Annotated in this window: 51 protein-coding genes and 3 tRNA genes (1 of these 54 running past the window's edge); 29 read left to right on the forward strand and 25 right to left on the reverse strand. The window is 52.6% G+C overall.

Annotated features, from left to right (window positions below; genetic code table 11):
* The 7 genes from AB2B48_RS21025 to AB2B48_RS21055 form a co-directional block, all read right to left on the reverse strand.
* A protein-coding gene (locus AB2B48_RS21025; protein WP_368300113.1) for an EAL domain-containing protein crosses the window boundary here: on the reverse strand, positions 1-421 show its 5' portion. It extends 215 nt beyond the left edge of the window; the window shows 421 of its 636 coding nt (coding positions 1-421); the start codon lies at positions 419-421; its stop codon lies off the left edge, out of view.
* Positions 422-602: 181 nt separating this feature from the next.
* The gene (gene opgB, locus AB2B48_RS21030; protein ID WP_368300115.1) at positions 603-2,897 is read right to left on the reverse strand and encodes a phosphatidylglycerol--membrane-oligosaccharide glycerophosphotransferase; all 2,295 of its coding nucleotides are present in this window, start codon (positions 2,895-2,897) and stop codon (positions 603-605) included.
* Between the two features lie 185 nt (positions 2,898-3,082).
* Complete coding sequence (locus tag AB2B48_RS21035; RefSeq protein WP_333500646.1) at positions 3,083-3,574, reverse strand: DUF2501 domain-containing protein; 492 nt, start codon at positions 3,572-3,574, stop codon at positions 3,083-3,085.
* 68 nt (positions 3,575-3,642) lie between these two features.
* On the reverse strand, positions 3,643-4,380 hold the full coding sequence (dnaC, locus tag AB2B48_RS21040; protein WP_185668230.1) for a DNA replication protein DnaC: 738 nt from the start codon (positions 4,378-4,380) through the stop codon (positions 3,643-3,645).
* A gap of 2 nt (positions 4,381-4,382) precedes the next feature.
* Positions 4,383-4,922, reverse strand: coding sequence for a primosomal protein DnaT (gene dnaT / locus AB2B48_RS21045; RefSeq protein ID WP_368300117.1), 540 nt, complete (start codon positions 4,920-4,922; stop codon positions 4,383-4,385).
* Between the two features lie 114 nt (positions 4,923-5,036).
* On the reverse strand, positions 5,037-5,510 hold the full coding sequence (locus tag AB2B48_RS21050) for a threonine/serine exporter (protein ID WP_185668232.1): 474 nt from the start codon (positions 5,508-5,510) through the stop codon (positions 5,037-5,039).
* Positions 5,501-6,277 carry a threonine/serine ThrE exporter family protein gene (locus tag AB2B48_RS21055; protein ID WP_368300118.1) on the reverse strand — a complete coding sequence of 259 codons (777 nt, stop codon included), beginning with the start codon at positions 6,275-6,277 and terminating at the stop codon, positions 5,501-5,503. The genes AB2B48_RS21050 and AB2B48_RS21055 overlap by 10 nt, the downstream gene beginning before the upstream one ends.
* 278 nt (positions 6,278-6,555) lie before the next feature.
* On the opposite strand from AB2B48_RS21055, the gene pobA reads away from it, so the two are divergent.
* The 4 genes from pobA to bglJ all read left to right on the forward strand — a co-directional run bounded on the left by pobA (position 6,556) and on the right by bglJ (position 10,292).
* A complete protein-coding gene (gene pobA, locus AB2B48_RS21060) occupies positions 6,556-7,740 on the forward strand; it encodes a 4-hydroxybenzoate 3-monooxygenase (RefSeq protein ID WP_185668234.1) in 1,185 nt (394 codons plus the stop codon).
* 3 nt (positions 7,741-7,743) lie between these two features.
* Positions 7,744-8,643, forward strand: coding sequence for a helix-turn-helix domain-containing protein (locus AB2B48_RS21065; RefSeq protein ID WP_368300120.1), 900 nt, complete (start codon positions 7,744-7,746; stop codon positions 8,641-8,643).
* Positions 8,644-8,931: 288 nt separating this feature from the next.
* Positions 8,932-9,657 carry a helix-turn-helix transcriptional regulator gene (locus AB2B48_RS21070; protein WP_185668235.1) on the forward strand — a complete coding sequence of 242 codons (726 nt, stop codon included), beginning with the start codon at positions 8,932-8,934 and terminating at the stop codon, positions 9,655-9,657.
* Positions 9,618-10,292, forward strand: coding sequence for a DNA-binding transcriptional activator BglJ (gene bglJ, locus AB2B48_RS21075; protein ID WP_185668236.1), 675 nt, complete (start codon positions 9,618-9,620; stop codon positions 10,290-10,292). The genes AB2B48_RS21070 and bglJ overlap by 40 nt, the downstream gene beginning before the upstream one ends.
* Here bglJ and AB2B48_RS21080 read toward each other — a convergent pair.
* The gene (locus AB2B48_RS21080; protein WP_185668237.1) at positions 10,289-10,747 is read right to left on the reverse strand and encodes a YbaK/EbsC family protein; all 459 of its coding nucleotides are present in this window, start codon (positions 10,745-10,747) and stop codon (positions 10,289-10,291) included. The two genes, bglJ and AB2B48_RS21080, sit on opposite strands and share 4 nt — an antisense overlap.
* Before the next feature lie 337 nt (positions 10,748-11,084).
* On the opposite strand from AB2B48_RS21080, the gene AB2B48_RS21085 reads away from it, so the two are divergent.
* A complete protein-coding gene (locus AB2B48_RS21085) occupies positions 11,085-12,428 on the forward strand; it encodes a PTS sugar transporter subunit IIC (RefSeq protein WP_185668238.1) in 1,344 nt (447 codons plus the stop codon).
* 40 nt (positions 12,429-12,468) lie between these two features.
* Here AB2B48_RS21085 and fhuF read toward each other — a convergent pair whose 3' ends face one another.
* A complete protein-coding gene (gene fhuF / locus AB2B48_RS21090) occupies positions 12,469-13,257 on the reverse strand; it encodes a siderophore-iron reductase FhuF (protein ID WP_185668239.1) in 789 nt (262 codons plus the stop codon).
* A 101-nt stretch (positions 13,258-13,358) separates the two neighbouring features.
* Positions 13,359-14,423, reverse strand: a complete 1,065-nt coding sequence (locus AB2B48_RS21095) for a GGDEF domain-containing protein (RefSeq protein WP_185668240.1) — start codon at positions 14,421-14,423, stop codon at positions 13,359-13,361.
* Between the two features lie 229 nt (positions 14,424-14,652).
* On the opposite strand from AB2B48_RS21095, the gene AB2B48_RS21100 reads away from it, so the two are divergent.
* Positions 14,653-14,892, forward strand: coding sequence for a DUF1435 domain-containing protein (locus AB2B48_RS21100; protein WP_220440315.1), 240 nt, complete (start codon positions 14,653-14,655; stop codon positions 14,890-14,892).
* A gap of 43 nt (positions 14,893-14,935) precedes the next feature.
* On the opposite strand, the gene AB2B48_RS21105 is transcribed toward AB2B48_RS21100, so the two are convergent.
* From AB2B48_RS21105 to rsmC, 4 genes are all read right to left on the reverse strand, one after another.
* Positions 14,936-15,021: transfer RNA gene (locus AB2B48_RS21105), tRNA-Leu, on the reverse strand.
* 35 nt (positions 15,022-15,056) lie between these two features.
* A tRNA-Leu gene (locus AB2B48_RS21110) sits at positions 15,057-15,142 on the reverse strand.
* A 27-nt stretch (positions 15,143-15,169) separates the two neighbouring features.
* Positions 15,170-15,255 (reverse strand) — tRNA-Leu (locus AB2B48_RS21115).
* 225 nt (positions 15,256-15,480) lie between these two features.
* Positions 15,481-16,512, reverse strand: coding sequence for a 16S rRNA (guanine(1207)-N(2))-methyltransferase RsmC (gene rsmC / locus AB2B48_RS21120; protein ID WP_368300123.1), 1,032 nt, complete (start codon positions 16,510-16,512; stop codon positions 15,481-15,483).
* 102 nt (positions 16,513-16,614) lie between these two features.
* Here rsmC and AB2B48_RS21125 point away from each other — a divergent pair, with 102 nt between their 5' ends.
* The 8 genes from AB2B48_RS21125 to AB2B48_RS21160 all read left to right on the forward strand — a co-directional run bounded on the left by AB2B48_RS21125 (position 16,615) and on the right by AB2B48_RS21160 (position 23,694).
* Positions 16,615-17,028, forward strand: a complete 414-nt coding sequence (locus AB2B48_RS21125; RefSeq protein ID WP_333496076.1) for a DNA polymerase III subunit psi — start codon at positions 16,615-16,617, stop codon at positions 17,026-17,028.
* The gene (gene rimI, locus AB2B48_RS21130; protein ID WP_185668244.1) at positions 16,997-17,443 is read left to right on the forward strand and encodes a ribosomal protein S18-alanine N-acetyltransferase; all 447 of its coding nucleotides are present in this window, start codon (positions 16,997-16,999) and stop codon (positions 17,441-17,443) included. Before AB2B48_RS21125 ends, rimI begins: the two co-directional genes overlap by 32 nt.
* A gap of 14 nt (positions 17,444-17,457) precedes the next feature.
* Positions 17,458-18,138: a pyrimidine 5'-nucleotidase gene (yjjG, locus tag AB2B48_RS21135; RefSeq protein ID WP_220440319.1), complete on the forward strand. Its 681-nt coding sequence runs from the start codon at positions 17,458-17,460 to the stop codon at positions 18,136-18,138.
* Positions 18,139-18,231: 93 nt separating this feature from the next.
* The gene (gene prfC, locus AB2B48_RS21140; RefSeq protein ID WP_185668246.1) at positions 18,232-19,821 is read left to right on the forward strand and encodes a peptide chain release factor 3; all 1,590 of its coding nucleotides are present in this window, start codon (positions 18,232-18,234) and stop codon (positions 19,819-19,821) included.
* A 330-nt stretch (positions 19,822-20,151) separates the two neighbouring features.
* Positions 20,152-20,313: a DUF1328 domain-containing protein gene (locus AB2B48_RS21145; RefSeq protein ID WP_185668247.1), complete on the forward strand. Its 162-nt coding sequence runs from the start codon at positions 20,152-20,154 to the stop codon at positions 20,311-20,313.
* Positions 20,314-20,434: 121 nt separating this feature from the next.
* On the forward strand, positions 20,435-21,493 hold the full coding sequence (locus AB2B48_RS21150; protein WP_368300125.1) for a patatin-like phospholipase family protein: 1,059 nt from the start codon (positions 20,435-20,437) through the stop codon (positions 21,491-21,493).
* Positions 21,490-22,269, forward strand: coding sequence for a metal-dependent hydrolase (locus AB2B48_RS21155; RefSeq protein ID WP_368300127.1), 780 nt, complete (start codon positions 21,490-21,492; stop codon positions 22,267-22,269). The genes AB2B48_RS21150 and AB2B48_RS21155 overlap by 4 nt, the downstream gene beginning before the upstream one ends.
* Positions 22,270-22,416: 147 nt before the next feature.
* Positions 22,417-23,694, forward strand: coding sequence for a NupC/NupG family nucleoside CNT transporter (locus AB2B48_RS21160; RefSeq protein WP_185668250.1), 1,278 nt, complete (start codon positions 22,417-22,419; stop codon positions 23,692-23,694).
* Here the strand turns inward: AB2B48_RS21160 and AB2B48_RS21165 are convergent.
* Entirely contained in the window at positions 23,689-24,552 is an 864-nt protein-coding gene (locus tag AB2B48_RS21165) for a YjjW family glycine radical enzyme activase (protein WP_368300129.1), read from the reverse strand. The two genes, AB2B48_RS21160 and AB2B48_RS21165, sit on opposite strands and share 6 nt — an antisense overlap.
* A complete protein-coding gene (locus tag AB2B48_RS21170) occupies positions 24,524-26,074 on the reverse strand; it encodes a YjjI family glycine radical enzyme (RefSeq protein WP_368300131.1) in 1,551 nt (516 codons plus the stop codon). Before AB2B48_RS21170 ends, AB2B48_RS21165 begins: the two co-directional genes overlap by 29 nt.
* 258 nt (positions 26,075-26,332) lie before the next feature.
* Here AB2B48_RS21170 and deoC point away from each other — a divergent pair, with 258 nt between their 5' ends.
* From deoC to yjjJ, 5 genes are all read left to right on the forward strand, one after another.
* Positions 26,333-27,112 (forward strand): deoxyribose-phosphate aldolase, encoded by a 780-nt coding sequence (gene deoC / locus AB2B48_RS21175; protein ID WP_368300132.1) that lies wholly within the window; start codon positions 26,333-26,335, stop codon positions 27,110-27,112.
* A gap of 137 nt (positions 27,113-27,249) precedes the next feature.
* The gene (gene deoA, locus AB2B48_RS21180) at positions 27,250-28,572 is read left to right on the forward strand and encodes a thymidine phosphorylase (protein ID WP_333011457.1); all 1,323 of its coding nucleotides are present in this window, start codon (positions 27,250-27,252) and stop codon (positions 28,570-28,572) included.
* Positions 28,573-28,624: 52 nt separating this feature from the next.
* Positions 28,625-29,848 (forward strand): phosphopentomutase, encoded by a 1,224-nt coding sequence (gene deoB, locus AB2B48_RS21185; protein WP_333496065.1) that lies wholly within the window; start codon positions 28,625-28,627, stop codon positions 29,846-29,848.
* A 57-nt stretch (positions 29,849-29,905) separates the two neighbouring features.
* Positions 29,906-30,625 (forward strand): purine-nucleoside phosphorylase, encoded by a 720-nt coding sequence (gene deoD, locus AB2B48_RS21190; protein ID WP_035894565.1) that lies wholly within the window; start codon positions 29,906-29,908, stop codon positions 30,623-30,625.
* 229 nt (positions 30,626-30,854) lie between these two features.
* Complete coding sequence (yjjJ, locus tag AB2B48_RS21195; protein ID WP_368300134.1) at positions 30,855-32,195, forward strand: type II toxin-antitoxin system HipA family toxin YjjJ; 1,341 nt, start codon at positions 30,855-30,857, stop codon at positions 32,193-32,195.
* Here yjjJ and lplA read toward each other — a convergent pair.
* The gene (gene lplA / locus AB2B48_RS21200) at positions 32,192-33,208 is read right to left on the reverse strand and encodes a lipoate--protein ligase LplA (protein ID WP_185668257.1); all 1,017 of its coding nucleotides are present in this window, start codon (positions 33,206-33,208) and stop codon (positions 32,192-32,194) included. The two genes, yjjJ and lplA, sit on opposite strands and share 4 nt — an antisense overlap.
* 18 nt (positions 33,209-33,226) lie before the next feature.
* Entirely contained in the window at positions 33,227-33,859 is a 633-nt protein-coding gene (locus tag AB2B48_RS21205) for a YtjB family periplasmic protein (RefSeq protein WP_185668258.1), read from the reverse strand.
* Positions 33,860-33,965: 106 nt separating this feature from the next.
* Here AB2B48_RS21205 and serB point away from each other — a divergent pair, with 106 nt between their 5' ends.
* From serB to AB2B48_RS21240, 7 genes are all read left to right on the forward strand, one after another.
* On the forward strand, positions 33,966-34,937 hold the full coding sequence (gene serB / locus AB2B48_RS21210) for a phosphoserine phosphatase (RefSeq protein ID WP_185668259.1): 972 nt from the start codon (positions 33,966-33,968) through the stop codon (positions 34,935-34,937).
* Positions 34,938-34,947: 10 nt separating this feature from the next.
* On the forward strand, positions 34,948-36,330 hold the full coding sequence (radA, locus tag AB2B48_RS21215) for a DNA repair protein RadA (protein WP_368300137.1): 1,383 nt from the start codon (positions 34,948-34,950) through the stop codon (positions 36,328-36,330).
* Between the two features lie 118 nt (positions 36,331-36,448).
* A complete protein-coding gene (nadR, locus tag AB2B48_RS21220) occupies positions 36,449-37,675 on the forward strand; it encodes a multifunctional transcriptional regulator/nicotinamide-nucleotide adenylyltransferase/ribosylnicotinamide kinase NadR (RefSeq protein ID WP_185668260.1) in 1,227 nt (408 codons plus the stop codon).
* A 486-nt stretch (positions 37,676-38,161) separates the two neighbouring features.
* Positions 38,162-38,938 (forward strand): ABC transporter permease, encoded by a 777-nt coding sequence (locus tag AB2B48_RS21225; RefSeq protein WP_368301991.1) that lies wholly within the window; start codon positions 38,162-38,164, stop codon positions 38,936-38,938.
* Positions 38,935-39,606, forward strand: a complete 672-nt coding sequence (locus AB2B48_RS21230) for an ABC transporter ATP-binding protein (protein ID WP_185668261.1) — start codon at positions 38,935-38,937, stop codon at positions 39,604-39,606. Before AB2B48_RS21225 ends, AB2B48_RS21230 begins: the two co-directional genes overlap by 4 nt.
* Before the next feature lie 34 nt (positions 39,607-39,640).
* Entirely contained in the window at positions 39,641-40,765 is a 1,125-nt protein-coding gene (locus AB2B48_RS21235) for a stealth family protein (RefSeq protein WP_368300138.1), read from the forward strand.
* On the forward strand, positions 40,755-44,516 hold the full coding sequence (locus tag AB2B48_RS21240) for a CDP-glycerol glycerophosphotransferase family protein (protein WP_368300140.1): 3,762 nt from the start codon (positions 40,755-40,757) through the stop codon (positions 44,514-44,516). The genes AB2B48_RS21235 and AB2B48_RS21240 overlap by 11 nt, the downstream gene beginning before the upstream one ends.
* A 16-nt stretch (positions 44,517-44,532) precedes the next feature.
* On the opposite strand, the gene AB2B48_RS21245 is transcribed toward AB2B48_RS21240, so the two are convergent.
* The 5 genes from AB2B48_RS21245 to ettA all read right to left on the reverse strand — a co-directional run bounded on the left by AB2B48_RS21245 (position 44,533) and on the right by ettA (position 52,821).
* Entirely contained in the window at positions 44,533-45,804 is a 1,272-nt protein-coding gene (locus tag AB2B48_RS21245) for a capsule biosynthesis protein (RefSeq protein ID WP_368300141.1), read from the reverse strand.
* Positions 45,805-45,818: 14 nt separating this feature from the next.
* Entirely contained in the window at positions 45,819-47,840 is a 2,022-nt protein-coding gene (locus AB2B48_RS21250) for a capsular polysaccharide biosynthesis protein (RefSeq protein WP_368300142.1), read from the reverse strand.
* Positions 47,841-47,905: 65 nt separating this feature from the next.
* Entirely contained in the window at positions 47,906-49,579 is a 1,674-nt protein-coding gene (locus AB2B48_RS21255; RefSeq protein ID WP_368300143.1) for a polysaccharide biosynthesis/export family protein, read from the reverse strand.
* Positions 49,580-49,609: 30 nt separating this feature from the next.
* Positions 49,610-50,668: a capsule biosynthesis protein gene (locus tag AB2B48_RS21260; RefSeq protein WP_185668309.1), complete on the reverse strand. Its 1,059-nt coding sequence runs from the start codon at positions 50,666-50,668 to the stop codon at positions 49,610-49,612.
* 485 nt (positions 50,669-51,153) lie between these two features.
* Positions 51,154-52,821, reverse strand: coding sequence for an energy-dependent translational throttle protein EttA (gene ettA / locus AB2B48_RS21265; protein WP_185668266.1), 1,668 nt, complete (start codon positions 52,819-52,821; stop codon positions 51,154-51,156).
* Between the two features lie 218 nt (positions 52,822-53,039).
* Here ettA and sltY point away from each other — a divergent pair, with 218 nt between their 5' ends.
* Entirely contained in the window at positions 53,040-54,977 is a 1,938-nt protein-coding gene (sltY, locus tag AB2B48_RS21270) for a murein transglycosylase (RefSeq protein WP_368300145.1), read from the forward strand.
* Positions 54,978-55,040: 63 nt separating this feature from the next.
* Positions 55,041-55,364, forward strand: a complete 324-nt coding sequence (gene trpR / locus AB2B48_RS21275; RefSeq protein ID WP_185668268.1) for a trp operon repressor — start codon at positions 55,041-55,043, stop codon at positions 55,362-55,364.
* Between the two features lie 16 nt (positions 55,365-55,380).
* Here trpR and yjjX read toward each other — a convergent pair whose 3' ends face one another.
* Positions 55,381-55,899: an inosine/xanthosine triphosphatase gene (gene yjjX, locus AB2B48_RS21280; protein WP_368300146.1), complete on the reverse strand. Its 519-nt coding sequence runs from the start codon at positions 55,897-55,899 to the stop codon at positions 55,381-55,383.
* A gap of 53 nt (positions 55,900-55,952) precedes the next feature.
* Here yjjX and gpmB point away from each other — a divergent pair, with 53 nt between their 5' ends.
* The gene (gpmB, locus tag AB2B48_RS21285; protein ID WP_185668270.1) at positions 55,953-56,600 is read left to right on the forward strand and encodes a 2,3-diphosphoglycerate-dependent phosphoglycerate mutase GpmB; all 648 of its coding nucleotides are present in this window, start codon (positions 55,953-55,955) and stop codon (positions 56,598-56,600) included.
* On the opposite strand, the gene robA is transcribed toward gpmB, so the two are convergent.
* On the reverse strand, positions 56,597-57,466 hold the full coding sequence (gene robA / locus AB2B48_RS21290; protein ID WP_220440336.1) for an MDR efflux pump AcrAB transcriptional activator RobA: 870 nt from the start codon (positions 57,464-57,466) through the stop codon (positions 56,597-56,599). The two genes, gpmB and robA, sit on opposite strands and share 4 nt — an antisense overlap.
* Positions 57,467-57,671 lie beyond the last annotated feature (205 nt).

Genomic DNA, 57,671 nt, shown 5'->3' on the forward strand with positions numbered 1-57,671 from the left:
GGCAAGGCAGAATGTCATCATGGACGTCATCGGCCCAGACCGCGATACCCATTTCCCGCAGCGTAGCAATACGCGCACGCAGGCGCTGGCTATCGTCGGCTGAGAGCAGCGGAAGCTGCTCCAGGTCAGTAAGTTCAATGGCGATGTTTTCAATCGTGCCGAACTCACTGCACAGGCGCTGCAAAAAATCAGCTGTGAGCAGGACCTCCGCATTGGCATTGAGGTAATACTTGCCGCTGGGAGGCGTGCTCAGCACATGTGATAGCTGAGCAAAGAAAAGAGACAATCTGGCTTCCAGCGCCATATTACTGAAAAAAAGCTCAAGGTTAATTTGCGCTGGTGCGGTGGAGAGAACTTCCCAGGCGACGATATTTTCATCATCTAAGAAGCGAATGGATTCGAATTTATACCCTGTGAGCATGATTACGCAGCAATATTTACCAATAGTTTTTGTGTTGGCAAATGCTAGCTAAACTCATTTTTGCGGTATATTTATAAATACAAATAGTATTTATATGGTTATTCGAGCTGGTTTTTAATGATTATAAAGCTTTATATGCTTTCATAAGGGGTGGTATACCCCCTATGAAAGTGCGCCGCTGTTACCCCTCGGCATCGATGACCTTGATTTCGACCATGCCAACCCCGAGTTGACGAGGCGAATGGCCGAGGATATTCCCTTCATTGGTTGACTGCGGGTCCGGCGGCACAATCACCAGCGTACTGGCGCTGGAGGGATTATCGAAGTGCAGCGTCGTGGTGGTGACCTCGTGGCCCAGCGTCAGCGTTTGCTCGCTGTTGCCGACGCGAACGGGAATGGGCTTATCGGCGTTCGGGCCAAAAGCTTTGGCGGTAATGACCAAATCAAAGCGCTTCGGCAGCGGGTGCTGATACTCAATCTTCACTTCCTGGCCTAGCTGGGCGTTGGACCAGCGTCCCCATGACTCCGGACGGGAGATGCCGCTGAAGGATTTCACCTCTTCCGGCGCGCCTGCGACGTTGAAGATAAAGCTGTCTGCTTTATAGCGAATATCGTTGTCGACGGTTTTGAGCGAATCCACGTTACCGTTGTAGCGCACCATGTCGATCACCGTATCTTTAAACTCAGTTTTGCCACTCCATTGGGTTTTATCGACGTGCTGCACTTTTTGCTCCCCGCCAAGCTGCCCCTGAGACACGCACCAGTCGGTGGAGAGTGACAGATTTTGCGACCATAGCTGGCCCATCTTGTAGCAGCGGTCGACCCAGACGAAGTTATCGCGCGGGGCGAAATCCGCCAGCTGATAGCGCAGCGGCGCGGAGTATTCGCTTTCCGGCAGCGGTTCAACGCGATTATCGGAGACGCGCAGCAGCAGCGGCAGGCGGAAGTGACTACCGGAGAAGGCGATCATGTTTTTCTGGGTATCGATAGAGAAACTTTTGATCTCTTTCGGGAAGTTCCACAGGCGAATAACGTCTGGCTTCCAGGCCAGCACCTTCTCCTTCATATTGAGGAACACTTCCGAGAGTGACTGGCCAGATAAGCTGCTACGGCCAAGGCCGATAAAGTTATCGCCGCCGAGCAGATCCAGCACCGTCGCGCCGTTATCCATCGTGTTACGTTTTACCGCCACCACGTCCTGCTCGTCCGGCTGGTCACCGCGGATCACAAAGAACAGGTTGCTGCGATCCTGTTTGTTGAGGTAGTCCCAGGCGGTGTTTTTCATTGCCAGATGGTCAGAAGAGACCACGATAATGGTGTTCTTAAAATACGGCGATGCTTTGATTTTATTGATAAATTCAGCGATATTTTCCTGGCTACAGGTCACGGCGCTAAACGACTGGTTCGTTTTCCCGCCGATCTCATACTTTTTGCGGTTGCAGGAGCGCGAGATAAAGCCGTCCGGGTGGTGAGTATCTACGGTCAGGGTAAACAGCGAGAAGCGCTTGCCTTCCTGGGACAGCGACTCGAATTTCTTCCACGCTTCATCCAGCACGGTGTCGTCGTAGTAGCCCCAATCGTTCTTGTAGTTCGGGTCGGCGACGGTGGTTTTCAGCTCTTCAGCACCGTAGAGATAGTCGAAGCCGTGTGATTTCAGGAACACGTCTTTCCCGGCAAAGCGCAGGTTGGCACCCTGTACGAAGTAGTTTTCATAGCCTGAGTTTTTCAGGATATCGCCAAGGCAGATGTTCTGCGGGAAGAAGCTCGACAGCGAGGCGGAAGCGTTACCTTCAAACGGCGCGAAGAGCGGAATGCCGCACTGCGAAGCGACCATCCCGGCGATGGTGTAGTCGGTACCGGGAAGTTGCATGGTGTGGCTAAAATCGATCCCCTCGTTTTTCAGCGAGCCCAGCTCTGGCGTCAGGTTCGGGAAGGCCTGATCGTCAAAATAGGTGCGCTCCAGGCTTTCGCCATAGATATAAACGAGGTTCATTTTCGGGTTCGGGATCGTCTTCGACGGCTCTTTGTAGTAGGCCGCGAAGTCGGGATCGCCATCGCGGGACTGCGATTTTACCAGCTCGCTAATCTGGCGAAACGCCGGGCTGGCGTCTACGGAGCCCACGGCCAGCGCTAGCGCCACCAGGCTGTAGCCGAAGTGATGAGGATGGTGACGGCGGCGGCGCAGCACCCAGCCCAGCGCGCCAAAGACGGCTATCAGCCCGGCGATGAGGCCGATGCCCGGCAGAATATATTTGCCCACGCCGGCCCCCGTCAGGCTGTTGGTCAGCGTGTAGAGCACGGCGTCGTTGATTCCATCACCGGTAAAGTAGTCGCTTGCGTACAGAGTGATATTCAGGACCACAAACAGGCCCAGTACCGTTAGGGTGGCAGCAAACCACCATTTGTTACGCCCCGCTTTCCAGGCATAGATGGCGATGGAAGCGAGAAAAAGCACGAGGGATAACAACTCTGACACTACACATCCTCAACAGCGCCAGGATCTCTGGCTGAACAGAAGTTAACTTCACAATGTAATTGTGCCGTCATCTGTCTGCAATTCTATCGTAGCGAAAGTGTGCTGTTATTCAGAATTGGTTTAGAAATGACCATATTTTGAGCGGTAAATTTGCGGCGAACAGGGCGCTCGCCGCAGGAAAAGCATTAGGAAATGTAGTTAACGCCTTGTTTTAAGACGAAATCGCAGGCTTTTGCTTTCACTTTCTTGCCCAGTTCAGTGTTGCCCAGGCTATCGAGATCGAGTTTCTGGCCATCTTTCGCGTTCAGCAGACCCTGAATACCTTCCATATAGCCGGTATCCTGTTTCTGTTCTGCCTGTGTGTTGAGGCCCAGTTTATCCAGCACCTGGTTTTTCACGTTGTCGACGTTGGTGACGGAGGCCAGTTTCTCTTTCGCGCAGTAGCCCAGGATCCCCGCCGCATTGTTCATGCTGCTGGAGCTCAGAGACTGGCTGCCGCCGTTAAGCAGGCTGGTGAGCGAAGAGAGCGACGTGCCGCCAGTCTGCGACGAGCTGCTACCGCCGGTAAGCTGGGTAGCCGCGCTGCTCAGATCATTTAACGATACGGCGCCCGCAGCGGTAGACACAAACGCGCTGGCAATAATAACTCGGCAAAGCATCGATTTTACTGATTTCATGGGTGTACTCGTGTGTGCTATTAAAAGTTGGCGTGATGAGTATACGCCTATCATTCACCGGATTTATCTTAATACTCTTTGCCGGTGACGCGGCTGCGATAACTATCCCAGTTGAAGATCACCCATAGGCTATTACCGAGGCGCATACGGTCCATCACGCGCTCGCCCAGCATCTTATTCATTTCATCAAGATTGCTGTTGGTGAGCATGCCGGTCGGGCGTTTAGACGAAGAACGGCGATCGACAATCTGATTGATGATCACTTTTTCATAGCGCGATTCGGTCTGCATGCCGATCTCATCGATCACCAACAGATCGACGTTGCTGAGATCGCTCAACAGCTGCTCTTCACTGGTTTCCCGATTACCAAAGGTCTCTTTCATGGCGGACATAATATCGGCCACGGTAATGATCAGCACCGATTTGCCCCGCAGCAGCAGCTCGTTGCAGATGGCGGCGGCGAGATGGTTTTTCCCGGTGCCCGGCTTGCCGGAGAAGATAAAGCTCGCGATGTTGCCATCGAACTCCTCCACGTACTGCCTCGCTTTCGCCAGCGCGTTCATCTGGCCTTCGTTTTCAACGCGGTAGTTTTCAAACGAACAGTTTTGATGCAGCGGGCGAATGCCGGAGCGGTTAAAGGTGCGCTGCATTTTCATGGCGCGGTTCTCACGCGCCAGCGCGGCGGCGCGGATCTCGCCCTGTTCCTTTTGCCAGGCCAGCAGTTCTTCGCCGGTTTTAAATGCCGGTTCGATATGCGCCGGCATCATTTTCTGCAGGCGCTTCATTAATTCACCAACGTCTTTCATGCTCAACCTCTGAAACCCGGTGGAATATGACTGTCAGGCTCGCTGACGGTGTTGATATCGCGGCGCGTTTGACCGTTATTATTGGCCCGGCCCATCTGTACGCTGCGCGCCAGCTTTTGCTGCCACTGTACATGATGGAACACTTTCCCCTCCGCCTGCCAGTAAGCGACGAAAGCGGCCAGCTCTTCCGGCGTAACGGGCTCGCTTAAAGCGATACCCCACAGCGCGGAAAGGCGCAGGAACTCGGCGTCAGGCTGCCAGCCCGCGTACATGGCAAATTTGCCCATGGGGATGGCGATAGGCGCCGGGGTTGGCTCCTCAAAAAATTGTGCATCCAGCGTCACGTCGCTGCCCGGTCGGGACAGCTTTTCTTCCTGCGCCAGGAGTTGCGCCAGACGTTCCTGCGTAATGGCATAGAACACGGGCTGATTATTGGCAAACACGGCGAGCGCGCCGCCCTGAGTTTGCGCAAGAATCGCAGCAGGATCGGCGACAAAAGCGTCAATACCGATCACGTTAGGCGTTAAAATACGAGAAGACATAACACTATCTCAATACTGAAAAAACAACGGGAAGGGGGCGGAAGCACCGCCGTATATAGTGCACATAGTAGCACAAGCTATGGGGCGGGCGGCACTCCCCGTACCGCCGATGCTTCACACTCTTGGGCGTTTGCGATAGAGCCACAGGCCCGGAATCGACAGCCCGATAGAGAGCGCGCCGACGATAGACGACGCCTTCAGGAAATTGCTCAGCAGCATGATCATCAGCTCTTCGGAATAGCCGAAATGGCTGATTTTGACCGCAGAAATCATCGCCGTGTACGCCGAAATACCGGGGAACATGGGAATGACGGCGGCCACGGTGAAGATCTTCGGGTGCGCCAGATACCAGCGCGACCACTGGATGCCGATGCTGCCGACCAGCAGCGCCGCGAGGAAGGTGGCCCACTCGATATTGAACCCGGCGGTCATCATGGCGAATCGCGAGGTATGGCCGATCGCCCCCAGCAGCGCACACCAGGGCAGTGCGCGCTGCGGGACGTTAAAGACCATGGCGAACCCGACGGCGGGAATCGCCGATAGCACGGCGTCCTGCGCCAGTAAAAACAGAAAATGCATCACACCCATCCGCGCAGCCCCCATAACGTCATCGCCATCACCACGCCGACGCAGGTCGCCAGCGTCAACAGGCTGGCAATTGCCCAGCGTGCCAGACCGGTGTTGATATGGCCTTTGAACATGTCGGCAACCGCGTTAATCAACGGGAAGCCTGGCACCAGCAACAGCACGCTGGCTGCCATCGCTACCGTTGAGGTCTGATGAAAGGCGGGCAGTTGCAGCATCAGGCCGGAGACAGTGGTGGCGACAAAAGCGGTCAGGCCGAAGTTAATCTGCGGGTGCATTGAACGGTGGGTCAGCACCTGACGGATGTACATGGCGATAGAGCTGGCGCAGAAGGTGATGAGCGCACCGTCCCAGCCGCCGTTGTTGAGCTTGCAGAAGCAGGCGCAGGAGAGGCCCACCATCAGCACAACCAGCCAGCGCGGGTAGCGCAGCGGTTTAATCTGCGTGAAGCGCTTGCCGACGTCTTTATAGTCCAGCAATTTGTGCTCGGCCATAATGACGATGTGCTGCACCTCTGTGACCACGTGCATGTTAATACCGCGATCGCTATTTTTACGCGTTGAAGTCAGGCACTGCCCGTCTTTAATGGTGGTTAGCACAATCGCGTTTGACGAGATCGCGCTTTCGACGCTGTCCATCCCCAGCGCGCGTCCCAGACGTGTTGAAAGCTCCTCAACCAGGGCACTCTCCGCCCCATGCTGGAGTAAAAAAAGACCGCACTGAATACAAAGCCGTGTGACGATGCGTTGTTCTGACTGATCTACTTCCATAATGATCCTGGTATCGAGAACGCCGATGTAATGACCTACTTTTACCCGAAGAGCATGGGAGAGCAATCCGGCCAGGATCAAACAATGTGCAAAAATTCGGCGGCCAGTCGCTTTTGTTGAAGAGTTGATGTTGCCCACACTTTTGCAAAACTGTTCGAAAGTGCAATTTTTGAACGGATTCTGACCTTCTTTTTCCCCTCTGACTTATCAAAAATGCATTCTGAAACTTTATTGATACATGAAATAAACAAATAATTAACCAGAGTGCGAGGTCACCCATGAACACGCAAGTTGCCATTATCGGTGCCGGGCCTTCCGGGCTGCTGTTAGGCCAGTTGTTGCATAATGCGGGCATTAAAACCGTGATCCTGGAACGTCAGACTCCCGAGTATGTACTGGGGCGTATTCGCGCCGGGATCCTCGAAAACGGTACCGTCGAACTGCTGCGTGAAGCGGGCGTCGCTCGCCGTATGGAGGCGGAAGGGTTGGTTCACCACGGCGTGGAGTTCCTGTTTGCCGACCGGCGTATTCCCGTGCCGCTGAGTGAATTGACCGGCGGGAAGAGCGTGATGGTTTATGGCCAGACCGAAGTGACGCGCGATTTGATGGAAGCACGGCAGGCCAGCGGCGCGCAGACCATTTATGGCGTTGAGCAGGTTGAGTTGCACGACCTGAAAAGTGATAAGCCCTCCGTCACCTTTATGAAAAATGGCGAACGCTGCCGCCTGGAATGTGAGTTTGTCGCCGGCTGTGATGGCTTCCACGGCGTTTCTCGTCAGAGCATTCCTCGCGATATTCTGCGTGAATATGAAAGCATCTGGCCGTTCGGCTGGCTGGGGCTGCTCTCTGACACGCCGCCGGTCAACCCGGAACTGATTTACGCGCATCATGAGCGTGGGTTTGTATTGTGTAGTCAGCGCTCACTAACTAGAAGCCGCTACTATCTGCAGGTTCCGTTGACCGACAGCGTTGAACAATGGTCTGACGAACGCTTCTGGGGTGAACTGAAGCGCCGTCTGCCGGACGAGCTGAGTCAAAAGTTAGTGACTGGTCACTCACTTGAGAAGAGCATCGCGCCATTGCGTAGCTATGTGGTGGAGCCGATGCAGTACGGGCGGATGTTCCTGGTTGGCGATGCCGCACACATTGTGCCGCCAACCGGGGCCAAAGGGCTGAACCTGGCCGTTTCGGATGTGAACTATTTGTGGCGTATCCTGCGGCAGTATTACCAGAATGGACGCGCCGACCTGCTGAGCCGTTATTCGCAGCTGGCGCTGAACCGGGTCTGGAAAGGTGAACGTTTTAGCTGGTTTATGACCCATCTGCTGCATGATTTTCAGGACCAGAGCCCGTTTGCCAGAAAGATGCAGGAGGCCGATCGCCAGTACTATCTCAGCTCGCAGGCGGGACTGACAACGATTGCTGAAAACTACGTGGGGCTGCCTTATGAAACGGTGGAGTAGAGAATGAAAAGAGCGGGTGTCGAGGCGAATATACCGGAGGTGGTGCCGGTATTTAAGCTCTATGGCGAGCATATGGGTTGGCCGACGCCCGATCTGCTGCACTGCGAATCGATCCATAAACGGAGCAGCCTCTATGAATGGCACATTCGGGTTCATCAGCATGCCGAACTGGTGCAACTGCTTTATTTGCACAAAGGGCAGGCTGAAATAGAAATAGAGGGACAACGCCTGGTGGTGAACGAATCTTCTATTCAGGTCGTTCCCGCGCTCTGCGTTCATGGCTTTCATTTTTCGCCGGGGACGCAAGGCTACGTGCTCTCGCTTGCGCTGCCGTTGTTAAGCCGTCTGGAGACGCAGTTTGGGCAACCGCTGGATATGCTGAACCAGCCCGGCTGTATTCCGGTCAAACGTTCCGGCCACCATATCCGTACTTTATTTGCCACGCTGCTGGAAGAGTACACCCAGGATCACGACGCGCGGGAGATGATGCTCTATTCGTTACTCAGCGCGCTGCTGGTGTGGCTCAATCGTCAGGGTAAGGCGGGAGGCGCGGTGAAGGATAACAGCGAGCGGAAACGCAGCGTGCTGCGCCAGTTTAGCCGGCTGATTGAGAGCCACTACCGTGAGCATTTATCGTTGGCCGACTATGCGCAAAAGCTCCGGGTTTCCACCACCCATCTGAACTGCCTGTGCCGTGAATATCACGGTACCAGCGCATTGAACGTTTTACATCAGCGGCTGCTGCTTGAAGCAAAGCGCAGCCTGCAGTACACCAGCATGACCATCACGCAGGTTTCTGATTATCTGGGGTTTAGTGACGTGACCTATTTTTCGCGTTTCTTCCGCAAGCGGGAAGGGGTGACGCCCAAAGAATTCAAAATGAAAATGGAACTATCTGAGTAGGCTATTTTTTTTGAATGTTTAATTCTACTTATTGAGACTTTAATATTTTCTAAGCAACCTCTTTTACATTGATATGCCATACTGTCGTAGTTAGTCCTGCTAACCAGATGAAATCATCTCACAGGTAAAGTCATACAGCGGTCAGGTTTATTTGATAATTAACCGACGAGTATTATGCCGCTATTAAAGGGAAATAGAAATGGATGGATTCATTTCCTGCGAATACGCTTATTTGATTAAATAAAAACATATTCAGGAAACGAATCTTCGAAAGGATACGGAGGTTATATGACGCCAGAGTACTGCAAGTTCGCAGTGATTATCAGCAAAATACCGGTTATGCAGTCTGGGCTGAATTCCATCATGCGAATGCACTTCCCGAATTATGAGCTCAATTTTTGCCAGTCTCTCGAGCAGTTAACGCTGCTTCAACTTCGCCGTACTGATGTGGTTATCGTTGATTTCTCTGGCGATATTGGCAACCCGCGTGCGCTCTGCGAGCAATACTATACGCTGCTATCGCAATATCGTGATATTCACTGGATATTTATGATTAGCCGCCAGTACTACGCATTAGCCGTTGAATTTTTAATGCGTCCGGAAAGTACGCTGCTTTCCGAATCAGACTCCGTTGAGCGGGTGGTAAAAGCCATTCAACAGGAGAATGTTAGCACGGATAACGTGAGTGAAATGCTGCTTTCGCTGCAGCATGATGCGGACGGTGATGATGATAATCAACGACTCATTATGTTGACACTGTCCGAGCGGAAAGTACTGCGACTGCTGGCGAAAGGATGGGGGATTAACCAAATCGCCGCGTTGCTGAAAAAGAGTAATAAAACCATTAGCGCGCAAAAAAATAGTGCGATGCGCCGCCTGTCTCTGCGCAGTAATGCGGAAATGTATGCCTGGCTCAACAGCAATCAGGGAATGAAGGAACTCAATCTCTATTCAGCCTACGGGGAGCAAGTCGAATGGAAAAATGCAGCAGGAAGCAGCGCATCGCTATCATAGAGCATTGTAATGTGACGGCGGTAGGGCTACGCCATCTACTGATGAGCGCTCGTGGTAGGCATTTTACTTTCCATTTTTTTCGCAGCATTGCTGAATTTAAGCTGGCGGTCAAACAAGGGCCGTTTGATGGCGTCATGTATTGTCTCTCCGGCACGCGTGAACTTCGTATTGAATGCCTGTTATTGATGGGCGAGATTGCCAATCATCATCCTGAGGTGATGCGCATCATTCTGGCTAACGATAAAGATGAAGCGGCGCTGATTCGGCACCTGTCGCCAACCTATATTCACGGCGTGCTCAGTAAATCCGAAACGTTGAGTGACCTACGGCATAGCGTATTCGAGCTGCTGGAAGAGGCGATAGAAGTTCGTGAAGCAATGGAGGATTCCGCTGCCCAGCGTGAAAATCGTTTTCTCAGCCCGACCGAGAACCTGATCCTGCGTTACATGACCTACGGCTATTCGTTGATGGATATTTCTCAGCAACTGGGGCGGAATATCAAAACCATTCGCGCGCACAAATTTAATGCGATGACGAAGCTGAGAGTGAATTCCGATATTGAGCTACTGAGCGCCGCCGACCTGCTGGTGTCGTTACACGATATAAATGATGCCAGCACCTCGCCTGTTTGCTAGAGGCAGACATCCACCCAAGTAGCAGCGGTAAGGCTAGCCATTCGCTCCGGCGAAATGCGTACCGCACTGTGTATGGCTCCTGCGGCAGGAAGAACTTCTTCGTATTGCTGCAGCGAGACATCACAGTACACCGCCAGCGGATTCTCCAGCCCAAATGGACAGACCCCACCGACCGGGTGACCGGTGAGAATCACCACTTCATCACTGCTTAGCATGCGAGCCTTCGCACCAAAAGTCTCTTTCAACTTCTTATTGTCCAGACGGGCATCTCCTTTCGCAACTACCAGAATGACGCGGTCTTTCACCTTCAGCGAGAGCGTTTTGGCGATTTGTCCGGGCTCAACGCGGTGCGCGGCAGCGGCAAGCGCAACGGTTGCGGTACTTTGCTCAAGCTCGATGATGCTGATGTCGGGCGCGTGCTCGGCAAAGAATGTCTTTACGGACTGTAGGCTCATGCTTCTCTCCTGATAATTCGGCGAGTCACTCTGTCATAGAGTTACCTGGGTTGTAAATAAAGCGGCTAAGTTGTGCAAAAATTGTTTGTTTTTTGGATCTCCTTCACAATCAGTGCAACCGGTTACTGTAACCGGTTGCGGTTATTCATCAGGCGATTGATACTGCGGGGGTAACTTCCTTTGTATCTATAATAAGAGCCGTGTATGAACTGTATCGGTATGAACATCATTGCAGGTCGCAGACCCGTAACACCTGATGCTTCAATGTACGCCCAGTTGCATGTCGGCAAAATCGTTGTTGCTGTGTTGACGTCTAAAGCCTGTCAGGAGGGCTGTTATGTCTGCTAATCACGCTGCATTTAATCTGATATTCCGTTTTGTAGAAAATTACGTTAGTCCGGTCGCGGGACGAATTTCCTCTCAGCGTCACGTTATGGCGATTCGTGATGGTTTTATCTCTGCCATGCCTTTTATGATTGTAGGATCGTTTTTACTGGTTTTCGCCTACCCACCGTTTTCTCCCGATACCACCTGGGGCTTTGCCCGTGCGTGGTTAGATCTCGCTAAGCAGTTTGAAGGCCGCATTCTGACGCCGTTTGATATGACGATGGGCATTATGTCTATCTATATCTGCGCGGCTATCTCCTATAACCTCGGTAAACACTACGAAAAGAGCAACCAGCTCGATCCGTTCATGTGTTCGATGCTCTCCATCATGGCGTTTCTGCTGGTGGCTGCACCAAAAACCAGCGGTCATCTGCCGGTTGATAGCCTGGGGGGAACTGGGATCTTTACCGCGATCCTCGTTGCCGTCTACTGCGTGGAGATGATGCGTTTTCTGAAAGTCCGCAACATCGGGATCCGCCTGCCGGATCAGGTGCCGCCGATGATCAAAAACTCCTTCGACCTGCTGATTCCAGTGCTGGTGGTGGTGTTGACGCTCTATCCGCTGAGCCTGTTTATTCAAAGCCAGTTCGACATGCTGATCCCGCAAGCCATCATGTCCGTGTTCAAACCGCTGGTTTCCGCCGCTGACTCCTTACCGGCGATTCTGCTGGCCGTACTGATTGGTCACCTGCTGTGGTTTGCAGGGATCCACGGGGCGGCGATTGTCTCCGGTATGCTGCAGATGTTCTGGCTGACTAACCTTGGCCTGAACCAGACTGCTCTGGCGCAGGGCGCGCCGCTGCCGCACATCTTTATGGAAGCGTTCTGGACCTTCTTCATCGTGGTCGGGGGTTCCGGTGCAACGATGGGGCTGGTGTTCTGCTACCTGCGTAGCCGTTCAGCCCACCTGCGTTCTATCGGCCGTCTGAGCGTGGTGCCTAGCCTGTTCAACATCAACGAACCGGTTATCTTCGGTACCCCAATCGTGATGAACCCAGTGTTCTTCATTCCATTCCTGCTGGCACCGATGGTCAACGCGATTCTGGCGTGGGCGGCGATGAAGCTGGATCTGATTGGTCGCGTGATTTCAGTGGTACCGTGGACGGCACCGGCACCTATTGGCGGCGCATGGGCTTTAGGTTGGGACTTCCGTGCGGCGATTCTGGTGGTGCTGTTGGCCTGCGTTTCCGCAGTTATCTACTATCCGTTCTTCAAAGTGTATGAAAAACAGTTGTTAGAGCAGGAAAACGAAGAAGCGCAGCGTGCGGCTGAAGAGAGTCAGCAGGCAGCGTAAAAGAAAGCAGCAAAAAATAACGGGGCGAAAGCCCCGTTGTTTATTTCAGCGTACAGTCACCACACTGTTTAACGTCGGGCAAGCGGTAACGCTGGCAGCAGGTGCGACGCACCAGCAGGCCGTCACGTAATACCACAGTACGCCATAACGGATTATCCTGGCCGTCGGCCAGCGTGCTGGTAAAGAAACAGCGTTGGCGCAGCAGGTTGACCTGCTCTTCCCCTAGCAGCGTTTTCATTTCGCCGAGATACCAGTTAATCAGATAGCCGGTATTACTCCAGATGAGCTTGCCGTTAATCTCTCCTGTTGCTTCCAGCGCCTGCACAACCGGCATAAGCGCCTGACTCACCAGATCGTCCATGCGTTCGATGGCCGGCTTCTGGCTGGCGCGAACGTCAGCGTGTACGTCGATCCAGAAGCAGGCCGCACGGCCAGTTTCGTGGAATTCCACGCGGAAATGGTCAGGGCTAAGTGATATAGCGGATTCTTCAGTCAGCAGCGCGAGCATCAACGGTGGCACCAGCAGGCCGATGTACCATTGCGCCCAAAGGGAAAGCAGCGGTTTATTTTCTCGCGCCAGGGTTGGTTGATTGCGGTAGATATGATCGGAATAGACGGCCAGCAAGGAGCTTAGCTCCGTCGGTTTTGCCCATTCGCTGAGGGTTCTGGCACAATCCGGGGCCGCTTCGCCCAGACGAAACATGTCCAGCAGGTGCGGACGCAGTTCGGCTATTTTGGCGCGCACTGACTCTGCGAACGCCTGTTCCTTTGAGGGAATCGGCGTGCGCCAGATAAGGTCATCGGCGATCGGAGCGGAACGGTAAGCCATAGCGTTGCTGGATTCAAATCTAAATGATAATGATTAGCAATCCTAGCTATAGATAAAAGCGAGCGCAAGAAGTTTGTCTCCTGCACTCGCGTTTTGTGAACCTAGACGGCGGGAGCCTGCTCGTAGGTCAGGATGTTATTGCGCCCCATGTTTTTCGCTTCATACAGGGCCTTATCCGCGCGCTGCATGGCCTGATCAATGTTGTTATCCTCCAACGGGGCTACGCCGATGCTGATGGTCACGTGGGTTGCCACGCTGGAATTGAACATATGCGGAATTTTGAGATCGTATACGTGTTGGCGAATACGCTCGGCGGTCTGCATCGCGGCCTCAATGCTGCAGTGCGGTAGCACCACCATAAACTCCTCACCGCCAAAGCGCGTCACAATATCCCTGGAACGTACGGCGTTTCGAATCGCTGCCGAAACGCGCATCAGAGCCTGGTCGCCCATCATATGGCCGTAGTGGTCGTTGTAGGCCTTGAAGTGATCAATATCCAGCAGCAGGACGGAGTGCTGCGCCTTGCCTATCGACATTAATGAATCCAGGCGGAACTGGAACCCGCGGCGGTTGTAGAGCCCGGTCAGCGGGTCGAGCATGCTCAGACCGTTCAGCGTTTCGCGCTCTTCCAGTAGTTTATACATCAGCCCCTGCGCGAACTTATCGTTACGCCGCTGGATCACATGCTGAATAGCGATGCCAACTAACGGCAGCGCCATACAGTAGGCCATTCTCCACCATTCTCCGGAAGGACTGGTTATCAGGCACACAATAAAGGTCGGCATTGAATGGAGGGAAAAGGCGACAATATTATTGGAAAAGGCAATGGTACCGACAAATAGTACGCTGAAAAGCGCTACCATCTGGAAATTGTCATTAGGTAAAGCAAGCACCAAAGTTTTACTTAAAATATGCCAGCCCCATAAGCAGCCGAATATAACCGAAACTATTAGTATATTCAGTTTTATGCTGGTATATCGCCAGTTCCATACTAGCAGCACGCTGCTGCCCACCGCTATCAGCATTGCGGGTAGTGGAAAAATATTAACGTTATATATCGGGCTGAAGACGGACAGCGTCGATGAGACCAGATTCAGAAACAAAAATAGCCGGAACGTTAGCTGATATTTTTGCGCACGCAGGGTGCGCCAGGATTGTACTGTCATTGTTGGATGTTGTAGTCAGCCTTTAATATAAGTAAATGCATCAAAAACAAGAATAATTCATGAATGCAAAGCGCAAATTCTATTTATTTAGACATGCTATTTTTTGTACAATTTATCACCATACAATATACATGTCATTAATGATTATGAAACCTTAGCGCATGAGCAGACAATTGACAAAAAACAATATATGATATTGGTAATCATTATCATTTATATGGGCTGATTCATGTTGCAACGAACGCTAGGTAGCGGCTGGGGTGTACTGATTTCGGGAAGTGCAATCGCCATATTGAGCACGATGGGGCTGTCGCTTGACGTCTGGCGCGGCGTTATCGTGTGCGGGTTGCTGCTGAGCGGCGCGATGATATGGCATCGTCGGTTACGTCACTTTGTGCTGTTACCGTCATGCATTGCGTTTGTTGGCGGTCTTGTGCTGATAACAATGAATGTAAAGCTAATGGGATGACTATCAAAAATGGGGGGGAACTACCGGGAGAGAACGAGGAGTCTGGTGCGAGGGGGGGGACTCGAACCCCCACATCCTAAGGACACTAACACCTGAAGCTAGCGCGTCTACCAATTCCGCCACCTTCGCACAGATATCTCGTTACTTTTGTTATATCGCTTCGTTGGTGCGAGGGGGGGGACTCGAACCCCCACATCCTAAGGACACTAACACCTGAAGCTAGCGCGTCTACCAATTCCGCCACCTTCGCACTCTGCGAACGATATAACGTGGTTTATGGTGCGAGGGGGGGGACTCGAACCCCCACATCCAAAGGACACTAACACCTGAAGCTAGCGCGTCTACCAATTCCGCCACCTTCGCATACCATTGACTCTTTATGAAAGAATCATTACCACGGGGCCGAATTCTAGAGATTTTACGCTGGGCGTCAACAGTTAATTATCGAACTCGGCGCGATTGCCGAAAAAAAAGGCGTTTCTTCGGTTATGGGGAGTTTATATAGCCCGGCCGAGCGTAGCGACGCCGGGAAATGCCACGGTGTAAGTCCCGGCGTCGCTACGCTCGGCCGGGCTACAGGCGATCTGATTAGGCTTTTTTCGCCTGACGGGTCAAAACGGTGCGGTACACTTTAAAACGGCCAGTCTGGGCGATGACTTCGTGGAAACCGAAGGTTTCATCCAGCACTGCCGGATACGGCAGGAAGGCGTTCGCCACGATGCGCAGCTCGCCGCCGCTGTTCAGATGACGAACCGCGCCGCGGATTAAGGTCTGGGCAGCGTCCAGGCTGGTCTGCATCCCATCGTGGAACGGTGGGTTGGAGATAATCATGTCAAAGCGACCGTTAATCTCAGAGAAGACGTTACTGGCAATGACTTCACCTTCAACACCGTTCGCCGCCAGCGTAGCGCGGCTGGCTTCGACCGCTGGAGCGCTCACGTCAGACAGGGTCAGGCGTACCTTTGGTGAATGGCTGGCAAGGGTGGCTGCCAGTACGCCAGCACCGCAGCCGACATCCAGCACTTTGCCTTTGGTATGCGGGGTAAGGGTAGAAAGCAGCAGTTGGCTACCGACATCCAGACCGTCGCGGCTGAATACGCCAGGCAGGGTCTTGATGGTCAGGTTATCCAGCTGGTACTCGCCCCAGAAACTTTCTGCGTCGAAGGTTGGCTGTTTTTCCAGACGGCCATGGTACAGGCCGCAGCGACGCGCGCTGTCGATTTTGTTCAGCGGGGCATATTCAGCCAGCATCTGCTCGGCGCTACGTACGCCGCTGCGGTTTTCACCGACGACAAAAATATCGGTACCAACCGGCAGCAGAGAAAGAATATTCATCAGCTGGAACTGGGCTTCCGGCTTGTTCTTCGGCCAGTAGTAGATCAGGGTATCGCAATCCGCGACGTCTTCTGCCTGAGCCACCAGGCTAAAGCGAACGTTGTCTTCCATCTGGCGGCTCAGCACCTGCCAGTGGTGATACTGCTGGGTATGCGCGCGGCTTGCCGCGGTTTCCAGACGTGCGGGCAGGTCATCCTGCAGATCGCCGGCAAAGAAAATACGGCTCTGTTCGAAATCATCACTGTGACGCAGCAAGACTTCACTTGCCGGGGTAAAAGCAGACATGAATTATTCCTCAATAAACTTAGGCGGGGATTATAGTGTGTAATTGGCGCAGTTTCGATGAATTTGCTATATTTGCGCCCTTGATAGACAGGAGCGTTTCACATGACATCCCGGCGAGACTGGCAATTACAACAGTTGGGTATCACCCAGTGGGCATTACGTCGCCCTGGGGCACTGCAGGGTGAAATTGCGATTACGCTTCCGCCGCATGTCAAGCTGGTGATGGTGGCCGAGGCGTTACCGCCGCTCACCGAGCCGCTGATTAGCGATATTCTCCGCGCGCTGTGCCTGACGCCGGACCAGGTTTTACCGCTGACGCCTGACCGGGTGGCGATGCTGCCGCAGGACAGTCGATGTCACTGCTGGCGTCTTGGCAACGATACGCCGGTGACGCTGGAAGGGGCGATGATTTCGACGCCTCCGTTTAATGAACTACAGGCTAGCGCGCAAGCTCGCGCCGCGCTGTGGCAACAAATTTGCGCCCATGAACACGATTTCTACCCTCAGCACGACTGATTTACCCCGCGCCTTTCAAATCGAAACGCGCGCGCATGCGTTTCCCTGGAGTGAAAAAACCTTCGCCAGCAACCAGGGCGAGCGCTATCTGAACCTCCAACTGTCCGTCGACGGTGAAATGGCCGCGTTTGCCATTACTCAGGTCGTGCTGGACGAAGCCACGCTGTTCAACATTGCCGTCGATCCTGCGTATCAGCGCCGTGGTCTGGGACGTGAACTGCTGGAACATCTCATTGATGCACTAGACGCGCAGGGCGTGGTGACGCTATGGCTGGAAGTGCGAGCCTCAAACCACGCGGCCATCGCGCTGTATGAAAGCTTAGGCTTCAATGAGGCGACAATCCGTCGCAACTATTACCCCACGGCGGACGGCCGTGAGGACGCCATCATTATGGCGCTGCCCCTCAGTATGTAAGACAAGGTGAAAAGATGAAGAAGTGGGACTGGATTTTCTTCGATGCCGATGAAACGCTGTTTACGTTTGACTCGTTTAGCGGCTTACAGCGGATGTTTCTCGACTATAGCGTGACCTTTACCGCGGAAGATTTCCAGGACTACCAGGCGGTCAACCAACCGTTGTGGGTCGACTACCAGAACGGCGCGATCACCTCGCTGCAGCTTCAGCACCAGCGTTTTACCAGCTGGGCGGAGCGTCTGAACGTGAAGCCAGGCGACCTGAACGATGCCTTTATGAACGCGATGGCGGAAATCTGCGCCCCGCTGCCGGGCGCGGTATCGCTGCTGAATACCCTGAAGGGCAAGGTGAAGATGGGCATCATCACCAACGGCTTTACATCGCTACAGCAAATTCGTCTGGAGCGCACCGGGCTTCGCGAACACTTTGATCTACTGATTATTTCTGAAGAAGTGGGCGTGGCAAAACCGGACCGCCGGATCTTTGACTATGCCCTGGAACAGGCTGGTCATCCGGACCGTTCCCGCGTGCTGATGGTCGGTGATACCGCCGAGTCTGATATCCGCGGTGGGATGAACGCCGAGTGGGCAACCTGCTGGCTGAACGCGCATCAGCGTCCACTGCCGGAAGGCATTACGCCTGACTGGACGGTGACCTCATTGCCTGAACTGGAGTTACTCCTGTGTAAACAGTGATTGCCAGCCCCCCTTTGATGGGTAAAATAGCCGCAATTTTTTCGTATTCAACCTGCGCGGTGCGAAGCCGCGCTTACTCAAGAAGATTGAATTATGACGTTGTCTCCTTATTTGCAAGAGGTGGCCAAACGCCGCACTTTTGCCATTATTTCCCACCCGGATGCCGGTAAAACGACAATCACTGAAAAAGTGCTGTTATTCGGACAGGCTATTCAGACCGCCGGTACGGTAAAAGGCCGTGGCTCCAGCCAGCATGCTAAATCTGACTGGATGGAGATGGAAAAGCAGCGTGGTATCTCTATTACCACCTCTGTGATGCAGTTCCCGTACCACGACTGTCTGGTGAACCTGCTGGACACCCCGGGGCACGAAGACTTCTCCGAAGATACCTACCGTACGCTGACGGCGGTGGACTGCTGTCTGATGGTTATTGATGCCGCGAAAGGCGTTGAGGATCGTACCCGTAAGCTGATGGAAGTTACCCGTCTGCGCGATACGCCGATCCTGACCTTTATGAACAAACTCGACCGTGACATCCGCGATCCGATGGAAGTGCTGGATGAAGTTGAGCGCGAGCTGAAAATTGGCTGTGCGCCAATCACCTGGCCAATTGGCTGCGGCAAGCTGTTCAAAGGCGTTTACCATCTCTATAAAGATGAAACTTATCTGTATCAGACCGGTAAAGGCCACACCATTCAGGAAGTGCGCATCGTTAAGGGCTTAAATAACCCGGAACTGGATGCCGCTGTGGGTGACGACCTGGCTCAGCAGCTGCGCGATGAGCTTGAGCTGGTGCAGGGCGCGTCCAACGAGTTTGATAAAGAGCTGTTCCTGGCAGGCGAAATTACCCCGGTATTCTTCGGTACCGCGTTGGGTAACTTCGGCGTTGACCATATGCTGGACGGTCTGGTGGAGTGGGCGCCGGCGCCAATGCCGCGTAAAACCGACACCCGTCTGGTGGAAGCGCAGGACGAGAAATTCACCGGCTTTGTCTTCAAAATTCAGGCCAACATGGACCCGAAACACCGCGACCGCGTCGCGTTTATGCGCGTGGTGTCCGGGAAATATGAGAAGGGCATGAAGCTGCGTCAGGTACGTATTGGTAAAGACGTGGTGATCTCCGACGCGCTGACCTTTATGGCGGGCGACCGTTCTCACGTTGAAGAAGCCTATCCAGGCGACATCATCGGTCTGCACAACCACGGTACCATTCAGATTGGTGATACCTTCACCCAGGGCGAAATGATGAAGTTCACCGGCATCCCGAACTTCGCACCGGAGCTGTTCCGTCGCATTCGCCTGAAGGATCCGCTGAAGCAGAAGCAGCTGTTGAAAGGGCTGGTTCAGCTGTCCGAAGAGGGTGCGGTGCAGGTGTTCCGTCCGATCGCCAACAACGATTTGATCGTCGGCGCGGTGGGCGTGCTGCAGTTTGACGTGGTGGTTGCGCGTCTGAAAAGCGAATACAACGTGGAAGCTATCTACGAATCGGTGAACGTCGCGACGGCCCGTTGGGTTGAGAGCAAAGACGTGAAGAAATTCGAAGAGTTCAAACGTAAAAACGAAGTTCAGCTGGCGCTGGATGGCGGTGATAACCTGACCTATATCGCCCCAACCATGGTGAACCTGAATCTGACTCAGGAACGTTATCCTGAAGTTGAGTTCCGCAAAACTCGCGAGCACTAAAAACCCCTTCAGGGTGTGGCATCCGCTGCACCCTGACGTTTTTCCTTCCTGATTAGCCGTTTGCGGAAAGTTCTTAATTCCTCCTCTTTTTTCGCTAGCTGTCTGTTTTTTGACCAGCGGAGCGGGCGATTTTAAAATTGTGATCTATATTTAACAAAGCTATGACATTTTCGTTGGCTTTAAATGCTGATAATGCGCATGCATTAAGCGCTTAAAGCTAACATTTGTTTTTGTCGCAATATTAATCACTAACTCAGGTCGTTGCGGCGGCGAAAGCGGTTGAAGGCTCATAGCAAGCGGTCGACATTAACTATGGTAAAGGAGAAGCTTATGTTTCGTTGGGGCATTATATTTCTGGTTATCGCGTTAATTGCCGCCGCATTAGGATTTGGTGGACTGGCAGGTACGGCAGCGTGGGCAGCAAAAGTTGTGTTCGTTGTCGGGATTATTATCTTCCTGGTGAGCCTGTTTACCGGGCGTAAACGGCCCTAGAACGCCACGCGTTAACGAGCATGACACCAAAGCCAGTCCAGCGGACTGGCTTTATTAGTTTTAGCCCAGCGGAAATTAGGCTACTTTGTCAGTCTGGTGAATAAAAAACAGGTAGGCAGAGGTGGGGCAGCGTATACCCGTCACGCTTGGCAATATTGCGCCATTATCGCTGAGTCGTTTCAAACCAGGCCGCACGGCACTGGTTTGTGAAGGAGGAGGGCAGCGAGGAATTTTCACTGCTGGGGTGCTTGATGAGTTTATGCGGGCACAGTTCAACCCCTTTGATCTCTACTATGGCACCTCTGCGGGCGCGCAAAACCTTTCCGCCTATCTGTGTAACCAGCCGGGCTACGGGCGCAAAGTCATCATGCGCTACACCACCCGGCGGGAGTTTTTCGACCCGGTACGTTTTGTTCGCGGCGGTAATCTTATCGACCTCGACTGGTTGGTCGACTCTACCGCAGGGCAGATGCCGCTGGCGATGGAAAACGCCGAACGCCTGTTTGAGTCGGGAAAATCTTTCTATATCTGCGCCTGCCGAAGCGATGACTATACGCCCAGCTATTTTTCACCCACCAGGCAGAACTGGCTCGATATTATTCGGGCGTCCAGCGCGATTCCTGGCTTCTATCGCCCCGGTGTCGCGCTGGATGGCGTCAGTTACCTGGATGGTGGCGTGAGCGATGCGATCCCGGTGCGCGAGGCGGCAAAACAGGGGGCTAAAACGCTGGTGGTGATCCGTACCGTTCCGTCGCAGATGTATTACACGCCGCAGTGGTTTAAACGTATGGAGCGCTGGCTGGGCGAAAGTAGCCTACAGCCGCTGATGAACCTGGTGCAGCACCATGAAACGACCTACAGTGAAACCCAGCAATTTATTGAGAATCCGCCGGGTAAGCTGCGTATTATTGAAATCTACCCGCCGAAACCGTTACTGAGTATGGCGTTAGGTAGCCGCATCCCCGCACTGCGTCAGGACTACAAGACAGGGCGCTTATGCGGCCGTTACTTTCTGGCGACCATTGGTAAACTGTTGGCTTCGACTCCGCCGTTAGTACGCCACCTCAAACGAGGCCGACCGACTCCCGTGGTTCCTGTGGTGGAAGATATGCCTGATGTTGCGATGAACGATGTACCACCAATAAACGATACACTCTTTGATGATAAGGATCTGGCGTGAACGGCCGTTTTATTGATACCCATTGCCACTTCGATTTCCCTCCATTTACCGGCGACGAAGAGGCGAGTATCCAGCGTGCGGCCGCCGCTGGCGTTAGCAAGATAATCATGCCGGCCACCGAAGCCGACAATTTCCCTCGGGTACTGGCGCTGGCCGAACGGTTTTCTCAGCTGTATGCCGCCATTGGGCTGCACCCGATCGTGGTCGAGCGTCATGGCGATGAGAGCCTGGCGCAACTGGAAGCAGCACTCGCCCTGAAGCCAGAAAAATTGGTGGCGGTGGGGGAAATTGGCCTCGATCTTTACCGGGAGAACCCGCAATTTGAACGCCAGCAGTACCTGCTGGATGAACAGTTGCGGTTGGCAAAGCGTTACGATCTGCCGGTGATCCTCCATTCGCGACGCACCCACGACAAGCTGGCGCTGCACCTGAAACGACATAACCTGCCGCGAACCGGTGTGGTACACGGTTTTGCCGGTAGCCTCCAGCAGGCGGAACGCTTCGTCCAGTTGGGCTATAAAATCGGCGTGGGGGGAACGATCTCCTATCCTCGCGCCAGTAAAACCCGAGACGTGATGGCGCAGTTACCGCTTTCATCGCTGATTCTGGAGACCGATGCGCCGGATATGCCGCTCAACGGCTATCAGGGGCAACCGAACCGCCCGGAGCGGATTGCTGATGTATTCACGCACCTCTGTTCGCTGCGAGGCGAGCCTCCGAAAGAGATAGCTTCAGCGCTGCTGGCAAATACGCACGCCCTTTTTTCACTCTCCTGAAGTGACGTAGATCTCATTACTGGCTATTCATCTGTTGCTGTTGCGTAAAACCTGTGATGTTTTGCAAAAAAGATAATTACGTAGCGTTATAATCGCCGCGATTGGTATGCCGTAATTACTATATTTTTCAATACACAGGGACTCTGTATGCAAATCCTCATGGGACTTATCGGCATGGTGGTGTTGCTCGCCATTGCCTTACTTCTTTCCAGCAATCGTAAAGCGATTAACTACCGAACCGTACTGGGTGCCTGGCTTTTGCAGATAGGTATCGGTGCGCTCATCCTCTATGTACCTGCCGGGCGTAAAGTCCTGCTGGCGATGTCCGAAGGCGTGGCTAACGTGATTGCCTACGGCAACGAAGGGATCGGCTTCCTGTTCGGCGGCCTGGTCTCCGACAAGATGTTTGAAGTCTTTGGCGGCGGTGGCTTCGTGTTTGCGCTGCGCGTACTGCCGGTTATCGTCTTCTTCTCCTCACTGATTGCGGTGCTGTACTACATCGGCATTATGCAGTTCGTGATTCGTATTCTGGGCGGCGCGCTGCGTAAGGTGCTGAAAACTTCACGCACGGAATCGCTCTCTGCCACGGCAAATATCTTTGTCGGCCAGACCGAAGCGCCGCTGGTGGTTCGTCCGTATATCGCCACCATGACCCGTTCCGAACTGTTTGCCGTGATGTGCGGCGGGCTAGCCTCGGTGGCGGGTTCCGTTCTGGCAGGCTATGCACAGATGGGCGTACCGCTGGAATACCTGATTGCGGCCTCGTTTATGGCGGCGCCTGGCGGCCTGCTGTTTGCCAAAATTATCGTGCCGGAAACGGAAACGCCGCACGACTCCCCAACGCTTGAGAAAGATACCAAGAACCCGGACGCACCGGCAAACGTGCTGGATGCTGCGGCATCGGGCGCGGCCTCCGGTATGCAACTGGCATTGAACGTAGGGGCGATGCTGCTGGCGTTTATCGCGCTGATTGCATTGCTGAACGGGATGCTCTCTGGTATTGGCGGTTGGTTCAACCATCCGGAGCTGTCGCTGCAGCTGATCCTTGGCTGGCTGTTTGCGCCGCTGGCGTGGGTGATTGGCGTGCCGTGGGGAGAAGCGACGGTGGCGGGCTCGTTTATCGGCCAGAAGCTGGTGATCAACGAATTCGTGGCCTACATGAACTTCGGTGAATACCTGAAGGCGGATGCTGAAGTGGCTGCGGCTGGCCTGCAGGTGATCTCCAACCACACCAAAGCGATCATCTCCTTCGCTCTGTGCGGCTTTGCGAACCTCTCCTCGATCGCCATTCTGATTGGCGGCCTGGGCAGCATGGCGCCAAACCGTCGTCAGGATATTGCGCAGCTCGGTCTGAAAGCCGTTGCCGCCGGGACGCTCTCCAACCTGATGAGCGCCACCATCGCGGGCCTGTTCCTCGCCCTATAAGTACAGCGCCGGAGGGATAAGCCTCGTTATTCCTCTGGCCTGTAGCGCCTGGCTGACGGCATCAATATCCGTTGGCCCGGCGCTACCCCACGCTTTTGCCTCACCGTAAACGCCGTGTGCGTGAAAGGCGTTCAGACGCACGGGAATATCCCCCAGCCCGGCGATAAACGCGCCTAGTGGCTCCGCTTCCTCCAGATAATCACTGTGCCCCGGAATAACCAGCAGCCGTAGCTCCGTCAGCATGCCGTGCTGGGCAAGCCACTGAATGCTCTGTTTGATCCGTGCGTTGCCGCGTCCGGTCAGGGCCAGATGGCGGTCGCTATCCCAGGATTTTAAATCGACCATCACCCCGTCACACACCGCTTGCAGCTTCTGCCAACCGCTTAGCGGCAGCTCGCCGTTACTGTCGACGAGGCAGGTCAGGTGCGTCAGTGAAGGCGTAGATTTCAGCGTCTGGAAGAGGGCGATGATGAACGGTAACTGCGTGGTGGCTTCGCCGCCGCTGACGGTAATACCCTCGATAAACGGTGCGACCTGCGCTATCTGCTGAATCACTTGCTCCACGCTCATGGTTTGCGCCATCGGCGTGGCCTGCTGCGGGCACATATGCAGACAGGTATCGCACTGCTGGCAAACCTCCGCCTGCCAGCTGACTTTCCCGTCGTGCACGCTTAACGCCAGGTGCGGACACTGCGGCACGCACTCACCGCAGTCGTTGCAACGCCCCATTGTCCACGGGTTATGGCAGTTTTTGCAGCGCAGGTTGCAGCCCTGCAGAAACAGGGCCAGGCGGCTGCCGGGCCCGTCGACGCAGGAGAACGGGATAATTTTACTGACTAAAGCGCATCTGCTGTTCATGGCTCACGACACGAGGTTGACGTTCCAGGATACGCGTGTTGCGTGCGGCTTCTTCGCCCAGCCACGTGGTGTTGGTGCGGGAGCCTTCATCACGGTATTTTTGCAGGTCGGACAGGCGCACCATATAGCCCGTGACGCGCACCAGATCGTTACCGCTGACGTTGGCGCTGAACTCACGCATACCGACTTTAAACGCGCCGAGGCAGAGCTGCATGACCGCCTGCGGGTTACGTTTCACGGTTTCATCCAGGGTCAGTATATCGCTGATCCCTGCGGTGTAGTGGGCGTGATGTGGGGCGACGGTGAGCAGGTGGTTTATCGGGTCCGGCTCGTCGCCGTATGGCAGACGTGCGCCTGGTGTGGTGCCAATGTCTGAGCTGATGCCGGACTGTGCGTGGAGCAGTGCGCGCTGCTGCCAGCCGTACTGTACCGGCGTACGGGCGACGAAGGCGGCAAGCTCGGCGCTGATGCGGTAGGCCAGCTGATTCGCCTGCTCGTCTTTACCGTAGCGCCCGCTAAGCCCTTCGCGCTCGCACAGGATGTTAACCGCCTCGGCGAGCGAGTAAATGCCGAACATCGGCACAAAACGGTCCGGGTCGATCAACCCTTCACTCACCAGGAAGCTATTCTCAAAGAAGTGCGACTGCTCGTAGAGGAAGCGGCAGCGCGCATCGATGATATCGACTTGCAGCTGGCAGAAACGCGGTAACACGTTGGCAAAGAAATCATCGATCGATTCACTGCGTTGCGCCACCTGCTGGAGATTCAGGCGCACCAGCGTACTGCCGCCGCCGGCAAGCGGCAGCGAGTTGTAACAGCTTACGATGCCATATTGACCATTTGTGAATATTTTATCATTTAACGGCCCGTTGGCGATGTGCGGCTTACTGCACTCGCAGATATTTTGTGCTACCTGCAGCAGCAAATCATCGGAGGTTATTTCCGGGTCGTAGATAAAGGTCAGATTTGGCGCGACCTGCTTTAACTCTGAGTCTGCACGTAATATCGCGCGGGTGACTGGCGTATCAAGCGGGCCAATATTGACGTGCGTGAACGCATCAGGGAGCGTGCGATCGAGATAGCGCCAGAAACGTTTTATTCGAATATCAATTTCATCTTGTGTTAGAATTCTAACATAAGGCGATAACAGCGCATCAAGATGACCGAGGTAAACCGGCATCGCCGTCACGGAAGGGACATGGTGGTACAAAATGGTCAGCAGCGAAAGGGCATCGTCCAGATCTTTGGCTCCCTCCAGCTCCAGCCATTCAGAACCGTTAGCCAGAAAACGCGCGTAGTCCGGCAGGACGTAACGCGGCTTATACGGCGCATGCCCTTCATACATATCGCAAATGACGCCGTCGGCCAGCGCCGCCTGCGCTTCCTCAGAGAGTTCTGGATACGGCAGGGCGTTTTCGGCCTCCAGCGCCAGAAAATGACGTTTCTGTTCTGGGGTTAACACGGAGCTTGTCACAATTTGCTGGCAGTGTTGCAGCAGTGATGAATCATTCGATGTTGGCATGTTCAGTTCCTCAGACGAGCGATAGGCGAAGTGTATGAAAAACGATGAGGCCGTCTTTTGATCCCAGCAGTCGAACGGGTGCTTTAATTACCGTTTTCGGTTCCGAAATTTGATGTATGTCTCGTTATTGTTATGCAATTTTGTACGAAGTTTTCACTAAGTGTGATGAAAGTCGAAGTGTGAACGCGGGGCAGTGTTACAATAGTCACAGACCCGCAAGGTAACGATTTACACGGCAGTATGCCGTCGGAGAGAAAAATGACTGATTTAAAGGCAAGCAGCCTGCGTGCGCTGCAGTTGATGGATTTAACTACCCTGAACGAAGACGACACCGACGCGAAAGTGATCGCGCTGTGTCATCAGGCGAAAACGCCGGTGGGCAACACCGCCGCTGTCTGCATCTATCCGCGTTTCATTCCGATTGCGCGTAAAACGCTGAAAGAGCAGGGAACCCCGGACATCCGCATCGCCACCGTCACCAACTTCCCGCACGGTAACGACGACATCGATATTGCGCTGGCAGAAACCCGCGCAGCTATCGCTTACGGTGCTGACGAAGTTGACGTGGTCTTCCCATACCGCGCACTGATTGCGGGTAACGAGCAGGTTGGTTTCGACCTGGTGAAAGCCTGTAAAGATGCCTGTGCGGCGGCAAACGTGCTGCTGAAAGTGATCATCGAAACCGGCGAGCTGAAAGAAGAGCGGCTTATTCGTAAAGCGTCTGAAATCGCCATCAAAGCCGGCGCTGATTTCATCAAAACTTCTACTGGTAAAGTGCCGGTGAATGCGACGCCAGAAAGCGCGCGCATCATGATGGAAGTGATCCGCGATATGGGCGTACAGAAAAGCGTGGGCTTCAAGCCAGCGGGCGGCGTTCGCACTGCAGAAGACGCACAGCTGTTCCTGTCTATCGCTGACGAACTGTTCGGTGCGGACTGGGCTGACTCCCGTCACTACCGCTTCGGTGCTTCCTCTCTGCTGGCTAGCCTGCTGAAGGCGCTGGGCCACGGCGACGGTAAAAGCGCTAGCAGCTATTAATGCATTATCGTAGCCCGGACGAGGCGCATGCGCGCCGACTCCGGGATCTCCCCGGCGGCGCTACGCTTGGCCGGGCTACAGGAACGTAGCGCGGGCGCGAGCCCGCTGCATTTAACCTGATTAATCAGGAGGGTACCTTGTTTCTCGCTCAAGAAATTATTCGCAAAAAACGTGATGGCCACGCGCTGAGTGATGAAGAAATTCGTTTCTTTATCAACGGGATTCGTGACAACACCATCTCTGAAGGGCAGATTGCCGCGCTGGCGATGACCATTTTCTTCCATGATATGAGCATGCCGGAGCGTGTCTCGCTGACCATGGCGATGCGAGATTCAGGCACCGTCCTGGACTGGAAGAGCCTCAACCTCAACGGCCCGATTGTCGACAAGCACTCTACCGGCGGCGTGGGTGACGTGACCTCGCTGATGCTTGGCCCAATGGTGGCAGCCTGCGGCGGCTATATTCCGATGATTTCCGGTCGCGGCCTCGGTCATACCGGCGGTACGCTCGACAAACTGGAAGCCATTCCGGGCTTCGACATCTTCCCGGACGACAACCGTTTTCGTGAAATTATTAAAGACGTGGGTGTGGCGATTATTGGGCAGACCAGCTCGCTCGCACCGGCGGACAAACGTTTTTATGCCACCCGCGACATTACCGCGACGGTGGACTCCATTCCGCTGATCACTGCGTCCATTCTCGCCAAAAAGCTGGCGGAAGGTCTTGATGCGCTGGTGATGGACGTGAAAGTAGGCAGCGGCGCGTTTATGCCGACCTACGAACTTTCTGCGGCACTGGCGGAAGCCATTGTGGGCGTTTCTAACGGCGCAGGCGTGAAAACCACGGCCCTGCTGACTGACATGAACCAGGTGCTGGCTTCCAGCGCCGGTAACGCCGTGGAAGTGCGCGAAGCGGTGCAGTTCCTGACCGGTGAATACCGCAACCCGCGTCTGTTCGATGTCACCATGGCGCTGTGCGTTGAGATGCTTATCTCCGGCAAGCTGGCCAAAGACGACGCCGAAGCGCGCGCCAAACTGCAGGCCGTGCTCGACAACGGCAAAGCGGCGGAGATCTTTGGTCGCATGGTGGCGGCACAGAAAGGCCCAACCGATTTCGTTGAAAACTACGCGAAATATCTGCCGACGGCGATGCTGAGCAAAGCCGTCTATGCTGATACCGAAGGTTTTGTCAGCGCGATGGACACCCGCGCGCTGGGCATGGCGGTGGTTTCTATGGGCGGTGGCCGTCGCCAGGCTTCTGACACCATCGATTACAGCGTTGGCTTCACCGATATGGCCCGCTTGGGCGACAGCGTTGACGGACAGCGTCCGCTGGCGGTGATCCACGCGAAAGATGAAGCAAGCTGGCAGGACGCGGCGAAGGCCGTGAAAGCGGCAATTAAACTGGACGATAAAGCGCCTGAAATTACGCCAACCGTCTATCGTCGCATCACCGAATAGTTATATACTGATCTGATCGCTTTTTTGCAGCGCAAGATGTATGGAGAACAAGATGAAACGTGCATTTATTATGGTGCTGGACTCCTTTGGGATTGGTGCAACGGAAGACGCGGACCGCTTTGGCGATGTCGGCGCAGATACGATGGGCCACATTGCAGAAGCCTGCGCCAAAGGCGAGGCTGACAATGGCCGTAAGGGCCCGCTGAATTTGCCTAACCTGACTCGTCTGGGTCTGGTGAAAGCACATGAAGGTTCAACCGGTAAAATTGCTGCCGGCATGGACGGCAACGCGGAAGTGGTGGGCGCATACGCCTGGGCGCATGAGCTCTCTTCTGGTAAAGATACGCCGTCTGGTCACTGGGAAATCGCCGGCGTGCCGGTTCTGTTCGACTGGGGCTACTTCAGTGACCACGAAAACAGCTTCCCGCAGGAACTGCTGGATAAACTGGTTAAGCGTGCCAACCTGCCGGGCTACCTCGGCAACTGCCACTCTTCCGGTACCGTGATCCTCGACCAACTGGGCGAAGAGCATATGAAAACCGGCAAGCCGATTTTCTATACCTCTGCTGACTCGGTGTTCCAGATCGCCTGTCACGAAGAGACCTTTGGCCTGGATAAACTTTACGAGCTGTGTGAAATCGCCCGTGAAGAGCTGACCGAAGGCGGCTACAACATTGGCCGCGTTATCGCGCGTCCATTTGTGGGCGATAAAGCGGGTAACTTCCAGCGTACCGGTAACCGTCACGACCTGGCCGTTGAGCCACCGGCGGCGACCGTTCTGCAGAAACTGGTTGATGAAAAGCACGGTCACGTGGTTTCCGTCGGTAAGATTGCAGACATCTATGCCAACTGCGGTATCACTAAAAAAGTGAAAGCTACCGGCCTGGACGCGCTGTTCGACGCCACCATCAAAGAGATGAAGGAAGCGGGTGATGAGACTATCGTCTTCACCAACTTCGTTGACTTCGACTCTTCCTGGGGCCACCGTCGCGATATCGCAGGCTACGCTGCGGGTCTGGAGCTGTTCGACCGTCGTCTGCCGGAGCTGATGGAGCTGGTGGGTGAAGATGACATTCTGATCCTCACCGCTGACCATGGCTGCGACCCAAGCTGGACCGGTACTGACCACACTCGTGAGCACATTCCGGTGCTGATCTATGGCCCGAAAGTTAAACCAGGTTCGCTGGGTCACCGTGAAACCTTCGCGGATATCGGCCAGACGCTGGCGACCTACTTCGGTACGTCTCCAATGGCGTACGGTAAAAACATGCTGTGATTCTTTGGGCGGGAGGATTCCCGCCCTTCGTCTATTTGAAAAATAAAGGAAATTACGATGGCTACCCCACATATTAACGCTGAAATGGGCGATTTCGCTGATGTTGTGCTGATGCCGGGCGACCCGCTGCGTGCAAAGCACATTGCTGAGACTTTCCTCGAAGATGTGCGCGAAGTGAACAACGTTCGCGGCATGTTAGGTTTCACCGGGACTTACAAAGGCCGTAAGATCTCTGTCATGGGCCACGGTATGGGCATCCCATCCTGCTCCATCTACACTAAAGAGCTGATCACCGACTTCGGCGTGAAGAAAATCATTCGCGTGGGTTCCTGCGGCGCGGTACGTGCTGATGTGAAACTGCGTGACGTGGTTATCGGCATGGGCGCATGCACCGACTCCAAAGTGAACCGTCTGCGCTTCAAAGATCATGACTTCGCGGCGATCGCCGACTTCGGCATGGTGCGTGACGCGGTTGACGCGGCTAAAGCGCTGGGCGTTGATGCTCGCGTAGGTAACATCTTCTCCGCTGACCTGTTCTACACCCCAGATCCAACCATGTTCGACGTGATGGAAAAATACGGCATCCTGGGCGTGGAAATGGAAGCGGCGGGTATCTACGGTGTGGCTGCAGAATTCGGTGCGAAAGCGCTGACCATCTGCACCGTATCCGACCATATCCGTACCCACGAGCAGACCACTGCCGCTGAACGTCAGACGACCTTCAACGACATGATCAAAATCGCGCTGGAATCTGTTCTGCTGGGCGATAAAGCGTAAGCCGATTTCCGGCGTAGCGTTCGTTATACCGTAGCCCGGACGAGGTGCGTCAGCGCCGACTCCGGGGCCGCGCAGCGCTGAATCCCAGCGCTGCGTTGTTCGACTGGGATACCTTCGTAATACTGATAATCTATTCACACCTCCATTCTTCAATTCCATTTTATGTGTACAATTCAAGCAAGTATGCTATTAAATGTATTCATATATCTATTCATAAATCTATTCACTCATGAGCGCATTAACCGATTTGCTTCTGCAAGGGCCGCGTTCCGCCCCTGAACTGAGACAGGTACTGGCGATAAGCCAGGCGACCTTCTCGCGACTTGTGTCAGCCCATGATGAGGTGCTGCAGTTTGGTAAGGCGCGCGCCACTCGCTATGCCCTCATTAAACCGATTCGCGGTAGATCAACGTTTCCGCTTTGGCAGGTGGATGAGCAGGGGAGCGCTCGCCAATTTGGCGTGTTGTATCCATGCTGGCCGCAGGGCAGTTATCTGGTTGCATTGTCGTCAGGGGAATGGCAGTGGTTTGATGGCCTTCCGTGGTATTTGACCGACCTTCGGCCTCAGGGATTTTTAGGGCGAGCCTGGGGGAGGGCGGTTGCTACTCAGACTCATTTGCCAGACGATATCCGCTTATGGCAGGAAGATGAAGTGCTATACGGACTGCGTGTGTATGCGGGTGAAAATGCAGGTGGATGGCTTATTGGTGAAGAGAACTATCAACGATGGCTTATCGCGCCAGAGCGAGTTGCCGTCGCACAATGTGATAAAACCAGCGACTACGCCAGGCTCGCAGAAGAAGCCATCGCGGGCGATATTGTTGGGTCCTCTGCAGGAGGGGAGCAGCCTAAATTTGGCTGTTATGTGCAAACAGCACAAGGCAATCAAAACGTATTGGTCAAATTTAGTGCCCGAGAACAGAATACGGTTTCCGAGCGCTGGGGTGACCTGCTGATTGCTGAGTCTATTGCGTTATCGGTATTGTCCGCTACGGACATTGATGCGAGCCATGCCACGGCGATCTGCTGCAGTGATAGGGGGCAGGTGTTTCTCGAAAGTCTCCGTTTTGATTGTGTGGGCGTTCACGGCAGACGGCAAATCGTCTCTCTGGAAGCCCTACAAAGTGAATTCGTTTCCTCTCCGGGGGCCTGGCCTACCGTAACAAGCCAACTTTCCGCAAAGGGCATTATTGCTGAATATTCCCATCAGCAAACCGCGAAAATCTGGGCATTTGGGCGCTTAATTGCCAACAGTGATATGCACGCAGGTAATCTCTCGTTCTATTTATCTGCCACGCCAATGGTTATTGCCCCGGTGTATGACATGCTGCCAATGTCGTTTGCCCCGTCTAGTTCTGGCGCGATGCGGAGTGAGGCTGTCGATATTAAAGTGGATCCTACCGTCAGCAAAGCTGCATGGGAGTTTGCTTTACCGCTTGCGGAACAGTTCTGGCAGCGGGTTCAGGACGACCCGCGCATTAGCGCGGGTTTCCATGATATTGCTCGTGCTATGCTGGAAAAATTAACGTCAGCCGCCGTGATTATCGGGCGACTCGCCTGGCGGTGTTAGCGCACCGCTCCCGCCAGCCAGCCCGATAGCTCTCGCAGTTCATTACGCTGCTCCGGGAACGCTTCTCTCAGCCCTTCGCAGGCTTGCTGCAGCACGTCAGCACGATACTGACAGCCCTGTAAGCGCGCGGCCAGCGCCTCCAGCGGCGCGGGGTTCAGGCTGTCGGTAAACACCTGCGCGCGGGTGATAACGCCTTTCTCCACGTCGAAGTGCAGCTCTACGCCGCCCCAGGTGAAACGCTCGTCCAGCAGATGGCTGAACGCTGGGGCCTGGCCGAAATTCCACTCCCAGCTGCTTTGACGGGCAAACGTCTCGGCAAAATTTGGCAGATCCGGTGCTTTATCCGGGGAGATTATTTCGGCTTCGACTCGCTCGCCATAGTGGCGGAAAAACGCCTCAGTGACGGCTTCGCAGATTTGTTCATGGGTGATATCGGGCAGCAGCTCAACCAAATTCGCCACGCGCCCGCGCACCGAAGTAATCCCTTTAGCCTGAAGCTTTTTCTTATCAGGGTTCAGGTAGTTGGCCAAGCGGCTAAGGTCGGCATTGAGCAGCAGCGTGCCGTGGTGGAAGCCACGGTCGATGGTCTCCCGGTAGGCGGAGCCGGAGACTTTACGGTCGCCTTCTTCGGTTTTCACAATCAGATCGTTACGCCCGGAGGCTTCCGCCGTAATGCCCAGCGAATTTAGCGCCTCGAGCACGATGGCCGTAGAGATGGTTTTATCGTACTCCGGCTTGCCAGCCATAAAGGTAAAGCAGGTGTTGCCGAGGTCGTGGAACACCGCGCCGCCGCCGCTGCTGCGGCGAGCCAGACGGACGTTGTCCTCTTCCATACGCCGGGTGTTGCACTCTTTCCACGGATTCTGCGCACGGCCAATGACGACCGTATCGGCGTTACGCCACAGGAACAGAACCCTCTGCGTGGCGGGCATCTGGCGAAAAATACACTCCTCCACAGCGAGGTTAAACCACGGGTCGTGGGAGTCTGAAAGCAGCAGGCGCAGCGTTGACATAGCGATTTCCTTTTCTGATTAATCTTTATCTTCGTCCTGCACCGGCTTGTTGGCGGTGAGCAGGAACGGCGACTGCTGCCAGCGGGTGCGTTTGCCGCGCAGCAGCGTGCGGGCGAGCACGACGCCGATAGCCAGCGACAGCAGTAGCATCAGGCGAAGAATGTTGGTGGTGTTATCCACCTGACGGGATTCAGTGGCGATGGTGTGGGTATCCAGCGTCAGGCGCAGATAGCCCAGGGGGCCGTTTTTCCCCTGAATAGGCTCAACGATTTGCTGATTGAAGTAGCTGCCCGCTTTTTTGCCATCCAGCGCCAGGCGGTCGCGGAGATCGACCTGTTCCCCGGCACGGGCGATCAGGTCACCCTGCTCATCATAGACCCCAGCGTCCAGAATACGGCTTTTGTCGGTGAGCTGTTTCAACAACTGACCGATCTTTTTCTCGTCCGGCGTTTCGCTTTTCATCAGCGGCGCGAGGTTCAGCGAGACCTGAAATGCCAGGGTTCTGGCCAGTTCTTCCAGCTGCGGATTTCGTTGTTTCTGGCTTTGTTGACTGAACCAGGAAGCGCCCTGCATCAATGCCACCAACAGAGCGAGACAGATCAGGACAATCGCGGTGCGATGCAGTCGAAATTTCAGTTTTGCGCGAACCATATTCCACCTTTGAAAATTTACAGCTTAATGTTGCCAGAAGCGCTGGTTACAAGGTAGCCTCATGCGTTATTTTCCTGGGCTTAATATAGTGAAGATTGGAGCTGTAATGCCAAACAGTTTGACCTGGTGCGATCTGTCAGAAGATGTCTCCCTGTGGCCTGGATTGCCGCTTTCCCTGAGCGGTGATGAGGTTATGCCGCTGGATTATCACGCCGGCCGCAGCGGTTGGCTGCTGTACGGCCGCGGGTTGAATAAAGCGAGCCTCACCACCTATCAGCGTAAGCTGGGGGCGGCGATGGTGATTGTCGCGGCCTGGTGCGTGGAAGACTATCAGGTTATTCGCCTGGCGGGGTCATTAACGCCACGCGCTACGCGCCTGGCGCACGATGCGGGTCTGGACGTTGCCCCGCTGGGTAAAATCCCGCATTTGCGCACACCGGGTCTGCTGGTGATGGATATGGATTCCACGGCGATCCAGATTGAGTGCATCGACGAAATCGCCAAACTGGCCGGTACCGGTGAACTGGTGTCGGAAGTGACCGAACGTGCGATGCGCGGTGAGCTCGATTTCAGCGCCAGCCTGCGTCAGCGTGTTGCTACGCTGAAAGATGCCGATGCCGATATTCTGCGTCAGGTACGCGAAACGCTGCCGCTGATGCCGGGGCTGACCCAGCTAGTGCTCAAGCTTGAAACGCTGGGCTGGAAGGTGGCGATTGCCTCCGGCGGCTTCACCTTCTTCGCCGATCACCTGCGCGATAAGCTGCGCTTAACCGCAGCGGTCGCTAATGAACTGGGTATTCGCGATGGCAAGCTGACAGGTGAAGTGGTTGGTGACATCGTCGATGCGCAGTATAAAGCGAAAACCCTGCTGCAACTGGCTGAGAAACATGAAATCCCGCACGCCCAGACGGTGGCGATTGGCGACGGTGCTAACGACCTGCCGATGATCAAAAAAGCCGGGCTGGGGATTGCGTATCATGCCAAACCAAAAGTGAACGAACAGACGGAAGTCACTATCCGTCATGCCGATTTGATGGGGGTGTTCTGCATTCTCTCCGGCAGCATGAATCAGAAATAAAGAGGTTAACGTGGCGAAAGCTCCTAAACGCGCATTTGTGTGTAATGAGTGCGGTGCGGATTACCCGCGCTGGCAGGGGCAATGTAGCGCCTGCCATGCCTGGAATACCATCACCGAAGTGCGCGTTGCGGCTTCCCCTACGGTCGCACGTAACGAGCGCCTGAGCGGCTATGCGGGCAATGCCGGCGTCGCGAAGGTGCAAAAACTGTCGGATATCAGCCTGGAAGAGTTGCCGCGCTTTTCCACCGGCTTTAAAGAGTTTGACCGCGTGCTGGGCGGCGGCGTCGTGCCCGGTAGCGCCATTCTGATTGGCGGTAACCCAGGAGCCGGGAAATCAACCCTGCTGCTGCAAACGCTGTGCAGGCTGGCCGAGCAGATGAAAACCTTGTACGTCACCGGTGAAGAGTCGTTACAGCAGGTTGCCATGCGCGCGCATCGTCTCGGCTTGCCAACCGCCAACCTGATTATGCTCTCCGAAACCAGCATCGAGCAGATTTGCCAGATTGCGGAAGAAGAGCAGCCGAAGCTGATGGTTATCGACTCCATCCAGGTGATGCACATGGCGGATATTCAGTCCTCACCAGGCAGCGTGGCGCAGGTGCGTGAAACCGCGGCCTACCTCACGCGCTTTGCGAAAACGCGCGGCGTGGCGATTGTGATGGTCGGCCACGTGACCAAAGACGGTTCTCTGGCGGGGCCAAAGGTTCTTGAGCACTGTATCGACTGCTCGGTACTGCTCGACGGCGATGCCGACTCGCGCTTCCGTACGCTGCGCAGCCATAAGAACCGTTTCGGTGCGGTGAATGAACTAGGTGTATTCGCGATGACCGAACAGGGGCTGCGTGAAGTAAGCAACCCTTCCGCCATCTTCCTGAGCCGCGGTGATGAAGTCACCTCCGGCAGTTCGGTGATGGTGGTATGGGAAGGCACGCGTCCGCTGCTGGTAGAGATTCAGGCGCTGGTGGATCATTCTATGATGGGCAACCCACGCCGCGTAGCCGTTGGCCTTGAGCAGAACCGCTTAGCTATTCTGCTGGCGGTGCTGCACCGTCACGGCGGCCTGCAGATGGCGGACCAGGATGTGTTTGTAAACGTCGTGGGTGGCGTGAAGGTTACCGAAACCAGCGCTGATTTAGCCCTGCTGATGGCGATGGTTTCTAGCCTGCGCGACAGACCATTGCCGCAAGATCTGGTGGTCTTTGGTGAAGTGGGGCTGGCCGGGGAAATTCGTCCTGTACCTAGCGGACAGGAGCGTATTTCAGAAGCCGCTAAGCATGGTTTCCGCCGCGCTATCGTGCCGGCGGCAAACGTGCCAAAGAAAATTCCGGAAGGCATGAAGGTCTTTGGCGTGAAGAAGCTCGCCGACGCGCTGGACGTCTTTGACGAACTATAATGTTCAATCCTGGCGGCATATTGCGTCGCCGGTCTCTTTCCCCGGATAGTACCGTGAGTACATCCGGGTTTTTTGTATAATGGGTAGATGGTTTACCCCAATTCAGCAGGAGGCTCTTGTGTCGTCGTTCGACTATCTCAAAACCGCAATTCGTCAGAAAGGCTGTACGTTGCAGCAGGTCGCAGACGCCAGCGGCATGACCAAGGGCTATTTAAGCCAGCTTCTCAATGCCAAAATTAAGAGCCCCAGCGCGCAAAAGCTTGAGGCGTTGCACCGTTTTCTCGGGCTGGAGTTTCCGCGTCAGCAGAAAAATATCGGCGTGGTGTTCGGTAAGTTTTACCCGCTGCATACCGGCCATATTTATTTGATCCAGCGCGCCTGTAGCCAGGTCGACGAGTTGCATATCATCATGGGCTATGACGACACGCGTGACCGCGCGCTGTTTGAAGATAGCGCCATGTCGCAGCAGCCCACCGTTCCAGACCGCCTGCGCTGGCTACTGCAAACCTTTAAATACCAGAAGAACATCCGCATTCACGCCTTTAATGAAGAGGGCATGGAGCCGTACCCGCACGGTTGGGATGTATGGAGTGCAGGCATAAAGACCTTTATGGAAGAGAAGGGCATCGAACCCAACTGGATTTACTCCTCTGAAGAGGCCGATGCGCCGCAGTACCTCGAACATCTTGGTATTGAAACGGTGTTGATTGACCCGAAACGGACTTTCATGAGCATCAGCGGAGCGCAGATTCGTGAGAACCCATTCCGCTACTGGGATTACATCCCCACCGAAGTGAAGCCGTTCTTCGTACGTACGGTGGCTATTCTCGGCGGTGAGTCCAGCGGAAAGTCGACGCTGGTGAACAAGCTGGCGAACATCTTCAACACCACCAGCGCCTGGGAATATGGGCGAGACTACGTCTTCTCGCATCTGGGCGGCGACGAGATGGCGCTACAGTATTCCGACTACGACAAAATCGCCCTGGGGCACGCTCAGTACATCGACTTTGCGGTGAAGTACGCCAACAAGGTCGCGTTTATCGACACCGATTTTGTCAGCACCCAGGCATTCTGTAAGAAGTATGAAGGCCGTGAACATCCGTTCGTGCAGGCGCTGATCGATGAGTATCGCTTCGACCTGGTTATCCTGCTGGAAAACAACACGCCGTGGGTTGCCGATGGTTTGCGCAGCCTTGGCAGTTCGGTTGACCGCAAAGAATTCCAGACCTTGCTGGTCTCGATGCTCGAAAAGAACAACATCGAATTTGTGCATGTAGAAGAGTCGGACTATGACTCTCGGTTCCTGCGCTGTGTGGAACTGGTGAAAGGATTGATGGGCGATTAACCTTTCGGCACGGTGTCATCGTGGTACCGTGCCGATTTTCATATTCACTGTTAATATTTTATCGTGGATATTATTAAGCTAGAAATATAATAAGTGGCTTTATTTTTATTTTAGCGTTGTTATTATTGAATAATGACTTTATAAATTCGTATTTCCCATCACGATCTATTTCTTAATAACCCCTTGATTTATAGATAAAATATTTTATTTAATGTGAGCTTAATGATAATTTAAGTTTAATTAAATAAGATACTACTGGTCATGATGACAATTAAAAGATAAATTCCACTCTCCAATTTATTTCATTGGGATACATCAAGGGAATGATGTAGTTGTATTTATTTATGGTTTTTATAATTCACTTTAATTAGTGTTTCACTCTCTATTATTCACTCCCTGAAGATGTTCATCCCCTGTGATTTTTTGCATATCGCTATGGTCGCATAAGGCCAGGGCGGTAGCATGCCTGAATGGAAGCAACATCTTATGGCCAGAAGCGGTATCGATGTCCAGCGTGCAGCGGTTTGCGCGCTATTTCTACGTGAGATCAAAACGCGTTTCGGCAAGTACCGGCTAGGCTACTGCTGGGCCATTCTTGAGCCTGCCGCGCATATGCTGGTTATGCTTGCGGTGTTTGGTTTTGTTATGCACCGCACGATGCCAGATATTTCATTTCCCGTTTTTTTGATAAACGGCATCATCCCCTATTTCCTTTTTAGCCATATCGCCACCCGCTCTATCAGCGCAATCGATGCGAACCAGGGGCTATTTAATTATCGGCCGGTAAAACCGATCGACACGATCCTGGCAAGGGCGCTGCTCGAAAGCCTTATCTACAGCTGCGTCTATATTGTCCTGATGTGCGTGGTCGGAATTGCCGGTGAGGTGTTTAGCATCACGCAACTCATTACCTTAGCGGTGACGTGGTTGCTATTGATTCTCTTTTCCTGTGGGCTAGGAATGGTGTTTATGGTGGTAGGGAAGACGTTTCCTGAAATGGAGAAGTTTCTGCCCATCCTCATAAAACCGCTCTATTTCGTATCCTGCATCATGTTCCCGCTGCACGCCGTACCGCGTGACTATTGGCCCTATCTCCTCTGGAACCCTATTGTGCATATCGTTGAACTGAGCCGCGAATGCGTGGTGGCGGGCTATGAAAGCCAGGGGGTGAGTCTGCCTTATCTGGCCTTTTGTACCCTACTCATGCTGTTTGTCGGGCTTGCGCTGTATCGCCTGCGCGAAGAGGCAATGTTAACATCATGATCCGCATCGAGAATCTCACCAAATCCTATCGTACGCCCCAGGGGCGGCACTATGTCTTTAAAAATCTCAATATTGAACTGCCGAGTGGAAAAAGCGTGGCGCTTATTGGCCGCAATGGCGCTGGGAAATCGACGTTACTGCGTATGATTGGCGGTATAGACCGACCCGATAGCGGCAGGATCGTCACCAACAGTACCATCTCGTGGCCCGTGGGCCTTTCCGGCGGCTTCCAGGGAAGCCTGACTGGACGTGAAAACGTGAAGTTTGTCGCCCGACTGTATGCACAAAAAGGTGAACTGAAAGAGAAGGTCGCATTTGTCGAAGCGTTTGCCGAACTGGGGAAATACTTCGATATGCCGATTAGAACCTACTCGTCAGGGATGCGCTCGCGATTGGGTTTTGGTTTAAGTATGGCGTTTAAGTTTGATTATTATTTGGTTGATGAGGTTACCGCAGTGGGTGATGCCAGATTTAAGCAGAAGTGCGCGGATATGTTCAATGCGCGGCATAAAGAGTCGAGTTTTTTAATGGTATCGCATAGTTTGAATAGTTTGAAAGAGTATTGTGATGCGGCAATTTTTGTTGGTCGTGATAATGAGATTGAATATTGCAATAGCATCGATGATGTTATTAACCGATATAGAGATGACGAGGGTTTATCAGCATAGCAGAAAATATTCAGATAGTTAAAAGGATTAAAGAATGAGGAAGCAATCATCATTAATAAAAAGAATGACAAAGCTCATTCATTCTCCAGGCATATTTTTTCGGGATTATTTTAACAAGAAATACCCAGTGATTCGTAATGAAATATTATGTCCGGAAGTTGAAGAGTCAATTTTAATCAGGCACGATCTTCAATTGGAAAATATCCTGCATGCTGATTTTCCTATTGATGTTGTGTTTACATGGGTTAATGACAAAGACCCTAAATGGCAAGAGAAATATAAACGCTTCAAAATGGTTAATATTGATTCTCATGGTCAATATGCGACAGATACAGCTCGTTTTAGCAATCACAATGAACTCTATTTCTCTGTAAAAAGTGTGCTGACTTATCTCCCCTGGATTAATAATATTTATATCGTCACCGATGAGCAATATCCTGAATGGGTTGATAAATATGAGAATGTTATCGTTGTCGATCATAAAGATATTATACCAGAAAAATATCTGCCGACGTTTAATTCTCATGTTATTGAAGCGCATCTTCATAAAATAAAAGAACTTTCAGAGCATTTCATCTATTTTAATGATGACGTTTTTGTTGCCCGTGAATTGCCACAAGGCCATTTTTTTAAAAGTAACGGTATAGCTTCTATTTTCTTATCGCGGAAAAATCTTGTAGAGATGAAAAATAGAGGAGTGACTACCCCAACGTTAAGTGCATCTATACATGCCAGTGAGTTATTAAAAGGTGCCTTTGGTTATGAAGTGTTGACGCCATTGGTCCATACTTATGTGCCACTAAAGAAAAGTATGTTCGAAGAAGTCTGGGGTAAATATTATAATGAAATTGATATTTTTTTATGTAATAGATTCAGATCAGATTTTGACCTAAATTTAGCAACATTTTTAGTGCCGTGGTTTTCGTATTTTAAACAGCAGTCAATTCCTGCCAGGGATATCTGCTATTACTTTAATATTCGCTCACCTGTTGCCAGGGGGTGCTATTTGGCGTTGCTTAAATACAAAATATTAAGCGCTCCTCATTCTTTTTGCGCTAATGATTTCACATCAACGAGAAAAAATGTAGAAAATTATCAAGGTTCACTAATGAATATGTTAATAAGGTATTTTAGAAAGGGTAATATGGATGTTAAATAAAAAGTTAAAAAAATTAATGCGAAATCCAGGTTTGTTTTTTAGCGATATGCTCGCAAAAAAGAGAAAAAAGGTAAGTGGCCTCTATTCTAAGAAGGTAGATGGTAACTATGAGTATACGGTTGTCTCTGCCGTTTATAATGTCGGGAGATATCTTGATGATTACTTTAAAAGTCTTGTTAATCAGAAACTGAACTTCAAGAAAAATATCTATTTAATTATGGTTGATGACGGCTCTGTCGATGATTCAGCGGCAATTATTAAAAAATGGCAGAGCAAATACCCTGACAACATACTCTATCTCCGAAAGGAGAATGGCGGGCAAGCTTCGGCGCGAAATCTGGGCCTTGAGCATGTAAAAACAGAGTGGGTGACGTTTATCGATCCTGATGATTTTGTTGATGTTAATTATTTCTATGAGGTTGACTCTTTTGTCAGTGCAGGAAATGATCAATACTGCATGGTTTCATGTAATATTATATTTTATTATGAGAATAATAAGTCATTTAAGGATTCACATCCTCTAAGATTTAAATATGCTAAAGGAAATATAGCTTTAAGTATAAGTAAGCTAAACAAACATATTCAACTTTCCAGCAGTACGGCTTTCTTTTGTACTAGAATTATCTCTAATTTCAACCTTCAGTTTAACTCTCAAATAAAGCCAAATTTTGAAGACGGAAAATTTATTGCTGATTATTTGATGTGCAACATTCATACTGAACAAGTAGCATTTCTTAGGGATGCTAAATATTTGTATAGAAAAAGAGATGATGGTTCATCTACGTTAGACACTGCATGGGGAAAAGTCGAAAGATATACTAAAGTAACAAGATATGGTTACTTATCAATGTTGCATGATTACGCTGTGAAATATGGGGTTATTCCTCGTTTTGTTCAGAATACTGTATTGTATGAGGTTGTCTGGCAACTAAAACAGATTGTGAACCACTCTGAAAGAATTTCATTTTTGTCTGATGAGGAGAGGAAGGAGTATACTCAATTATTAATTGATGTGTTCAAATATATCGATTCTGATGTTATCAATGATTTTGATCTGGCCGGTTGTTGGTTTTATCATAAACTTGGCATGATATCTTGTTTTAAAGGAGAAAGTCCAAAATTACAGATTGCTTATGTTGAACGTTATGATAAATATAAAAATCAGGTTCTTTTAAGATACTTCACCTATAATGATAAGTTTGAAAATATAATTGTTGATGGCGTTAGCGTTATTCCAGCTTATGTAAAAAAAACACGACATGATTTTCTTGATTTAGATTTTATTTATGAACGAAGGATATGGGTTGATGTCGGAAATGCACGGGAAATAGACTTGCAGATATCCAATTTACCTACAAAGATTCATTTTTCTGGAAAGCAATATTTATCATCTATTAATGTAAGAGATGTTATTGATTATTTTTTATCAAATAATCAGTTTTATGATAAGAAAAGTTGCTATATAAATTCTTGGGTATTTATGGATCGAGATACTCAGGCTGATGATAACGCAGAGCATTTATATCGTTATGTTATGAATGAGCATCCTGAACGAGCAATATTCTTTATCCTAAGTTCTGACTCTCATGATTGGAATAGGTTGAGAGAAGAAGGTTTTAATCTTATTTCTTATGGTTCAGAAGAACATACAGCGATATTAAAGTCTTGTAGTAAAGTGATTAGTTCTCATGTCGACCATTATGTTGTTAACTATTTAGGTGATAATATGCTGAAAGGAAGGCATTTTATCTTTCTGCAGCATGGAGTAACCAAAGATGACCTTTCAACGTGGTTAAATCACAAGGATAACATTGATTGTTTTGTTACTGCCTCTCCTTATGAGTATAACTCTATCGTTAGGTATGAATCAAAGTATATTTATAGTAATAAAGAAGTCGTTCTGACTGGTTTCCCTCGGCATGATCTTCTAATTAATTCTGGCCGTGGTGAACGAATAATTCTTGTTATGCCAACCTGGCGAAAAGATATTGTTGGTAATACCATCGCTATGGGTAATAATAGAGCGAAAAACCCTAGTTTTATGCAATCTGAATTTGCTATGCGATGGCACAGTTTTATTCACTCTAATAAATTAAAAGAGTTATCCCACAGATATAATTACCAGATTGTATTTTTCCCTCATGCCAACATTCAACCATACATTAAAGAGTTTGCGGTCCCGGAATACATTGAAATAATTACACACCAGGATGGTAGTATCCAGAACCTGTTTGGTAAAGCGGCAATGATGATAACCGACTATTCATCGGTCGCATTCGAAATGGCGGTTATCAACAAACCTACATTGTACTACCAATTTGATGAAGTTGATTTCTTCTCTGGTGGTCATGCCTACACGAAAGGGTATTTTGATTATCGGGAGCACGGCTTTGGTGATGTCGCCACCACTGAAGAGGCTTTGTTATCAAGCCTTGAGGTGCTGTTAAAGAATGATGCGAAACCCGATGCGATTATCCAGTCACGTATCGACGCTACGTTCCCCTATCGTGACGGACACTGCTGCCAGAGAGTTTATGACGAAATTATCAAACTTGATGCGCCTATGCCCGATGATTATGTTGATGATAATATTTTGCGAGACTATGCCATTCAGTCATTAAATGCGCATCAGATCACTCTGTCTGAGCGTTGGTGGGAACAGTATATTTCTCGAAATACGAATGTTTCCTTAAGCGATAACCTTTTATATGTAACGGTGTTGCGGGAGTCTGGTAAGTTAAATGCGGCAGCTAAATATCTCGAAATGTTATTTTCCTCTTGTGGCGATAATGTTGATTCTTCATTGTACTTATCAAGAGCGTTGCTGATGTTGGCAATGCAGGAATGGAGTTCCGCAATTAATTTCTTTAGAATTTCTGGCGTTAAATCTGTCTCGGATAATTACTACCATTATCTCTTCTGTTTTTTACACTCCAGTGAGTATAAAGCGTTGCCGACTGAATCAATGCTGACGCCTGGTAATGGTCTTTTATTGAGCGTATTTTCACTTTTATCACATTGCCAATATAGGGAAGCTATTGAATTACTTAACTCGGTACCGGTTGATGAGAGCGATGAATATTATCGGTTATTGGTTTTATCCGATGCTTATGCAGGGCTGAAAAATTACCAAGAGGCCATGGGCTGTATTAATAAAGCTGAGTGTCTGCGTGGTGTTGATATTTTTGTTATCTATAAGAAAATAGGCTTGCTCTATGAGCTACAAGAGTGGGAAACAGTGTGCGAGCAATTCTCGACTATTGCTCATGATATAGCATCCCTACCCATTGTTTACGTGTTCTATTATGTGGCGGCACTCTGTCAGCTTGACCAAAAGGATGTGGCTCGAGAACAGTTCGAACGATTGAAACCTGATCATTATGATGAGAGTAATGAATACTTTTATTCAAAAATATGTATGCTGCTGGATAAATGGGATTTAGCGGTGAGTTATCTGTCGAAAAACAACTTGGCTAACTCGCAAGCCGTCGAGGATCTGTCAAATGCATTAAGATTCAGCGGGCAGTTGATGCCAGCATTGTTGAATTTAAAAACACAAGAAGAGACTCTGGAGCCTTCAGGTTGGGCCTTAAGGGCTGAGCTTGCACAGCTGAATGATGACTGGGAGGATGCTTATCAAAGCTGGCGTCGTTATTTATCATTAGCCCCGTTACAGGTGACAACTGAGGCTATGACAAAACTTCAGGATTTGAAAAAGTTAAGTGAGTTGGTAAACGTTAATCGGTACTAATGTTACCTTCTTCAGGCTAGCTTTGTTTAGTGATGTTCCTATGTGTGGAGACAGCCTTATCAGCGATAAAGGCATGAGCATTTACCCGATTAGGTTGCTCCACACTGGCATTATGTTTTCCGTAAAATACTTCATTTATCTGTGTCGTTTCCAACAAATATCCTCGAAACTTGCCCAACAACTTCATATCCGGGCGAAAGCCCGTCGTCCAGAACTGGTGCAGATGCCCCTGATACGTCAACCCTTTCATGTCGTACAGGGCATCACCCATCACCTTCAGCGATTTATTGTGTATCAGCGCAGACAGCCCCGCCGTACTGTTAATCGTCACCACCGCTTTTGCGTGCTTCAGCATTTCCGGCATCGGTAGGTCGTGCACATAGAGCACGCGATTCCGGACCCCATATTTTTTACTGAGGCGCTTAATCAAGGGAGCATACAAACGGTGGCCGCGATCCATTGGATGGTGTTTAAACACGAGAAACTTTGTCGCTGGGGCTTTGGTCGCGAAAGAGTAAATCACATCATTAATATACTCGCGAACGTCGTTATATGGGCTGTGCTGCCGAATCTGGCTGTCGTTGTAGACCTGTAAAATGGCCAGGTAAAAACGATTATCCAGCTGGTTTTGCAAGCGCGGGAGCACATGCCGTTCGCTGAAGGCATACCAGTGTTTACGCCTCCACGCTCGGATCCAGCATCGCATCTCATACCATGGAGAGAACGACTTGTGGTGCCGATAGTGCGGGTACTGCTTTTGGTGAAACCAGCCAATCAGATAATACCAGGTTGCATGCCAATAGCGCAGGCGAGTGGAGGGTTTCAGCGATTGAATAACGCGCGGCGGCATCTCCGGCAACTGGCGATAAAAGTCGGGTTCCTGAGGGAGGGAAGAATAGGCGTTAACGCCTCCCACCTCGAGCGTAATGAAGTGAGGACGCAAGTAGCCTTCTTCGAACGCCAGAAAGCGCAGTCCCTTTGCGTTAGCCCACTGGCGCGCCGCCTGGTGCAAAGGCCGGCAATCACCAAAACAGACCAGCGTGTCAAAGGGATAGGTTTGCCAGACTTCTTTAAGCCAGCGGGCAAACTGCGCGGGGGTTTGGGTGTAGTGCAGCACGGAGCGCTGGCGGCAATAAAAATGGTCACCACCGTTAAACACAACGTTGACGGCCTCGCGCCCTTTACTCTCCAGCCAACCGGCCAAATCAGAAAAGAAGGGGCCCATTGGGCCTTGTAAAAGCAAATAGCGCTTACCTGCCAGCAGGTTGTTCATTGCGGTGCTTTCCATGCACCCTCCTGATTTTATTTGAATTTTACGCGGTAAAAATTGATGGCCTTGCGACTCAGACGTACCAGCCGGTTGGCTTTTTTCTTTGCCGCCATTTCTGGGCGGGTTTGCGTCATCAGCCACGCCGCAGCCGCTTCGGCCGTGATGACGCGCTGGTCATGCGGGTGGATATAGGTTGGGTAGGCAATGAGAGTCTGGTAGATGAGATCCTGCAGCGTTAACGATCGCTGGCGACGAGCATTGGGGTGTTCATCCACGGTAAGCCCCCATCCGGCGTAGAACGGCTGGCCGTAGCAGTACACCTGCTTACCGTGCAGCAGCGCTTCAAACCCGGACAGTGAGGTCATGGTGTGGAGTTCATCGGCCTGCTGAATGCACTCGATAATATCGGCATCAAGCGCCACGCAGTCGGCAAGGCTCGTCATCTCTTCTTCAGTAATGTGGCCGGGACGGTTACCGGTGAGCACGTCGGGGTGCGGTTTATAAATAATAAATGCATCTGGATGACGCTCGCGTACGGTACGCAGGAGTGTCAGGTTGGTATTGATGCTGAGTGTTCCCGTCGCGATGGAGGCATCGTTCTCCACCTGCCCTGGAACCAGCAGCACCCGCTTATCCCCGGTCGCCGGACGCTGCCAGCGTTTACCGAGGTTATACTTACTGAGCTTATTCTTCACCAGATGCTGATGGAGTTGCGAAGCTCGCTGCTGCTGTTCGACGGTCAGGAGAGAGTGGCTGAGCAGCTTCTCCAGATCGCTGGGGCGAGTGGCATCGTAGTAAATCCCTGTCTTGTCGAGCACCAGCGAAAGCGGAGGTAACAGATCTGAACCAAGGCCTGATGAACGTAGAAAGCCATCTTCCATTCTCCAGATAGGGAGGTTGCCTTCTGCCGCCTTATCTTTCCAACGCGCCTCGCCTTGAATTCCCCAGACGATGCACGCTGTCGCCTCTTTGCTGCGGCGGGAGAAACTCACCTGATTATCCGTCGTGCGTAAAAAGGGCTTCACAACGCTGCTTTTCCAGAGCGTCATACCCGGCGCCCATAAATACCCTCGCCGGGCGAGTTGGTGGGTTCGATTCAGATGCAGATAGTCCAGCACGTCGAAAAGCGTGGCCCGTTCGCCGGCGTAGGGGTCAATATAGCGGGTGTAGCGGAGCCAGGCGGCGCTGACCAGCGCCGTTAGCGGTGCAGAACCACGCCGTGCGGCAAGCGCTGGCGCATCAGGGTGCCGATCGTCTGTTAGCCCCCATCCGGCATACCAGGGCAGCCCGAAACAGACAACACGTTTACCGGCCATCAGCGCTTCGATACCGTACTGCGACGTTGCGGTGTAGACCGTGCTGACGTGTTGCAGCAAAGACTGCGGGCTAACGTCTTCGATGAACAGCCGGATTCGTGGGTTGGCTGGCAGGGCGTTGAAATAGCCGCGTTTTTTACCACTCAGCACGTCGGGATGCGTTTTAACCCAGATTTCGGCCTGCGGATGCTCGCGACAGGCGCTGGAAAGCATGGTGGCAAACTGGTGTTCGTCTGCTCCGCCTAGTTTCACGGAGATATCGCCAAAGGTCTGGTCGATAACCAATACGATCTCTTTGCCCGTTGAGCGCTCTGAAAAGGGCGGGGCATGGTTATATTTTGAGAGATCGTAGTTGACCATCATGGCGATAGCGCGCAGCGCGTCGCCTTCCTGATAGGGGTCGGTGGCGGCTATCTGAATTAATTTTTCCAGTCGGCTGGGCGTGCGGGCATCATAGTAAATGCCCAAATCATCTACCACCATTGCCAGCGGCGGTGCGCCATTTACGCCTAACCCTAGCGAACGGGTAAAACCATCTTCCAGTCGTAGGATGGGAATACCGGCCTGCCGGGCCAGTTTGATGGGGCGCTGCGCCGAAGGGCGCTCGCCCCATACCGCGATGGCGCGAAGGCGGATTGACGCGAGGTTGCTGTGGGGCGTCAGCTTGATGCCGGGTTCACCGAGAAACGCCTCAAGGTGCGGCGTCTTCCAGAGGCCTGATGAATAAATGCCAATCATCCTGATTACATTCTCTATCGCTATGATGAGGTAGCGGCGGAATAACCCGCCGCTCTTATCGGGTTTTACAGATCCAAAATCACTTTTGCTGCAACGGCCAACTGGTAAAGGATGGTAGAAATGCCGCGCGTGACCTCGATGTTCTTCGATTCATATTTCGGCAGAACCATAATTTCATCGCCTGCTTTGATGGCATTAACATCGTCGGCGTTTAGCGCTTCGCCATCCTGGCGAATAACGATGATTTTCGACTGCCCGGACTTTTGCGTCAGGCCGCCGCATTTTTTAATATAATCATCAACATCAAGCTTCTCCTGCCAGCTGACTGCGTTGGGAAACAGCACCGAACCGTGCACCATCACCAGCGATGTTTTCTCTGGGATGGTGACGACGTCGCCATCCTCCAGCAGTACCGAATCGAGATTACTTTCATTGAGAACGACCTGGCCTTTGGGGACGACGCTGCGGGCTTTAGCCACAAATCGGCTCACCAGCTGTGCTTCCTGAACGCGCAGACGCGCTTCTTCCTGGGTGGCGGACTGAGAGGAGAGGGAAGCCTCTTCCAGCTTCTGTAAGGAGAGATCGAGCATCTCTTTTTGTCGCAGGGCGACGGACTGGCGATACAGCTGAATGCTGTCCATCCGCGACATGCTATTGGTTCTGATCTGCGATAGCACCTGCTTCATCGTGCTGCCGTAAGGCAGAACCAGCGCGTGCTCGCCGGAATGCGCGCCTTCAATGCGCACCTGGATTGTGCCCGCGTAGCGGTCGGAACTGATAATCAGCTTGTCGCCATCCTGCAGGCTTCTCCCGGCCGCGCTACCCAGCGGGTAGTATTCTGTCCGCTTGACCGTACCCTGCTGGCGTACGATGGTGAAGTGAGTTGAGCCTGGCTTAGGTCGCGCCCAGTTCAGGGCCTCCTGAACGGGAATGGAACCTTCAGAAAACTCGAAGTCGTAACCGTTATAAACGTCGCCCTCAACGCTAAAAGTCTGTTTTCTGGCGCCAACCACAATGGTATCGCCATCGGCAAACTGCGAGAGCGCCAGCGTGCCGTTAAGCAGAAAATCGTACAAATTGACGCGGGTACGCGTTGATTTCCCGCGTTTTATCGCGATATCAACGTAGCTGCCACGTTCGCTGTCCACGCCTCCGGCTTTGCTCAGATAAGAGAGCAATGAATCCGACGCCACGCCGCCGTACAGCCCAGGATTTTTGACATACCCGGTGACAAAGACTTTCACCGGCTGAGCCTGCAGCAATGAGGCATATACGTTGACGTTAGATTGGTACACCTCTTTTACCTTGGTGGTGACCAGTCTATTGAGTTGGCTGTTGGCGACGCCGGTGACTTTTAGCGGACCAATATTCGGCACAAAAATATTACCTTTAGGATCGACCGTCAGCGCGCCGTCGAAGGCAAATGCCCCCCAGAGGCGAACCTGTACGGTATCGCCGAGCCCAATTACATAGTTCGGGTTAAAGCCGATACTGGCACCGCTATCCGCAGACGTGCCGGTAAAGAGTTGGGCGCCGAACATCCGGCTATTGGAGGGGAACAGCGGCGGAGGCGGTGTGTTATCAAAACCGCTGGCGTCGGCGGCGCTACCGTTTTGCGGCGTTAGCACAGAAGGGAGCGGGGCCGCGCCGGTCAATTCAGGGTCTGCCGTTACGCCAACGGCAAAAGAGGTGCTCGATTGCAGTAACAGAAATAAGAAAATGAGTGTGGCTCGTTTCATAGAGAATCCGTTTCAGTGTTGGCGTTAGCGTCAGTCGCGATGATCTTCAATAATGGTCAGCAGTAATCGGGCTACCCCGTACAGCAGGCAGCAGACCAGCAGCCAGCTCATCAGCAGGTAAGGGACGTTGGGAAACGTCGACTCTTGTGCCAGTTGCGGGGTGCTGATGGTGGCGAGCGTTTTTAACTTTCTGGCGCTTTCTACTCGTGTTTTTTCAAAGGCTTTGAGCGCGAGCGCGTACAGATCGCCTTCAAAAACGGCCTGCGACTTTATCTCTTCAAAATCGGCCGCCATGCTGTTGAGCTTTTTGCCTTCGGGGGCGGTGATCTTGCTTTGTTCTTGATCGATTTGAGATTGCAAAGAGGTAATGGCGTTCCTGGCGCTGACCACCTGAGGCGCATCGCTACGCAGGTAGGTCAGTAGGTTGCGGAGATCTGCCTCCATCTCAATTTTTTTCGCCAGTAGCGTATTCACCAGCGTGGTAGCCGCCTCCGCAGAGGCCAGCGGATCCAGAATATTGTGGTTGTTCTGATAGGTGATTAACGCTTGTTTGCTGGTGTTTAATCGGGATCTGGCCTGCTGTAGTTGCTCTTCCGCAAACGTCATCTGTTCACGGGATATCTGGTGAGACAGTTCATTGATAAAGCGCTCCGATTCTTTGAGTACGGCGCGGTTAAATTGAAGGGCAAATTCAGGAGTAAATCCCTGCGTCTGGATGGTCAGCAGGCCATTTTTTTCATCATAGTTCACCGAAATACGCTGGCGATAATAGTCCAGCAGTCGTTCATTCGTGGTCTTCGCTGATAAGTGATAAAAAATATCTAAGCCGCTCTCGCCAAACGCCTGATGGAAATTCAGCTGCTTATCGAGAATATGCATCATATCCGGAGAATTTATATATTCTTTAAGATACAGTGAGTCTTCGGCCGATGAAGAGGTTGAACCCCCTAATAACAGGCCGACGTTCAGGCTGGCACTATCAATATCCGCAGGGCGTTTAACGGCCACTTTTGATTCGCTGACAAACCGCGGTTCGCTGAAGATAAATAGATAAATGAGCAGCAGTAGCATGGGGGCGGCGATCATCATTCGCCACAGGTGGCGTTGTATTTCAACGTGCTGCAGTTCGTTGGCTATCTTGCGATAGTTTTTTGCTGTTGCCAGTAATATCGCCGATATGCGCGGAGAAATTATTTTCATAGCTTCGCTGATTTAAACCTTTTTAATAGATATAAAATAGTTATTATGAATAATGGGTTTACCGTCATGCGTAGCGATAAAGATAGAAAAATAAGACATGTCAATTCCTTATGAATGTCATTGATTTATTATTTAAATGGCACTGTTATTGCGGATTTGCTTCGTGAATAAATTAAAAGTGAAGTAGTCTGTTTTATTCGAAGAGGTATTTTTAACACAGCTATTGAACTATCTCAATCCTGATGGAAAAGAAATGCGGTGAATGATAATAATCATATTTGAATATGTTATTGAATGGTTTTGAAATATAAATGGAGAATTTATTTTTGTACTAAATAAAAGGCGAATAACCGAAGTTATTCGCCTGATGAAGATTACTTGGCGATACGTTTGTACTTGATACGTTTCGGCTCCAGCGCGTCGGCGCCCAGCGTGCGTTTCTTATACTCTTCGTATTCGGTGAAGTTACCTTCGAAGAACTCAACCTTACCTTCATCCTGGTAGTCCAGAATGTGGGTGGCAATACGGTCGAGGAACCAACGGTCGTGCGAGATAACCATTGCGCAGCCTGGGAACTCCAGCAGGGCGTTTTCCAGCGCGCGCAGGGTTTCGATATCCAGGTCGTTTGTTGGTTCATCGAGTAGCAGCATGTTGCCGCCAACCTGCAGCAGCTTCGCCAGATGCAGACGACCGCGCTCACCGCCGGAGAGTTCGCCTACGCGTTTGCCCTGGTCGACGCCTTTGAAGTTAAAGCGGCCAACGTACGCACGGCTTGGCATTTCGATGTTGCCAACCTTCATGATATCCAGCCCGCCGGACACTTCTTCCCACACGGTTTTGCTGTTATCCATCGCGTCACGGAACTGGTCAACGGACGCCAGCTTCACGGTTTCACCCAGGGTGATGGTACCGCTATCAGGCTGTTCCTGACCGGACATCATGCGGAACAGGGTGGATTTACCCGCGCCGTTCGGGCCGATGATGCCGACGATAGCGCCTTTCGGCACTGAGAAGCTCAGGTCGTCGATCAGTACGCGATCGCCGTAGGATTTACGCAGATTGCTCACTTCAACGACTTTATCGCCCAGGCGTGCGCCAGGTGGAATAAACAGTTCGTTGGTTTCGTTACGCTTCTGGTATTCGGTATTGTTCAGCTCTTCAAAGCGTGCCAGACGGGCCTTGCCCTTAGACTGACGGCCTTTAGCGCCCTGACGTACCCACTCCAGCTCCTTCTCAATGGATTTACGGCGAGCCGCTTCCTGAGAAGCTTCCTGAGCCAGACGCTGATCTTTCTGCTCCAGCCAGGAGGAGTAGTTACCTTCCCACGGAATACCTTCACCGCGGTCAAGCTCGAGGATCCAACCGGCAACGTTATCGAGGAAGTAACGGTCGTGGGTAATCGCCACAACGGTGCCTTCGAAGTCGTGCAGGAAGCGTTCCAGCCAGGCCACAGATTCTGCATCCAGGTGGTTAGTTGGTTCGTCGAGCAGCAGCATATCTGGCTTTTCGAGCAGCAGGCGGCACAGCGCGACGCGGCGGCGTTCACCACCGGAGAGTTTTTCGATTTTCGCGTCCCAGTCCGGCAGACGCAGCGCATCAGCGGCGCGCTCCAGCTGCACGTTCAGGTTGTGACCGTCGTGCGCCTGGATAATTTCTTCGAACTTACCCTGCTGGGCGGCCAGCTTGTCGAAGTCGGCGTCTGGTTCAGCATACTTCGCGTACACTTCGTCCAGGCCTTTCAGCGCGTTAACCACTTCGGCAACGGCTTCTTCAACCGATTCACGAACGGTATGTTCAGGGTTCAGCTTGGGTTCCTGCGGCAGGTAACCAATCTTGAGACCCGGCTGTGGGCGAGCTTCGCCTTCGATATCGGTATCGATACCGGCCATGATGCGCAGCAGGGTGGATTTACCGGCACCGTTCAGGCCCAGAACACCGATTTTTGCGCCAGGGAAGAAGCTCAGCGAGATGTTTTTAAGAATATGACGTTTCGGCGGAACCACTTTGCCGACACGATGCATGGTATAAACGAATTGAGCCACGTTGGACTTCGCCTCTTTTATAGTGAATAGAGTTTTTCAAAGGCGAAGTGTAGCTGTTTTCAACGTTCAATCCCAGCAGGCAAATTCAGGTGTGCTACGTCGCATATAAAACGTAAAAAAGTGTTCATGGCGTGGCGTATTAGCCGATCAGTCGTTAGCATCAATTTATTACGCGGCATGATGCTGTACTGACGTAACGTGACAACGAGGAAGAGCTTGTGCAAAAAGCCAAACAAATGACGTGGCGTCTGCTGGCGGCAGGGGTCTGCTTGCTGACGGTGAGCAGCGTAGCCCGCGCAGATACCTTGGATCAGCAGCGAAGCCGCTATGCGCAAATCAAACAGGCCTGGGATAACAACCAGATGGATGTGGTCGATCAGCTGATGCCGACCCTGCGTGAGTACCCGCTGTACCCCTACCTGGAGTATCGGCAGCTGTCGAGCGACCTGATGAATACGCCAGCGCTGGCGGTGACCAACTTCGTGCAGGCCAACCCTACGCTTCCGCCTGCACGCACCTTAAGAAACCGCTTTGTGAACGAACTGGCCCGCCGGGAAGACTGGCGCGGGCTGCTGGCGTTCAGCCCTGAGAAGCCAGGAACGGTAGAAGCGCAGTGTAACTACTACTATGCCCAATACGCCGTGGGCGATACTCAGGGTGCCTGGGATGGCGCAAAAACGCTGTGGCTGACGGGGCAAAACCGGCCGAACGCCTGCGATAAGCTGTTTGGCGCCTGGCGTGCTTCTGGTACTCAGGATCCTCTGGCTTACCTTGAACGTATTCGACTGGCGATGAAAGCGGGCAATACCGGTCTGGTGAAAGCGCTGGCGTCACAGATGCCATCACAGTATCAGACCATTGCTACGGCGATTACCGATCTCGCCAATAACCCGAACAACGTACTGACCTTTGCTCGCACCACCGGCGCGAACGATTTTACCCGCCAGCTGGCGGCGGTCGCCTTCAGCAGCGTGGCGCGTCAGGATGTTGAAAATGCGCGCCTGATGATCCCTACATTGGTGCAGGCGCAGCAGTTGAATGACGATCAGACCCAGGAGCTGCGTGATATCGTCGCCTGGCGCTTGATGGGCAACGACGTGACCGATGAGCAGGCGCGCTGGCGTGATGACGCCATCATGCGTTCGCAGTCAACGTCGCTGATTGAGCGTCGTGTGCGCATGGCGTTAGGCACGGGCGACCGCGCTGGGCTCAACACCTGGCTGGCGCGGTTGCCGATGGAAGCCAAAGACAAAGATGAGTGGCGCTACTGGCAGGCCGACCTGCTGATGGAGCGCGGGCGTGATGATGAAGCGCGGTCTATCCTGCTGGCTTTAATGCAGCAGCGCGGTTTTTATCCGATGGTTGCCGCGCAGCGTCTGGGCGAACCTTATCCGTTGCGAGTTGAGAAAGCGCCGGGCACCATCTCGTCGACGCTGACCGGCGGCGCGGAAATGGCGCGGGTGCGCGAACTGATGTACTGGAATCAGGACAACACCGCCCGTAGCGAATGGGCCAATCTGGTGAGCAGCCGTAGCCAGACGGAGCAGGCCCAGCTGGCGCGCTATGCGTTTGATCAGCGCTGGTGGGATCTCAGCGTGCAGGCCACCATTGCCGGCAAACTGTGGGATAACCTACAGGAGCGGTTCCCGCTGGCCTATAACGATCTGTTTGTTCGCTACACCACAGGTAAAGACGTGCCTCAAAGCTATGCAATGGCGATTGCTCGCCAGGAGAGCGCGTGGAATCCGAAGGTGAAGTCACCGGTTGGGGCAAGCGGCCTGATGCAGATTATGCCGGGTACCGCGACCCATACGGTGAAGATGTTTAATCTGCCGGGCTACAGTAATCCTGTGCAACTGCTGGACCCGGAAACCAATATCAATATTGGGACTAGCTATCTGCAGTACGTCTACCAGCAGTTCGAAAACAACCGTATCTTCGCCTCCGCGGCCTATAATGCCGGGCCTGGGCGCGTGCGCACCTGGCTTGGTAACAGCGCCGGGCGTATCGATGCGGTGGCGTTTATCGAAAGTATCCCGTTCTCTGAGACTCGCGGCTACGTGAAGAACGTGCTGGCCTATGACGCTTACTATCGTCACTTTATGGGGCAGAAAGAGGATGTGCTTAGCAGCAATGAGTGGCAACGACGTTACTGATGCGTAAGACCTGTGTTATGCTTGTACTCGTTTAAGAGTACAAGCATAACATGGTGGCCCGACATGACCCAACAATCCCCTTATTCCGCCACGGTGGCGGAGCAGCGCAACCAGGAGTGGCTTCGCTTTGTGGAGCTTCTGCGTCTGGCGTATACCGATGAGCTTGCGCTGCCGTTACTCAATCTGATGATGACCCCGGACGAGCGTGAAGCGCTGGGAACCCGCGTGCGCATTATTGAAGAGCTGCTGCGCGGTGAGATGAGCCAGCGTGAGCTGAAAAATGAGCTGGGCGCGGGGATCGCGACGATCACCCGTGGATCGAACAGCCTGAAATCGGCGCCGGTAGAATTGCGCCAGTGGCTGGAACAAACCCTGCCAAAAACCTAATCAGCTATCCTGCAGGTTACCGACGATACAGGTCGTTATGGAAGGGGCTAAGCGCCAGCACCACCGCCTGATGATAGACGCTGCTGCGCGTGAGTACGCCCGCAGTGAATACGCCGATAGCGCCTTCTTTATTGCCAATCTTATCAATGCCGGTGTACTTCGACATCACCGGCCCCAGCGCTTCCCCGGCGCGAACCTGCTCAAGAATAGCTTCTGGCAGCGGTAGAGTGGCGGAGCGGGCTTCTCCGCGCTGTACGCCTCTCTCAATGACTACCCAGCTGAAGGTGGCGCCTTCATCGATCCCTGCCTCAATGGCGACCCAAAAATCCGCGTTCGGATGAGCCTCGCGCGCGTTGGCGACGCGGTTACGTGCGCCGGCACGCGTCTCACTGTTACCGAACGGCTGCTCAGGTACACCGGTATCGACGGAAACAGGAGTGATTTGGCAGGATCCTTCACCAAAAATCTGGTCAAATGCGGCAAGAATTGCCTGAATTTTGGCAGGATTGGTGGTAGCAGCGACAACTTGATGCATAATCTACACAACTCAGCTAATAAAATGTCATCGCAGTATAACGGATAAAAAACATGTTACAGGTATATCTTGTTCGCCATGGCGAAACGCAGTGGAACGCCGAACGGCGTATTCAAGGCCAGTCCGATAGCCCACTGACGGCTAAAGGAGAACAGCAAGCTGTACAGGTCGGCGACCGCGTACGCACCTACGGCATTACGCACGTCATTGCCAGCGATCTGGGCCGTACGCGCCGTACCGCCGAGATCATTGCGGATGCTTGCGGCTGTGGCGTGACGTTCGATGCGCGTCTGCGCGAGCTTGATATGGGCGTGCTTGAGCAACGCCATCTCGATTCGCTAAGCGCGGAAGAAGAGGCGTGGCGTCGGCTGGTGGTCAACGGTACGCCGGACGGACGTATTCCTGAAGGTGAGTCGATGCAGGAGCTGAGCGTGCGCATGCGCGCCGCGTTGAACGCTTGTCTCGATCTGCCTGCTGGCAGTCGGCCGCTGCTGGTGAGCCACGGTATTGCACTTGGCTGCCTGGTCGGTACGATCCTGGGGCTGCCAGCCCATGCGGAACGCCGCTTACGCCTGCGTAACTGCTCTATCTCAAGGGTGGATTATCAGGAAAGCCTGTGGCTGGCGCCGGGATGGGTGGTAGAAACGGCAGGGGATGTCTCGCATCTGGACACCCCTGCGTTGGATGAGCTACAGCGTTAACGACGAATCGGGATCAGGTACTCGCAGCGCAGTTGAATAGGCGGTTCCTGATTCCGGGCTTCATCCTGCGGGAAGAAGCGCTCGATATCCTGGCCCTTACGGCGCGTCAGATTCAGCATCGGCATGCAGGTGCCGTACAGGGTCAGGATAAACTCCTGCAGGCCCGTTCCCAGCCCTTCATAGGTAAACATCACGTATTCGCCGCCCTCAAGGGTCACCGGATGCGCGTTGTTGATATGGCCGTTTGCCAGTTCTGGCGTCAGCGCTGTGGTGTAGAACACTTCTTGCTCATCGTCTTTTTCCAGGCTTGGGCGCGGCTCATGCAGGCCGTAGAGCATTGGCGGAATTGACGGCGAGTTGCCGAGGAAGTCGGTCCAGAACTGAACGCGCATCTGCTGGCGGAAATCGGAAATCTCTTCCAGTTTACAGGTGTAGCTCTGGGTTACCCCTACCAGGTGGGTGGTAGGCAGCGTGATGAACTCGTACTGCGGCATCGCAAACTCACCCAGGCGCAGCGGCGGACGCATCCCGAACGAACTCCAGTCCGGAGAACGGCGGTACAGTGCAGGCGTTAACGCAAACTGCTTCTTAAACGCGCGGGTAAAGGTTTGCTGGGAGTCAAAACGATATTGCAGGGCAATATCCAGGATTGGGCGCGCGGTTAAACGCAGCGCAACGGCAGATTTAGACAGACGGCGAGCGCGGATATAAGCGCCGATAGCATGGCCGGTAACGTCCTTGAACATACGTTGCAGGTGCCACTTGGAATAACCCGCTTTTGCCGCCACATTATCCAGCGATAAAGGCTGATCTAAATGCCCTTCCAGCCAAACGAGGAGATCGCGAATAATTCCAGCCTGATCCATAAAATGCCCTCATCCTTAATTTCGTAGGTGCCTGTTACCAAAGTAGCGGATAATAGCATCTTTTGCTGTTTTAGCATTCAGTGTTTTTTTTATGCATAAGTGCGTTTTTACATTAGAAATAAGGCTGATTTTTGTAAAGCTGTGATCTTTAAATACTTTCCTGGCTGATGTTGAATAATTCTTCAATGCAATCGACGAAAATGGT

Source organism: Kluyvera sichuanensis, assembly GCF_040930405.1.
GTDB classification, from domain to species: domain Bacteria; phylum Pseudomonadota; class Gammaproteobacteria; order Enterobacterales; family Enterobacteriaceae; genus Kluyvera; species Kluyvera sichuanensis.

Bases quoted from the DNA above. Each gene is read 5' to 3' on its own strand.
- serB (WP_185668259.1), top strand. From the start codon at position 33,966: ATGCCAAACAGTTTGACCTGGTGCGATCTGTCAGAAGATGTCTCCCTG.
- AB2B48_RS21125 (WP_333496076.1), top strand. From the start codon at position 16,615: ATGACATCCCGGCGAGACTGGCAATTACAACAGTTGGGTATCACCCAG.
- AB2B48_RS21100 (WP_220440315.1), top strand. From the start codon at position 14,653: ATGTTGCAACGAACGCTAGGTAGCGGCTGGGGTGTACTGATTTCGGGA.
- deoD (WP_035894565.1), top strand. From the start codon at position 29,906: ATGGCTACCCCACATATTAACGCTGAAATGGGCGATTTCGCTGATGTT.
- dnaC (WP_185668230.1), bottom strand. From the start codon at position 4,380: ATGAAAGACGTTGGTGAATTAATGAAGCGCCTGCAGAAAATGATGCCG.
- AB2B48_RS21070 (WP_185668235.1), top strand. From the start codon at position 8,932: ATGACGCCAGAGTACTGCAAGTTCGCAGTGATTATCAGCAAAATACCG.
- yjjG (WP_220440319.1), top strand. From the start codon at position 17,458: ATGAAGAAGTGGGACTGGATTTTCTTCGATGCCGATGAAACGCTGTTT.
- dnaT (WP_368300117.1), bottom strand. From the start codon at position 4,922: ATGTCTTCTCGTATTTTAACGCCTAACGTGATCGGTATTGACGCTTTT.
- prfC (WP_185668246.1), top strand. From the start codon at position 18,232: ATGACGTTGTCTCCTTATTTGCAAGAGGTGGCCAAACGCCGCACTTTT.
- pobA (WP_185668234.1), top strand. From the start codon at position 6,556: ATGAACACGCAAGTTGCCATTATCGGTGCCGGGCCTTCCGGGCTGCTG.
- bglJ (WP_185668236.1), top strand. From the start codon at position 9,618: ATGGAAAAATGCAGCAGGAAGCAGCGCATCGCTATCATAGAGCATTGT.
- AB2B48_RS21145 (WP_185668247.1), top strand. From the start codon at position 20,152: ATGTTTCGTTGGGGCATTATATTTCTGGTTATCGCGTTAATTGCCGCC.
- AB2B48_RS21085 (WP_185668238.1), top strand. From the start codon at position 11,085: ATGTCTGCTAATCACGCTGCATTTAATCTGATATTCCGTTTTGTAGAA.
- AB2B48_RS21095 (WP_185668240.1), bottom strand. From the start codon at position 14,423: ATGACAGTACAATCCTGGCGCACCCTGCGTGCGCAAAAATATCAGCTA.
- yjjJ (WP_368300134.1), top strand. From the start codon at position 30,855: ATGAGCGCATTAACCGATTTGCTTCTGCAAGGGCCGCGTTCCGCCCCT.
- AB2B48_RS21205 (WP_185668258.1), bottom strand. From the start codon at position 33,859: ATGGTTCGCGCAAAACTGAAATTTCGACTGCATCGCACCGCGATTGTC.
- AB2B48_RS21165 (WP_368300129.1), bottom strand. From the start codon at position 24,552: ATGAACAGCAGATGCGCTTTAGTCAGTAAAATTATCCCGTTCTCCTGC.
- lplA (WP_185668257.1), bottom strand. From the start codon at position 33,208: ATGTCAACGCTGCGCCTGCTGCTTTCAGACTCCCACGACCCGTGGTTT.
- AB2B48_RS21065 (WP_368300120.1), top strand. From the start codon at position 7,744: ATGAAAAGAGCGGGTGTCGAGGCGAATATACCGGAGGTGGTGCCGGTA.
- AB2B48_RS21245 (WP_368300141.1), bottom strand. From the start codon at position 45,804: ATGGAAAGCACCGCAATGAACAACCTGCTGGCAGGTAAGCGCTATTTG.
- fhuF (WP_185668239.1), bottom strand. From the start codon at position 13,257: ATGGCTTACCGTTCCGCTCCGATCGCCGATGACCTTATCTGGCGCACG.
- AB2B48_RS21235 (WP_368300138.1), top strand. From the start codon at position 39,641: ATGAGGAAGCAATCATCATTAATAAAAAGAATGACAAAGCTCATTCAT.
- deoB (WP_333496065.1), top strand. From the start codon at position 28,625: ATGAAACGTGCATTTATTATGGTGCTGGACTCCTTTGGGATTGGTGCA.
- AB2B48_RS21260 (WP_185668309.1), bottom strand. From the start codon at position 50,668: ATGATGATCGCCGCCCCCATGCTACTGCTGCTCATTTATCTATTTATC.
- robA (WP_220440336.1), bottom strand. From the start codon at position 57,466: ATGGATCAGGCTGGAATTATTCGCGATCTCCTCGTTTGGCTGGAAGGG.
- AB2B48_RS21170 (WP_368300131.1), bottom strand. From the start codon at position 26,074: ATGCCAACATCGAATGATTCATCACTGCTGCAACACTGCCAGCAAATT.
- AB2B48_RS21225 (WP_368301991.1), top strand. From the start codon at position 38,162: ATGGCCAGAAGCGGTATCGATGTCCAGCGTGCAGCGGTTTGCGCGCTA.
- AB2B48_RS21250 (WP_368300142.1), bottom strand. From the start codon at position 47,840: ATGATTGGCATTTATTCATCAGGCCTCTGGAAGACGCCGCACCTTGAG.
- gpmB (WP_185668270.1), top strand. From the start codon at position 55,953: ATGTTACAGGTATATCTTGTTCGCCATGGCGAAACGCAGTGGAACGCC.
- AB2B48_RS21050 (WP_185668232.1), bottom strand. From the start codon at position 5,510: ATGGGTGTGATGCATTTTCTGTTTTTACTGGCGCAGGACGCCGTGCTA.
- AB2B48_RS21255 (WP_368300143.1), bottom strand. From the start codon at position 49,579: ATGAAACGAGCCACACTCATTTTCTTATTTCTGTTACTGCAATCGAGC.
- AB2B48_RS21080 (WP_185668237.1), bottom strand. From the start codon at position 10,747: ATGAGCCTACAGTCCGTAAAGACATTCTTTGCCGAGCACGCGCCCGAC.
- rimI (WP_185668244.1), top strand. From the start codon at position 16,997: ATGAACACGATTTCTACCCTCAGCACGACTGATTTACCCCGCGCCTTT.
- yjjX (WP_368300146.1), bottom strand. From the start codon at position 55,899: ATGCATCAAGTTGTCGCTGCTACCACCAATCCTGCCAAAATTCAGGCA.
- rsmC (WP_368300123.1), bottom strand. From the start codon at position 16,512: ATGTCTGCTTTTACCCCGGCAAGTGAAGTCTTGCTGCGTCACAGTGAT.
- AB2B48_RS21230 (WP_185668261.1), top strand. From the start codon at position 38,935: ATGATCCGCATCGAGAATCTCACCAAATCCTATCGTACGCCCCAGGGG.
- AB2B48_RS21160 (WP_185668250.1), top strand. From the start codon at position 22,417: ATGCAAATCCTCATGGGACTTATCGGCATGGTGGTGTTGCTCGCCATT.
- AB2B48_RS21055 (WP_368300118.1), bottom strand. From the start codon at position 6,277: ATGGAAGTAGATCAGTCAGAACAACGCATCGTCACACGGCTTTGTATT.
- AB2B48_RS21240 (WP_368300140.1), top strand. From the start codon at position 40,755: ATGTTAAATAAAAAGTTAAAAAAATTAATGCGAAATCCAGGTTTGTTT.
- AB2B48_RS21035 (WP_333500646.1), bottom strand. From the start codon at position 3,574: ATGAAATCAGTAAAATCGATGCTTTGCCGAGTTATTATTGCCAGCGCG.
- deoC (WP_368300132.1), top strand. From the start codon at position 26,333: ATGACTGATTTAAAGGCAAGCAGCCTGCGTGCGCTGCAGTTGATGGAT.
- trpR (WP_185668268.1), top strand. From the start codon at position 55,041: ATGACCCAACAATCCCCTTATTCCGCCACGGTGGCGGAGCAGCGCAAC.